Source organism: Streptomyces sp. NBC_00433 (assembly GCA_036015235.1).
Classification (GTDB): domain Bacteria; phylum Actinomycetota; class Actinomycetes; order Streptomycetales; family Streptomycetaceae; genus Actinacidiphila.
On the sequence record CP107926.1, the window covers coordinates 6,539,267 to 6,596,937 of the forward strand.

50 protein-coding genes and 2 tRNA genes (1 of these 52 cut by a window edge) are annotated in these 57,671 nt (G+C 73.1%); 35 read left to right on the top strand and 17 right to left on the bottom strand.

Going from position 1 to position 57,671, the window contains the following annotated elements; genetic code table 11:
- The 5 genes from OG900_27840 to OG900_27860 form a co-directional block, all read left to right on the top strand.
- Positions 1–813: the 3' portion of an LCP family protein gene (locus OG900_27840; GenBank protein ID WUH93545.1), read on the top strand. The gene continues 1,047 nt to the left of window position 1, outside the view; the window shows 813 of its 1,860 coding nt (coding positions 1,048–1,860); the start codon falls outside the window, past its left edge; the stop codon is at positions 811–813.
- Between the two features lie 91 nt (positions 814–904).
- Positions 905–1,342, top strand: coding sequence for a ribosome silencing factor (gene rsfS, locus OG900_27845; protein ID WUH93546.1), 438 nt, complete (start codon positions 905–907; stop codon positions 1,340–1,342).
- Entirely contained in the window at positions 1,339–2,004 is a 666-nt protein-coding gene (locus OG900_27850) for a histidine phosphatase family protein (protein WUH95956.1), read from the top strand. The genes rsfS and OG900_27850 overlap by 4 nt, the downstream gene beginning before the upstream one ends.
- A 93-nt stretch (positions 2,005–2,097) precedes the next feature.
- Positions 2,098–2,170: transfer RNA gene (locus tag OG900_27855), tRNA-Ala, on the top strand.
- Between the two features lie 252 nt (positions 2,171–2,422).
- Positions 2,423–2,809, top strand: coding sequence for a hypothetical protein (locus OG900_27860; GenBank protein WUH93547.1), 387 nt, complete (start codon positions 2,423–2,425; stop codon positions 2,807–2,809).
- A gap of 49 nt (positions 2,810–2,858) precedes the next feature.
- Here the strand turns inward: OG900_27860 and OG900_27865 are convergent, their stop codons facing one another.
- The gene (locus tag OG900_27865; GenBank protein ID WUH93548.1) at positions 2,859–3,929 is read right to left on the bottom strand and encodes an alkene reductase; all 1,071 of its coding nucleotides are present in this window, start codon (positions 3,927–3,929) and stop codon (positions 2,859–2,861) included.
- Between the two features lie 144 nt (positions 3,930–4,073).
- A complete protein-coding gene (locus OG900_27870) occupies positions 4,074–4,610 on the bottom strand; it encodes a hypothetical protein (GenBank protein WUH93549.1) in 537 nt (178 codons plus the stop codon).
- A 107-nt stretch (positions 4,611–4,717) separates the two neighbouring features.
- Between OG900_27870 and OG900_27875 the strand changes: the two genes are divergently transcribed.
- Positions 4,718–4,790: transfer RNA gene (locus tag OG900_27875), tRNA-Ala, on the top strand.
- Between the two features lie 124 nt (positions 4,791–4,914).
- On the opposite strand, the gene OG900_27880 is transcribed toward OG900_27875, so the two are convergent.
- A complete protein-coding gene (locus tag OG900_27880; GenBank protein ID WUH93550.1) occupies positions 4,915–6,144 on the bottom strand; it encodes an MFS transporter in 1,230 nt (409 codons plus the stop codon).
- 154 nt (positions 6,145–6,298) lie between these two features.
- Between OG900_27880 and OG900_27885 the strand changes: the two genes are divergently transcribed.
- Positions 6,299–6,646 carry a VOC family protein gene (locus tag OG900_27885; protein WUH93551.1) on the top strand — a complete coding sequence of 116 codons (348 nt, stop codon included), beginning with the start codon at positions 6,299–6,301 and terminating at the stop codon, positions 6,644–6,646.
- Between the two features lie 7 nt (positions 6,647–6,653).
- On the opposite strand, the gene OG900_27890 is transcribed toward OG900_27885, so the two are convergent.
- The 3 genes from OG900_27890 to OG900_27900 form a co-directional block, all read right to left on the bottom strand.
- A complete protein-coding gene (locus OG900_27890) occupies positions 6,654–7,448 on the bottom strand; it encodes an isocitrate lyase/phosphoenolpyruvate mutase family protein (protein WUH93552.1) in 795 nt (264 codons plus the stop codon).
- Between the two features lie 25 nt (positions 7,449–7,473).
- A complete protein-coding gene (locus OG900_27895) occupies positions 7,474–7,911 on the bottom strand; it encodes an SRPBCC family protein (GenBank protein WUH93553.1) in 438 nt (145 codons plus the stop codon).
- Between the two features lie 97 nt (positions 7,912–8,008).
- Positions 8,009–8,488, bottom strand: a complete 480-nt coding sequence (locus OG900_27900) for a MarR family transcriptional regulator (protein ID WUH93554.1) — start codon at positions 8,486–8,488, stop codon at positions 8,009–8,011.
- Between the two features lie 368 nt (positions 8,489–8,856).
- Between OG900_27900 and OG900_27905 the strand changes: the two genes are divergently transcribed.
- The 8 genes from OG900_27905 (at position 8,857) to OG900_27940 (ending at position 21,700) form a co-directional block, all read left to right on the top strand.
- The gene (locus OG900_27905) at positions 8,857–10,818 is read left to right on the top strand and encodes a S53 family peptidase (protein ID WUH93555.1); all 1,962 of its coding nucleotides are present in this window, start codon (positions 8,857–8,859) and stop codon (positions 10,816–10,818) included.
- 314 nt (positions 10,819–11,132) lie between these two features.
- Positions 11,133–14,018 (top strand): leucine--tRNA ligase, encoded by a 2,886-nt coding sequence (gene leuS, locus OG900_27910; protein ID WUH93556.1) that lies wholly within the window; start codon positions 11,133–11,135, stop codon positions 14,016–14,018.
- Between the two features lie 131 nt (positions 14,019–14,149).
- Positions 14,150–14,725, top strand: a complete 576-nt coding sequence (locus OG900_27915) for a hypothetical protein (protein ID WUH93557.1) — start codon at positions 14,150–14,152, stop codon at positions 14,723–14,725.
- A 177-nt stretch (positions 14,726–14,902) separates the two neighbouring features.
- Positions 14,903–15,748, top strand: a complete 846-nt coding sequence (locus OG900_27920) for a DegV family protein (GenBank protein ID WUH93558.1) — start codon at positions 14,903–14,905, stop codon at positions 15,746–15,748.
- Between the two features lie 86 nt (positions 15,749–15,834).
- Positions 15,835–16,632, top strand: coding sequence for a ComEA family DNA-binding protein (locus OG900_27925; GenBank protein ID WUH93559.1), 798 nt, complete (start codon positions 15,835–15,837; stop codon positions 16,630–16,632).
- Positions 16,633–17,051: 419 nt separating this feature from the next.
- Positions 17,052–19,697 (top strand): ComEC/Rec2 family competence protein, encoded by a 2,646-nt coding sequence (locus tag OG900_27930; GenBank protein ID WUH93560.1) that lies wholly within the window; start codon positions 17,052–17,054, stop codon positions 19,695–19,697.
- A gap of 126 nt (positions 19,698–19,823) precedes the next feature.
- The gene (locus OG900_27935; GenBank protein ID WUH93561.1) at positions 19,824–20,441 is read left to right on the top strand and encodes a helix-turn-helix domain-containing protein; all 618 of its coding nucleotides are present in this window, start codon (positions 19,824–19,826) and stop codon (positions 20,439–20,441) included.
- Positions 20,438–21,700 (top strand): MFS transporter, encoded by a 1,263-nt coding sequence (locus OG900_27940; GenBank protein WUH93562.1) that lies wholly within the window; start codon positions 20,438–20,440, stop codon positions 21,698–21,700. Before OG900_27935 ends, OG900_27940 begins: the two co-directional genes overlap by 4 nt.
- A gap of 518 nt (positions 21,701–22,218) precedes the next feature.
- Here OG900_27940 and OG900_27945 read toward each other — a convergent pair.
- Positions 22,219–22,458 carry a hypothetical protein gene (locus OG900_27945; protein ID WUH93563.1) on the bottom strand — a complete coding sequence of 80 codons (240 nt, stop codon included), beginning with the start codon at positions 22,456–22,458 and terminating at the stop codon, positions 22,219–22,221.
- A gap of 102 nt (positions 22,459–22,560) precedes the next feature.
- Between OG900_27945 and holA the strand changes: the two genes are divergently transcribed.
- The gene (gene holA, locus OG900_27950) at positions 22,561–23,547 is read left to right on the top strand and encodes a DNA polymerase III subunit delta (protein WUH93564.1); all 987 of its coding nucleotides are present in this window, start codon (positions 22,561–22,563) and stop codon (positions 23,545–23,547) included.
- A 42-nt stretch (positions 23,548–23,589) separates the two neighbouring features.
- On the opposite strand, the gene OG900_27955 is transcribed toward holA, so the two are convergent.
- Both OG900_27955 and rpsT read right to left on the bottom strand, forming a co-directional pair.
- Positions 23,590–24,363, bottom strand: coding sequence for a hypothetical protein (locus OG900_27955; protein ID WUH93565.1), 774 nt, complete (start codon positions 24,361–24,363; stop codon positions 23,590–23,592).
- Positions 24,364–24,704: 341 nt separating this feature from the next.
- Entirely contained in the window at positions 24,705–24,971 is a 267-nt protein-coding gene (gene rpsT / locus OG900_27960; GenBank protein WUH93566.1) for a 30S ribosomal protein S20, read from the bottom strand.
- Between the two features lie 246 nt (positions 24,972–25,217).
- Between rpsT and lepA the strand changes: the two genes are divergently transcribed.
- The 3 genes from lepA (at position 25,218) to hemW (ending at position 30,668) form a co-directional block, all read left to right on the top strand.
- The gene (gene lepA / locus OG900_27965) at positions 25,218–27,095 is read left to right on the top strand and encodes a translation elongation factor 4 (GenBank protein ID WUH93567.1); all 1,878 of its coding nucleotides are present in this window, start codon (positions 25,218–25,220) and stop codon (positions 27,093–27,095) included.
- Between the two features lie 151 nt (positions 27,096–27,246).
- Positions 27,247–29,130 (top strand): AMP-dependent synthetase/ligase, encoded by a 1,884-nt coding sequence (locus OG900_27970; GenBank protein WUH93568.1) that lies wholly within the window; start codon positions 27,247–27,249, stop codon positions 29,128–29,130.
- Positions 29,131–29,435: 305 nt separating this feature from the next.
- Complete coding sequence (gene hemW, locus OG900_27975) at positions 29,436–30,668, top strand: radical SAM family heme chaperone HemW (GenBank protein ID WUH93569.1); 1,233 nt, start codon at positions 29,436–29,438, stop codon at positions 30,666–30,668.
- Positions 30,669–30,681: 13 nt separating this feature from the next.
- Here hemW and OG900_27980 read toward each other — a convergent pair whose 3' ends face one another.
- Together OG900_27980 and OG900_27985 are read right to left on the bottom strand one after the other, a co-directional pair.
- Positions 30,682–31,506 carry a DUF3097 domain-containing protein gene (locus OG900_27980; protein ID WUH93570.1) on the bottom strand — a complete coding sequence of 275 codons (825 nt, stop codon included), beginning with the start codon at positions 31,504–31,506 and terminating at the stop codon, positions 30,682–30,684.
- A 70-nt stretch (positions 31,507–31,576) separates the two neighbouring features.
- Positions 31,577–32,248 (bottom strand): MBL fold metallo-hydrolase, encoded by a 672-nt coding sequence (locus tag OG900_27985; protein WUH95957.1) that lies wholly within the window; start codon positions 32,246–32,248, stop codon positions 31,577–31,579.
- Between the two features lie 252 nt (positions 32,249–32,500).
- Between OG900_27985 and hrcA the strand changes: the two genes are divergently transcribed.
- From hrcA to OG900_28005, 4 genes are all read left to right on the top strand, one after another.
- Positions 32,501–33,517 (top strand): heat-inducible transcriptional repressor HrcA, encoded by a 1,017-nt coding sequence (gene hrcA, locus OG900_27990; GenBank protein ID WUH93571.1) that lies wholly within the window; start codon positions 32,501–32,503, stop codon positions 33,515–33,517.
- Positions 33,518–34,651 (top strand): molecular chaperone DnaJ, encoded by a 1,134-nt coding sequence (dnaJ, locus tag OG900_27995; GenBank protein ID WUH93572.1) that lies wholly within the window; start codon positions 33,518–33,520, stop codon positions 34,649–34,651.
- A gap of 624 nt (positions 34,652–35,275) precedes the next feature.
- Complete coding sequence (locus OG900_28000) at positions 35,276–36,337, top strand: nitronate monooxygenase (protein ID WUH93573.1); 1,062 nt, start codon at positions 35,276–35,278, stop codon at positions 36,335–36,337.
- On the top strand, positions 36,334–37,077 hold the full coding sequence (locus tag OG900_28005) for a 16S rRNA (uracil(1498)-N(3))-methyltransferase (GenBank protein WUH93574.1): 744 nt from the start codon (positions 36,334–36,336) through the stop codon (positions 37,075–37,077). Before OG900_28000 ends, OG900_28005 begins: the two co-directional genes overlap by 4 nt.
- A gap of 200 nt (positions 37,078–37,277) precedes the next feature.
- Here the strand turns inward: OG900_28005 and OG900_28010 are convergent, their stop codons facing one another.
- Positions 37,278–38,111 carry an alpha/beta hydrolase gene (locus OG900_28010; protein ID WUH93575.1) on the bottom strand — a complete coding sequence of 278 codons (834 nt, stop codon included), beginning with the start codon at positions 38,109–38,111 and terminating at the stop codon, positions 37,278–37,280.
- Positions 38,112–38,356: 245 nt separating this feature from the next.
- Here OG900_28010 and OG900_28015 point away from each other — a divergent pair, with 245 nt between their 5' ends.
- The 4 genes from OG900_28015 (at position 38,357) to OG900_28030 (ending at position 43,481) form a co-directional block, all read left to right on the top strand.
- Positions 38,357–38,740: a hypothetical protein gene (locus tag OG900_28015; protein ID WUH93576.1), complete on the top strand. Its 384-nt coding sequence runs from the start codon at positions 38,357–38,359 to the stop codon at positions 38,738–38,740.
- Positions 38,741–38,759: 19 nt separating this feature from the next.
- Complete coding sequence (locus OG900_28020) at positions 38,760–42,077, top strand: PDZ domain-containing protein (GenBank protein ID WUH93577.1); 3,318 nt, start codon at positions 38,760–38,762, stop codon at positions 42,075–42,077.
- A gap of 118 nt (positions 42,078–42,195) precedes the next feature.
- Complete coding sequence (locus OG900_28025; GenBank protein ID WUH93578.1) at positions 42,196–42,552, top strand: histidine triad nucleotide-binding protein; 357 nt, start codon at positions 42,196–42,198, stop codon at positions 42,550–42,552.
- A 23-nt stretch (positions 42,553–42,575) separates the two neighbouring features.
- Positions 42,576–43,481: a ribonuclease Z gene (locus OG900_28030; protein WUH93579.1), complete on the top strand. Its 906-nt coding sequence runs from the start codon at positions 42,576–42,578 to the stop codon at positions 43,479–43,481.
- A gap of 21 nt (positions 43,482–43,502) precedes the next feature.
- Here OG900_28030 and OG900_28035 read toward each other — a convergent pair whose 3' ends face one another.
- Both OG900_28035 and OG900_28040 read right to left on the bottom strand, forming a co-directional pair.
- Positions 43,503–44,297, bottom strand: coding sequence for an acid phosphatase (locus OG900_28035; GenBank protein WUH93580.1), 795 nt, complete (start codon positions 44,295–44,297; stop codon positions 43,503–43,505).
- Between the two features lie 141 nt (positions 44,298–44,438).
- Positions 44,439–45,743 carry a 6-phospho-beta-glucosidase gene (locus tag OG900_28040; protein WUH93581.1) on the bottom strand — a complete coding sequence of 435 codons (1,305 nt, stop codon included), beginning with the start codon at positions 45,741–45,743 and terminating at the stop codon, positions 44,439–44,441.
- 108 nt (positions 45,744–45,851) lie between these two features.
- Between OG900_28040 and OG900_28045 the strand changes: the two genes are divergently transcribed.
- The 5 genes from OG900_28045 to OG900_28065 all read left to right on the top strand — a co-directional run bounded on the left by OG900_28045 (position 45,852) and on the right by OG900_28065 (position 51,558).
- Positions 45,852–46,970: a PfkB family carbohydrate kinase gene (locus OG900_28045; GenBank protein ID WUH93582.1), complete on the top strand. Its 1,119-nt coding sequence runs from the start codon at positions 45,852–45,854 to the stop codon at positions 46,968–46,970.
- A 153-nt stretch (positions 46,971–47,123) separates the two neighbouring features.
- Positions 47,124–49,268 (top strand): PhoH family protein, encoded by a 2,145-nt coding sequence (locus OG900_28050; protein WUH93583.1) that lies wholly within the window; start codon positions 47,124–47,126, stop codon positions 49,266–49,268.
- A 14-nt stretch (positions 49,269–49,282) separates the two neighbouring features.
- Positions 49,283–49,777: an rRNA maturation RNase YbeY gene (ybeY, locus tag OG900_28055; protein WUH93584.1), complete on the top strand. Its 495-nt coding sequence runs from the start codon at positions 49,283–49,285 to the stop codon at positions 49,775–49,777.
- Between the two features lie 16 nt (positions 49,778–49,793).
- Positions 49,794–51,122, top strand: coding sequence for a hemolysin family protein (locus OG900_28060; protein WUH93585.1), 1,329 nt, complete (start codon positions 49,794–49,796; stop codon positions 51,120–51,122).
- A 58-nt stretch (positions 51,123–51,180) separates the two neighbouring features.
- Positions 51,181–51,558 carry a cytidine deaminase gene (locus tag OG900_28065; protein WUH93586.1) on the top strand — a complete coding sequence of 126 codons (378 nt, stop codon included), beginning with the start codon at positions 51,181–51,183 and terminating at the stop codon, positions 51,556–51,558.
- Positions 51,559–51,574: 16 nt separating this feature from the next.
- Here OG900_28065 and OG900_28070 read toward each other — a convergent pair whose 3' ends face one another.
- Positions 51,575–51,913 carry a P-II family nitrogen regulator gene (locus tag OG900_28070; GenBank protein WUH93587.1) on the bottom strand — a complete coding sequence of 113 codons (339 nt, stop codon included), beginning with the start codon at positions 51,911–51,913 and terminating at the stop codon, positions 51,575–51,577.
- The gene (locus tag OG900_28075) at positions 51,910–53,211 is read right to left on the bottom strand and encodes an ammonium transporter (protein ID WUH95958.1); all 1,302 of its coding nucleotides are present in this window, start codon (positions 53,209–53,211) and stop codon (positions 51,910–51,912) included. The genes OG900_28070 and OG900_28075 overlap by 4 nt, the downstream gene beginning before the upstream one ends.
- Positions 53,212–53,427: 216 nt before the next feature.
- Between OG900_28075 and era the strand changes: the two genes are divergently transcribed.
- On the top strand, positions 53,428–54,372 hold the full coding sequence (gene era, locus OG900_28080) for a GTPase Era (GenBank protein ID WUH93588.1): 945 nt from the start codon (positions 53,428–53,430) through the stop codon (positions 54,370–54,372).
- A gap of 18 nt (positions 54,373–54,390) precedes the next feature.
- On the opposite strand, the gene OG900_28085 is transcribed toward era, so the two are convergent.
- Complete coding sequence (locus OG900_28085) at positions 54,391–55,419, bottom strand: AsnC family transcriptional regulator (GenBank protein WUH93589.1); 1,029 nt, start codon at positions 55,417–55,419, stop codon at positions 54,391–54,393.
- Positions 55,420–55,550: 131 nt separating this feature from the next.
- Here OG900_28085 and OG900_28090 point away from each other — a divergent pair, with 131 nt between their 5' ends.
- Together OG900_28090 and OG900_28095 are read left to right on the top strand one after the other, a co-directional pair.
- Positions 55,551–56,978, top strand: coding sequence for an MFS transporter (locus OG900_28090; protein ID WUH93590.1), 1,428 nt, complete (start codon positions 55,551–55,553; stop codon positions 56,976–56,978).
- An 83-nt stretch (positions 56,979–57,061) separates the two neighbouring features.
- Complete coding sequence (locus OG900_28095; GenBank protein ID WUH93591.1) at positions 57,062–57,613, top strand: hypothetical protein; 552 nt, start codon at positions 57,062–57,064, stop codon at positions 57,611–57,613.
- The last annotated feature ends 58 nt before the right edge of the window (positions 57,614–57,671 follow it).

The following is a 57,671-nucleotide window of genomic DNA, read 5'->3' on the forward strand; positions in this document are numbered from 1 at the left end:
GACTCGCTGAACACCCTGCTCGGCGCCGACATCAAGGGCAGCTGGCGGCTGGACAGCCCGTATCTGGAGCTGCTGGTCGACGCCCTCGGCGACGTCTACGTCGACACGGACACCGCAGTGAAGGGCACCGGCAAGGACAGCGGCAGGACGCTGGTCCAGGCGGGCAAGCAGCAGGAGCTGACCGGCCAGGCGGCCGTCGCGTACGCCACCTACCGGGCCGCGGGCGAACCGCAGACCAAGCAGCTCAGCCGCTTCGGCCAGGTCATGCAGGCGGTGCTCAAGAAGATGCCGAGCGACGCCGCGGGCGCGACAAGGACCGTGCAGTCGCTCAGCCAGATCCTCGACCCGTCGCTCACCGACAAGCAGCTCGGCGCGTCGCTCGCGCAGCTCGCCGACCTGGCGAAGACCGGGGCGTACAGCACCACGCTGCTGCCGGTGCAGAAGGACGGCACGCTCAGCCAGGACACCGACTCGGTGGTCAAGGACGTGCTCGGCGGCACCGTCAAGCAGTCCGCGGGCACCACCCAGGCGCGGGTCCTGATCAACGACGCGACGGGCAACGCGAAGGCCGCACCGATAGCGCAGGCCGCGATCGTCAACGGCGGCACGTACACCTACGTCGCCGGCGGCAAGGCCGGCTCGACCAGGACCACGTCCGAGGTGCTCTACGCCGATCCGGCACGGCTCGCCGCGGCCAAGGACGTGGCCGCCACGCTGGGGCTGCCCCCGACCGCGGTCAAGAAGGGCAAGGTGCCGGCAAACGCCGACATCACGGTGGCGCTCGGCAAGGACTACAAGCCGCCGGCGCAGTGACCGCGCGGCGGTGATCGAAAACCGGTCGGGGGCTGTCGGAGGGTCGTGAGACCCTTGAAGCAGTCCAGCCCCCGACCGGAAAGCCGTTTCTGTGACCGCCACTGACCGTTCCATCGAGCTGACCCGCGCCGCCGCCCAGGCCGCCGCCGACAAGCTCGCGCACGACATCATCGCCTACGACGTCAGCGACGTGCTGTCCATCACCGACGCCTTCCTGGTCGCGTCCGCGCCGAACGACCGGCAGGTCAAGGCTATTGTCGACGCCATCGAAGAGACGCTGCTCAAGGAGCTGGACGTCAAGCCGGTCCGCCGCGAGGGCGAGCGCGACGGCCGCTGGGTGCTGCTCGACTACATCGACATCGTCGTGCACGTCCAGCACTCCGAGGAGCGGGTCTTCTACGCTCTGGAGCGGCTGTGGAAGGACTGCCCGGAGATCGCGCTGCCCGACGACGCGGTCGCCACCCGGGGCAAGGGCAAGGAGCATGCCGCGGCCACCGCCGCCGCGGACGAGGACGGGAGCCTCAGCTGAACGGTCGCAAGGACGGGCAGACCAGCGGCAGGGGCCGCCGGATCGTGCTGTGGCGGCACGGCCAGACGGCGTGGAATCTGGAGCAGCGCTTCCAGGGCAACACCGACATCGAGCTGACCGGGACCGGTGTCGCCCAGGCCCGCCGCGCCGCCCGGCTGCTCGCCGCCCTCTCGCCCGACGCCATCGTCTCCTCCGACCTGAGTCGCGCGGCCGCGACCGCCGCCGAGCTGGCCGCGCTCACCGGCCTGCCCGTCACGTACGACAAGGGCCTGCAGGAGACGTATGCCGGGCGCTGGCAGGGCCTGACCCACGAGGAGATCCTCGCCTCGTACGGCGAGCAGTATGCCGCGTGGAAGCGCGGCGAGCCGGTCCGCAGGGGCGGCGGCGAGCTGGAGACCGAGGTCGCCGACCGCGCCGCGCCCGTGGTGCTGGCCGCGGCGGACGAGCTGGCCGACGGCGGAGTGCTGGTCGTGGTCAGCCACGGCGGCACGATCCGTACGACCATCGGCCGGCTGCTCGGCCTCGACCCGCTCACCTGGGAGTCGCTGGGCGGCCTGTCCAACTGCTGCTGGTCGGTTCTCGGCGAGGGCGCGCGCGGCTGGCGCCTGACCGAGCACAATGCCGGCACCCTGCCGGAGCCGGTCCTCGGGGACGACGCCTGAGGCCCGCCCGGACGCCGGGCAGAGCCGATTTCGTTTCCGGTCCACCCACCGGCTATGCTTCTTCACGTCGTCAGGGGAGACCCGGGCAGACGCGGGGCTGTAGCTCAGTTGGTAGAGCGCTTGCATGGCATGCAAGAGGTCCGGGGTTCAATTCCCCGTAGCTCCACACGAATGAATCCCGCTTCCGTAGCTCGTCGGAAGCGGGATTTTCGCTGTGTGCGGACCTGAGCGCCCCTAGGGGTGCGCGTCGCAGTCGGCGGCGGCCGCGGCGGCCGCGCGCTCGGCGGTCGCCCTGCACCTGCAGTCCGCGCTCGGCTTCAGCGCCCTGCGCACCGGTCTGACCTTCGCCTTCGCCGCGGTCAGCTTCGGCGGCGTCGGCCTGACCTGGCGCCGGCTGCCGGTGTCCTGGCGGTCCTGGATGCCGGCCGCGGGCCTGCTGATCGCCGCCGTCTCCTTCGCGGGCCTCGGCCTCGCGCTGCGCGGCGGCGGGGACGGCGGCGCGGGGCTCTACGTCTGCCTGCTGACCCTCGGCTTCGGGCTCGGCCTCGGCTTCAGCCCGACCTTCACACTGACGCTCTTCACGGTCGCCCCGCAGGACGCGGCCGACGCCAGCGGGCTGCTGGCCACGGTCACGCAGCTCGGCCAGCTGATCGGGGTGGCCGTGCTCGGCACGCTCTACCTCAACCGGCTCGACCTGCCGGGCCTCCACCCCTCGGCGCACGCGTTCGCGGTGACCTCGGTCGCCCTGACCGCGGTGTCGGCGGCGGGCGCGGCGGTGGCGCTGGGGCGGCGGCGGGGGGCCTGACACGCGGGCGGGGGCCGGGCGTTCCGCGGACGCCCGGCCCCCGTTCCTGCTACGTGTCCAGTGCCGGGTAGTCGGTGTAGCCGCGGTGGTCGCCGCCGTAGTACGTCGCCCGGTCCGGGGTGTTGAACGGGCCGCCCGCCCTGAGCCGGCGCGGCAGGTCGGGATTGGCGAGGAAGAGGGCGCCGTAGGAGACCATGTCGGCGGTGCCGTCCTCGACCAGCGCCAGCTCCTCCGGTCCCGAGGAGCGGTCCCGCGTCCTGGCGTTGAGGATCAGCACACCCGCGAAGCGCTTGCGCAGCTCCAGGGTCAGCGACCGCTCGCGGGTCTCCACGATGTGCAGATAGCCGGGGCCGACCGGCTCCAGGGCGCGCAGCAGCGTGGTGTACGTCGGCTCCGGGTCCGGTTCGTCGATGTCGCCCAGCGGGTTGCCCGGCGAGATCCGCAGCCCTGTGCGCTCCGCGCCGATCGCGTCCGCGACCGCCGTGACGACCTCCGCGGCGAAGCGCGCCCGGCGCTCGGGCGAGCCGCCCCACCCGTCGGTGCGCAGGTTGGAGTTCGGCGCCAGGAACTGGTGCGCCAGGTAGCCGTTGGCGGCATGCACCTCGACCCCGTCGAAGCCGGCCGCCACCGCGTTCCGCGCGGCCGCCGCGTGATCCTCGACGGTCCGCAGGATGTCCTCCTCGGTCAGCTCCCGAGGCTCCTCGAACTCCTGGGCCCCCTCGGCGGTGTAGACGCTGCCCTTGGGCCGTACCGCCGACGCGCCCACCGGCCGCTGCCCGTCGGGCAGCAGCGAGCGGTGCCCGATCCGCCCGGTGTGCATCAGCTGTACGAAGATCCGCCCGCCGCCCGCGTGCACGGCGTCGGTCACCCGCCGCCACCCGGCGATCTGCTCGGCGCTGTGCAGCCCCGGCGTGTCCGGATAGCCCTGCCCCATGGCCGACGGCTGCGTCCCCTCGGTGACGATCAGCCCCGCCGACGCCCGCTGCGCGTAATACTCCGCGGTGTGCGCGGTCGGGCTCAGACCCGGCCCGTACGCCCGGCTGCGCGTCATCGGCGCCATCACGATCCGGTTCGGCAACCGGTTCCCGCCCAGGTCAATCGGGTCGAACGCGGTGGTCACAGCGGTCTCCACCTCTCTCGTCCAGTCAGCCGCAGCCACCGTAACCCGCGAAGTCTCCTCCGATTGTTGACACTTCATGAATATCGGCGTCGCCCGCCGCCGGGCCCTTCACCCGCCGCCGGGCCTGCCGCCCGCGCTCCCGGTTCAGCGCCGGGCGGCCGCATTCCGCAGCCGGATCCCGCTGAATCCCAGCGAGCTGTCCACCACCGCGTCCCAGAAGTCCGGCAGCCGGTCGAGGACCCGCAGTTGGATGCCGGCGTCCCGGTGCAGCCGCGGCAGGTCGCCCACCGGCTCGGCGGGACCGAGCGGCTCGACGGCCTCGGTCGAGACGTACGCGTGCGGCGCGGGCCCGCCGAACGGTCGGAAGGCGGCGGCGTCGAAGCGGTAGGCGTACAGCTCGACGCTCAGGAACCTCGCCACCCAGGCGTGTTCGATCGCGTGCACGCGCTCCCCGCCCCCCGGCCCGAGAATCCGCTCCCTGTCGGCCGCGGAGGTGTCCGCCACCACCCACGCCATGGCCCGCGGGCACTGCCGCGGGAACCAGTAGTCGGGCGCCCGAGCGGCGTCCACGGCCCACACATAGGCCTCGGGCTGCCGGGCGGTCGCGGCGACATGCGGACGGAAGAGGGAGATGGCGGGGTCTTCCGAGAAGTGCAGCACTTCGCCAGGTCGTGGACGCATCCACCGTGTCTACCGTGGGCAGGCGGTGCCCCCGCAAACGATTTGCGGCCCATGCCCCTCCAGCGTGTAAAGTAACCCCAGGTCGCCGGGCATACCGGCACCGTTGCGGGGCTGTAGCTCAGTTGGTAGAGCGCTTGCATGGCATGCAAGAGGTCCGGGGTTCAATTCCCCGTAGCTCCACAGACGAAGAGGGCGGGACCCGTCCGCGGAAAGCGCGGACGGGTCCCGCTCTCTCTCTTTTTTGCGAGGCTTCGCCGGAGGGTGCTTCCCGGTCGCGGGAAGCACCCTCCTCTTCGCGTTGCCGTCAGAGCGGCGGGCCGCCGTCGGCGGGGGTGGCGCGTACGGCAGGCCGCCGGGTGCGGAGGAGGACCGCGAGCGCGGTCGAGGCGGCGAGCACGGCGGTCGCGGCCGGGAAGGCGGGGGCGGGGCCGTAGCGGGAGATCATGACGCCCGCGACGGCGGAGCCCATGGCGCTGCCCAGGTTGTAGGCGGTGTTGATCCAGGCGCTCGCCTCGGTGCGTGAACCGGCCGGGATCAGGGTGTCGACCTGGAGGTAGGCGGTGATCAGCAGGGTGTCGGAGCAGGCGCCCGCCAGCAGCAGGCCGACGGCGACGGCCGCCAGGACGGGCGCCGCGGACGGCAGCGCGTAGCAGGCGGCGGTCAGGGCGCCCAGGGCCGACAGGCGGCGGTGCGGTGCGGCCCGCCAGCGCACGCGGCCGTGGACGAGGCCGCCGACGGCGCCGCCGGTCGCGCACAGGGCCATCAGCGGGCCCGCGACGGCCGCGCCCCGGGCGGCGACGATGCCGACCTCGGCCAGGGCCAGCGCGGTGCCGCTGCCGAGGACCGTCAGCAGCAGCGCGCCGAAGCCGGGCGCGGGCGGCGGCCCGAGCCTGCGCGCGCCGGCCGCCCGTCCGTCCGCCCGCGCGGGCGCCTTCGCGGTCGGCCCGAGGACGGCCGCGAAGGCGGTGAAACCGGTGGCGGTGACGGCCGCGGTGGCTGCCAGGGACAGCGGCGCCGAGGTCGCGGCGGTCAGCAGGCCGCCGAGGACCGGGCCGACGGCGAAGACGGTGGACTCGGTGACGGCGTCTAGACTCAGCGCGGCCTGCCGCTGGGCGTCGCTGCCGGCCAGTTCGCCCCAGCGGGTCCGCATCAGCGGCCCCACGGGCGGCGGGAAGACGCCCGCGAGCACCGCGAGCCCCACCGCCGGCCCCGCGGTCATGCCGAGCGCGGACCCGGCGGCGAGGCAGCCGAGCAGGACGCCGTAGACGGCGGTCAGGACGGGCAGCGCGCCGCGGCGGCGCTCCACCAGGCGGGATCTGTACGGCCCGAGGACCGCGGAGGTCAGGCCGAAGAGTCCGGCGGCGGTGCCGGCGACGGCGTAGGAGCCGGTGCCGTCGCGCAGGGCGAGCAGCAGCGGCAGCGACAGCAGGCCGTAGGAGAGGCGGGCGAGGGTGGCGGTGGCGAAGAGCGCGCGGGCGCGCGGCAGCGCGAGGACAGCGCGATAGGACGCGCTGCCCCTGACGGGGCGTGGCATGGGGGACTCCGGAGTCGGCGGGACATGAGCGACCTGGTCCGCGGGCGGCGCGGACGGCGGGTCGGTCAGTGGGGTCCGGAGATCATGGGGGAAGTCTAGTCGTGGGACGCCCGGGAGGCCCGGGGGTTTTCGACGTTACGGATCGGGAGTGGTCGTGAGCGTTCGCCGTGTGGTGCCCAATGTGCGGTCGGAGGACGTGGCGGCGAGCCGCGGCTTCTACGGGCTGCTGGGCTTCGAGGAGGCCATGGACCTGGGGTGGATCGTGACGCTCGCGTCACCCGCGAACCCGGGGGCGCAGGTCAGCTTCATGGCCGCGGACCGGACCGCGCCGGTCGTCGCCGACATGAGCGTGGAGGTGGACGACGTCGACGCGGTGTACGAGGCGGTGCGGGGGAGCGGGGCGGAGATCGTGCACCCCTTGCAGGACGAGGAGTGGGGTGTGCGGCGCTTCTTCGCCAGGGACCCGCACGGGCGGGTCGTCAATGTGCTGTCCCACCTCTGACGGCAGGTCAGCGGGCCCGGCGGTGGGCCTCGCGGTGGGCCTCCTGGTGGCGGACCAGCCGCTGCTGCATCGTCGCGTACGGCGTCGCCTTCGGCGGTGTGCGGCCGGCCCGCGCGTCGGTGGCGACCGCCACGGCGGCGTCGACGGCGGCCCGGTAGGGCAGCGAGCCGGTGCTCACCCGGCGCACCCCGAGCGCGCCCAACTCGGCGAGGGTGCGGTCGGGGACGAGCAGGACGTTGACCGGGACCGGGGTGCGGGCGGTCAGGGCGCGCAGGTCGTCGGGGGCGGTCGCGCCCGGGAAGAAGACGCCGTCGGCGCCGGCTTCGACGTAGGCCAGCGCACGGGCGAGCGAGGCCTCCACACCGGCGTCCTGGCCGAGCCAGTAGGTGTCGACCCTGGCGTTGACGAAGAGGCCCGGCACCCGGCGCTTGACGGCGGCGACCTTCGCCGCGTGCAGCGCCGGGTCGACCAGCGCGCCGCCCGAGCTGTCCTCCAGGTTCACCCCGTCGACGCCGAGCGCGGCCGCGTAGTCGGCGACCTGCTCGGGGTCCTCGGCGTAGCCGTCCTCGATGTCGGCGCTGACGTGGACGGGCAGCCCGGCCAGTTGCCGGGCGAGCGCGAGGGTCGCCTCCTTGCCGGCCCGCCCGCCGTCCGGCTCGCCCGCCGCCGCCGCGACCCCGAAGCTGGTCGTGCCGACCGCGGGGAAGCCGGCGTCGGCGAAGGCGAGCGCGGAGGCGACGTCCCAGGCGTTGGGCAGCAGCAGCGGCAGTTCGCCCTCGTGGTGGAGGTCGCGGAATGTCATCGGCCCTGCCCTTCCGTCGGTTCCCTCATGCGGAGCCTATTGCGGTCGGTGCGGGGGAGGCCGAAGGGGCGGTCTCGGCGAGCCGGTCCAGCCGCAGGCCGGGGAGGTCGGCCAGCGCGTGGCGCAGGACCGCGGCGAAGGGGCCGGACCTGGTCACGGCGTGGTCCACCCGGGTGCCTGCGCCGCCCGCGTCGTGCAGGACCCACTCGCATTGCTCGCGCATGCCGGGGACGGTCCACTCCATCCGGATACGGTCCCGGGTGATCTCGGTGTAGCGGAGGGCGCCGTGCAGGTTGGGCAGCGTCCTGAGGTCGTAGTCCTGGCCGGCGGCGGCCGTCCGGGGGCCGGCGACGGACAGGAAGGCCGGGTTCCAGGCGGGCAGCTTCAGCGGGTCGAGCAGCAGGGCGCGGACCTGGTCGGGGGTGGCGGGGACGGTGCGGGTGCCGGTGGCGGTGCTGGTCATGGGAATGCCTTTCGCGGGGTCGGGTCGTGCCGGGTCGTGCCGGGGATCACGCGGTGTGTGGCGCCGACTGCCCGGCGCCGGGGACGGCGGCCGGTGTTCACGCGCCCTGCGCGTCGACGCGGTTCTGCAGCGCCCGAGCGGCGGGCGACCCGGCCGAGAGGCGCCGCAGCAGTGCGATCGCCGCGGCCATGTCGGCGCCGGAATCCTGGCCCGCCGCGTCGAGCGCGTCGTAGAAGTCGTCCTCGATGCGCCGCACCGCGTCGTTCGCGGTGCGGCCGGCGGCGGTGAGGGACAGGGTGATCCGGCGGCGGTCGTCGGGCGCGGGGCCGCGTACCACCAGGCCCGCCGTGACGAGGCGGTCGGCGAGCCGGCTGGGATTCGTACCGCTGTCGCAGACCAGCATGTCGCCGAGGCCGGTGAGCGCGAGCGGCCCGTGGTCGGCGAGGATCCGCAGCGCCTCGGACTGAGCGGGCGTCAGGCCGATGTCGGCGAGCCTCGCGGTGAGCTGCCTGTTGCCCTCGCGCTGCGCGGCGAGCACGAGGTAGCGCAGCAACTCCGCCTGCCTCATACCACCCATGGGGTGCCTCCTGGTCCGCGTATCGTGTGTCGCAACATGTATGTCGTGACACACGAATGCTCGTACGGATCCGATGCCCTGTCAAGTGACCCCGGACTTCCCCGCCGTGGCCGGTGGAATTGCCCCGCTGGGGTGGGATTTCGCCCCCTGTCGGCCCAATCGGCCCGCTGCTAACGTCGATCCGCCCGGAGGTCGGGGGAATATGAGGGCTGATCATTCCTTGACCTGCTCTTGGGTATTTCGTGCCCCTGGCATGAACCGATCAGCGAAAGAGTGTCGCTCTGCGGTACGACGTGTACGCATAGCGGCGACACCGCAGTGTGCGACCAACGCGACTAACGCGACAACTCGCTTCGCATGGGGGTTACATGAGATTTGAGCGCAAAAGGACGCGCGCAGGACTGGTGGCCGCCGCGGCGCTGCCACTGGTCGCCAGCGCGCTCGCGCTTGGCACCCAGTCCGCGTCGGCCGACCAGTCCGCCGCACGGCAGACCCTCTCCGGCACCAAGCCGCAGTGGGCAACCGCCCAGGCGGACAAGGGCGCCACGGCCGACTCCTCCAAGGTGACGGTCCGTGTCTACCTTGCCGGCAAGGACGCCAAGGGCCTCGCGGCCTACGCGAAGTCCGTGTCGGACCCGAAGTCGGCCGACTACGGCCACTATCTGACGGCCGCCCAGGCGCAGGCCGCCTACGGCGCGACCAAGGAGCAGGTCGCCGAGGTCACCGCCTGGCTGCACTCCGCGGGCCTGAAGGTGACCGGTGCCAACCAGCACTACCTCACCGTCACCGGCGACGTGGCCGCCGCCGAGAAGGCGTTCGGCACCCAGCTGCACAACTTCAGCAAGTCGGGGCACACCTACCGCGCCCCGACCGGCAATGCCACAGCCCCCGCCTCGCTGCGCGGCGCGGTGCTCACCGTCACCGGCCTGGACACGGCACCCAAGAAGTCCAGCCACGACGAGGAGCTGCCGCCTCCCGACGCGGTCTTCAAGAACGCCGGGCCCTTCTCCACGTATTACGGTTCCAAGACCGACAAGCAGTTCCCGAACGCCTACGGCAGCAAGGCGCCGTACGCGATCCAGGGCTACACCAGCGACCAGCTGCGTGCCGCGTACGGTGCGGGCAAGTACACCGGCAAGGGCGTGACGGTGGCCATCACCGACGCCTACGCCTCGCCCTACATCGCGCAGGACGCGGCACGCTACGCCAAGGACACCGGCGGCCAGAAGTACAAGGAGGGCCAGCTCTCCCAGGTCCTTCCGAGCGACTACAACAGCACGGTCGACTGCGACGCCGGCGGCTGGTACGGCGAGGAGACCCTCGACGTCGAGGCGGTGCACGCGGTCGCCCCCGACGCGGACATCGTCTACGTCGGCGGTGCCTCCTGCTTCGACGACGACCTGCTCGACGCGCTGAACAAGGTCGTCGACAACCACCTCGCCGACATCGTGTCCAACTCCTGGGGCGATGTCGAGGCCAACGAGACGCCGGACATCGCGGCGGCCTACGACCAGGTCTTCCAGCAGGGCGCTGTCGAGGGCATCGGCTTCTACTTCTCCTCCGGCGACGCGGGCGACAACGTCAAGTCCACCGGTGTGAAGCAGGCCGACACCCCCGGCAACTCCCCCTGGGCCACCTCCGTCGGCGGCACCTCGCTGGCGGTCGGCAAGAACGACAAGTACCAGTGGGAGACCGGCTGGGGCACCGAGCGCGCCCCGCTGTCCGCCGACGGAAAGTCCTGGACCGGTTTCCCCGGCCCGTACACCTCCGGCGCGGGCGGCGGCACCAGCAAGCTCTACGACCAGCCGTTCTACCAGCGCGGTGTGGTCCCCGACTCGCTGGCGCTCGCCAACGGCGGCACCGTCAAGCAGCGTGTCGAGCCTGACATCGCGGCGGTCGCCGACCCGAACACCGGCTTCCTGGTCGGCCAGACCCAGTCGTACCCCGACGGGTCGCTGCAGTACAGCACGTACCGCATCGGCGGCACGTCGCTGGCCGCACCGGTCATCGCCGGCGTCCAGGCCCTCGCACAGCAGGCCAGGCACGGCATCGCGATCGGCTTCGCGAACCCGCTGATCTACGACAAGTACGGGACGTCGGCCTACCACGACGTCACCGACCACCCGCTGGGCCAGGGCCAGGGCATCGCCGTGGTCCGGGTGGACTACGCGAACGCCTTCGACGCCTCGGAGGGCACCATCGTGTCCCTGCGTACGCTCGGCGCCGACGCCTCGCTGCACGCCACCCCCGGCTACGACGACGTCACCGGAGTGGGCACGCCCGCCAAGGACTACGTCACCTCCTCGCTGCCGCCCAAGCACTCACGCTGACGGCAGCTTCCGCGAGTCACGCGGCCCCCGCACCGGTGAAAGGTGCGGGGGCCGCGCTCGTGCGCGGACGCGGGCCCGCGCCGGTGTGCGGCGGCGGGGCCGGGCACGTTCGGCGGTGCGGGGCCCGTACCCGCTGCGGTAACCTGGCGGCATGCGAGCCATGAGCCTCCTGCTTAGCGAGCCGCGCTGACAACGAACCCCGTCGGTGCGGCACCCCTCCTGCGTGAGGGGCTTTTTTGTTTGTGCCGCAGGCAGGACCACAGGCAGAGACGGGCCGCAGCAGCCGTCATGACATCGATGGAGTACCGAGGACGATGAGCGACACCACCCCGGCCGCCGAGACGGCTGCGCCGCACCGCTACACCGCAGAGCTGGCCGCCGGCATCGAGCAGCGCTGGCAGGACCGCTGGGAGGCCGACGGCACCTTCGCCGCCGCCAATCCCAGCGGCGACCTGGACTCCGACCCCGAGCTGGCGGCACGGCCCAAGAAATTCATCATGGACATGTTCCCGTACCCCTCGGGTGCGGGACTGCACGTGGGCCACCCGCTGGGCTACATCGCCACCGACGTCTACGCCCGCTTCCAGCGCATGACCGGGCACAATGTGCTGCACACCCTGGGCTTCGACGCCTTCGGCCTGCCCGCGGAGCAGTACGCCGTGCAGACCGGCACCCACCCGCGGGTCTCCACCGAGGCCAACATGGTCACCATGCAGGCGCAGCTGCGCAGGCTGGGCCTGGGCCACGACCGCCGCCGCTCCTTCGCCACCATCGACCCCGACTACTACCGCTGGACGCAGTGGATCTTCCTGCAGATCTACAACTCCTGGTACGACGAGGCCGCCGACCGCGCCCGCCCCGTCGCCGACCTGGTCGCGCAGTACGCCGACGGCACCCGCGCCACCCCGTCGGGCCGCCCCTGGGCCGAGCTGACCGCCGCCGAGCAGTCCGAGGTGCTGGACGGCCACCGGCTGGCCTACGCGGCCCAGTCGCCGGTCAACTGGTGCCCCGGCCTGGGCACCGTGCTGGCCAACGAGGAGGTCACCGCGGACGGCCGCTCCGAGCGCGGCAACTTCCCGGTCTTCAAGGCCAACCTGCGGCAGTGGAAGATGCGCATCACCGCCTACGCCGACCGGCTGCTGAAGGACCTGGACGCGCTGGACTGGCCCGAGGCGATCAAGCTGCAGCAGCGCAACTGGATCGGCCGCAGCGAGGGCGCCCGGGTCGACTTCCCCGTGCACGGCTCCGACGCCTCCGCCGTCGGCGACGCCGCCATCACCGTCTTCACCACCCGCCAGGACACGCTGTTCGGGGCGACGTACATGGTGCTGGCGCCCGAGCACGAACTGGTCGAGGCCATCGTCCCCGCCGCCTGGCCCGAGGGCACCCACGAGGTGTGGACCGGCGGCCACGCCACGCCCGCCGACGCGGTCGCCGCCTACCGCAAGCAGGCCGCGTCGAAGTCCGACGTCGAGCGGCAGGCCGAGGCCAAGGACAAGACCGGCGTCTTCACCGGCGCCTTCGCCGTGAACCCGGTCAGCGGCGACCCCGTCCCGGTCTTCATCGCCGACTACGTCCTGATGGGCTACGGCACCGGCGCGATCATGGCCGTCCCCGCCCACGACACCCGCGACTTCGCCTTCGCCCGCGCCTTCGAACTGCCCATGCGCTGCGTGGTCGAGCCCACCGACGGCCGCGGCACCGACCCCGCCACCTGGGACGACGCCTTCGCCTCGTACGACGCGACGATCGTCAACTCCGCCGGGTCCGGCATCTCGCTGGACGGCCTGGGCGTGGTCGAGGCCAAGGCCGCGATCACCGCGTGGCTGGTCGAGCGCGGCATCGGCGAGGGCACCGTCAACTACCGGCTGCGCGACTGGCTGTTCAGCCGCCAGCGCTACTGGGGCGAGCCCTTCCCGATCGTCTACGACGAGGACGGCGTCCCGCACGCCCTGCCCGACTCGATGCTGCCCGTCGAGCTGCCCGAGGTCGACGACTACAGCCCGCGCACCTTCGACCCGGACGACGCCGACACCTCGCCCGAGACCCCGCTGTCCCGCAACGCCGACTGGGTCACCGTCGAGCTGGACCTGGGCGACGGCCCGCGCACGTACCGCCGCGAGACCAACACCATGCCCAACTGGGCGGGCTCGTGCTGGTACGAACTGCGCTACCTGGACCCGCACAACAGTGAGCGGCTGGTCGACCCGGCCATCGAGTCGTACTGGATGGGCCCGCGCGAGGGCCGGCCGGCCGGCGGCGTCGACCTGTACGTCGGCGGCGCCGAGCACGCCGTGCTGCACCTGCTGTACGCCCGCTTCTGGCACAAGGTGCTGTACGACCTGGGCCACATCTCGTCCTTCGAGCCGTTCCACAAGCTGTACAACCAGGGCATGATCCAGGCGTACGTCTACCGCGACCCGCGGCGTATCGCCGTCCCGGCCGTCGAGGTCGAGGAGCGCGACGGGGCGTACTACTACCAGGACGAGCAGGTCAGCCGGCTGCTGGGCAAGATGGGCAAGTCGCTGAAGAACGCGGTGACGCCCGACGAGATCTGCGCCGAATTCGGCGCAGACACCCTGCGGCTGTACGAGATGGCCATGGGCCCGCTGGACGTCTCCCGGCCCTGGGACCCGCGGGCCGTCGTCGGCCAGTACCGCCTGCTGCAGCGGCTGTGGCGCAATGTGGTGGACGAGGCGACCGGCGAGGTCACCGTCTCCGACGCCGAGCCCGACGAGGCGACGCTGCGCGCCCTGCACAAGGCCATCGACGGCGTCAGCGGCGACATGGCGGAGCTGCGCTTCAACACCGCCATCGCCAAGATCACCGAGCTGAACAACCACCTGACCAAGGCTGCCGGCCCCGTGCCGCGCACGGTGGCGGAACAGCTGGTGCTGCTGATCGCCCCGCTGGCCCCGCACATCGCCGAGGAACTGTGGTCCAAACTGGGCCACGGCAGCTCGCTGACCCACGCGGACTTCCCGGTCGCCGACCCCGCCCTGGCCCAGGACCCCGCCGTGACCTGCGTCATCCAGATCAGGGGCAAGGTCAAGGCCCGCCTGGAGGTCTCCCCGGCCATCCCCGAGGCCGAGCTGGAGGCCCTGGCACTGGCAGAGCCGACGATCGCCGCGGCACTGGCCGGCGAGACGGTGCGCAAGGTGATCGTGCGGGCGCCGAAGCTGGTCAACATCGTCATCTGAGCCGCGCCGCGGCAGGAGCCGCGCCCCCTAGGGGCAGGCCGGGGGATCCACCGGATTCCACCGGCCTGCCCCTTGCGGTTACCGTGGACGGAGCAGCCCGTCGCGCTGGGGACCCTCAGGAGGAGCCGCTCGTGGAAACCGTCGGCATCATCGTCCTCCTGCTCGTGCTGGTCTTCGCGGCGCTGGCCACGGTCGCCACAGTGCGGACCGTGCGGGCGCTCAGGCGCGGAGTGGCACGCGGCACCGCCCAGGCCCGCAGGGTCGTCGAGGACGCCCAGCTCAAGGCCCGCCGCTACACGACGCCGGGCATCGGCGGCGACGTCGCCCAACTCCGGATCGACCTGCGCACCGCCATCGACGCCACCTTCGCCGCGCTGGACGAGCGCCACCCCGACGACGCCGCCCTCGCCGAGGCCGCCGCCCTGATGGCCCGCCTCAACGACCACGCCCGCGCCCTCGACGGCGAGCTCAAACTCCTCGAACGCGAGCCCGACAAGTCCCGCATCGCGGCCCGCCTCCCCGACCTCGCCACCCGCGTCCACGACGTCACCCACTCCGCCGACACCCTCCGCTGGGCGGCCCAGGACCGCGTCCACCACGCGACGAGCGACGACCTGTCCTCCCTGACCTCCCAAATCGCCCTGGAATCCGCCGCCCTCCGCCACTGGACCCCGACGGACCCCTCCAAACTCACCCGGGGCGAATAGCCCCGGCGAGCCCGAGCCCCAGCCCGTCAGGCGTTCGAGGACGCGCCGGGAGGTGGACGCGGGCGTCCGGGAGAATCAAGCCGTCCGGCGATTGAGGACCAGCCCCGCCGGCAATGAGGCACCCCGCCCAAGGCCCAAGCTGTCGCCCCGACGTAGACCCCGGGTAATCTCCCGGACATGCCCCCGCACGTCGCCATCGTCACGGATTCCACGGCCTACCTAGGCCGAGACGCCCTGATCCGCCACCACATCACCATCGTGCCCCTCACCGTGGTGATCGGCGACGAGGCCCTGGAAGAGGGCACCGAAATCTCCGCCCCCGCCGTCGCCCGCGCACTCCAGCGCCGCCACCCGGTCACCACCTCCCGCCCCGCCCCCCTCGAATTCACCGCCGCCTACGAGGCCGCCGCCGCGTCCGGCGCGGCGGCGATCGTCTCGCTCCACCTGTCCGCCGACTTCTCCGGCACCTACGACGCCGCGCTGGTCGCGGCGAAGGACTCCCCGGTCCCGGTGCGGGTCGTGGACACCGGCATGGTCGCCATGGCCCTGGGCTTCACCGTCCTGGCGGCCGCGGAGACCGCCGAAGCGGGCGGCACCGCCGACGAGGTGGTCGCCGCCGCGGAGAAGCGCGCCGCGGACACCTCCGCGTACTTCTACGTCGACACGCTCGACTACCTCCGCAGGGGCGGGCGGATCGGCGCGGCCCAGGCACTGTTCGGTTCCGCCCTCGCGGTGAAACCGCTGCTGCGGCTCGCCGACGGGCGGATCGAACTGCTGGAGAAGGTCCGCACCGCGTCGCGGGCGATCACCCGGCTTGAGGAGATCGTGGTCGAGCGCGCGGGCACCCGCAGAGTGGCTCTCGCGGTCCACCACCTCGCCGCGGCGGACCGCGCCGCGACTCTCGCGGACCGGCTGCGCGAGCGCGTGCCCGGCCTCGACGACCTGGTGGTCAGCGAGGTGGGCGCGGTGATCGGCGCGCACGCCGGGCCGGGGCTGCTGGGAGTGGTGATCTCCCCGCACTGACCGCGGTTGTCCACAGGCCGTGAGTTGTCCACAGGTCGCGGACCAAGATCATCGCGGGTCGGGTGAGCCGGTCCACGATGATCGGTATGAACGCGACGAAGCCGCTGGGCCCGGCCGGCCCGATCACCGTCATCCGCCCGCGCCGCAAGGCCGCAGCCGAGCAGGCCAGGTCCGCCCTCACCCGCGAGCGCGCCTCCGCGATCTTCGGCGCACCCCTGCCCGAGCCCCTGCCCCCACCCCCGCCCGAGCCGCCCGGCGGGCGGCTCGACACCGTGCGCACCTGGTTCCTGCTGCGGTGCGGCCTGGAATTCCGCACGGTGCTGGCGCTCGCGGTCGTGCTGCTGGTCGGCCTGGGCCTCGCGGTGCAGCACTACGTGTCGGGCCGCCCACGCGCGGTCCGGGTCCCCCCTCCGGTGCCGGCGGCCGCGGCCACCCCGCCCGCGTCCACTTCCCCCCGCCCCGCCCTGACGATCGACATCGCGGGCAAGGTCCCGCACCCGGGCCTGCGCCGGCTCCCCGCCGGCTCCCGCGTCGCCGACGCCCTGACCGCGGCCGGCGGCCCCCTGCCGGGCACGGACACCACGTCCCTCAACCTCGCCCGCCCCCTGACCGACGGCGAACAGCTCCTGGTCGGCCTCTCCCCACCCCCGGACACCACCGCTTCCACGTCCACGGGCGCCCAGCCCCCGACCGCTCCCCTCAGCCTCAACTCGGCGACGGCCCCCCAGCTCGACGCCCTTCCGGGCGTGGGCCCCGTCCTGGCCCAGCACATCCTCGACTTCCGCACCCAGCACGGCGGCTTCACGACCCTCCAGCAACTCCGCCAAGTCCCCGGCATCGGCGACCACAAATTCACCACCCTCAAGCCCCTGGTCCACCCATGACCCCCCGCCCCCGCCGACCCGCCCCGAGCAGACCACCAGCGCCCCGCCGCTGGTCGGCGCCCCGCAGCGCGGGCGACCGAGACGTGCCGCAAGTGCCACCACGGGTCCCAGCCCCTGGTGGGGCCGCGGGGAGGGCCGCGCCCAGCGCGGATGGACGGCCAGTGTCCCGCCGCTGGTCGGCGCCCCACAGGGGCGCGGGGAACGGCGCGAGCGACCGAGGCGTGCCGCAAGTGTCTCCACGGGGCTCAGCCCCTGGAAGGGGCGCGGGGAACTGCCCGCCCAGCCCAGGCGCACCGCAAGTTTTCCGCCGGGGGGCAGCCCCCGGCGGGGGCGCGGGGAACTGCCCTCCCAACCCCAACGCACCGTCACCCGGGGACCGGGCAAAGGCACCGGACGCGGCCCGGGAAGGCCGCGCCCGAGTGCACGCAACAGCGGCGTCACCGCTGGGCGCGTCGGACCCCCACCAGGAAGGCCCGCCGGACCTCCGGCTCGTACCGCCCGCCCTGGCGGCCTGGGCAGCGGCGGCCCTGACGCCGACAGTCGGCGCGACGCCCATGCTCACGGCAGTGGCAGCGGCCGCCGCAATCCTGGCAGCCGCCACGATCGCAACGGCAGCGGCAGCCCGCAGGCCAAGCCTGGCCACCCCAGGCCACCCCCGCGCCCCGCGGGGCAAGCAGCCCAAGGGGGGCCAGGGGGTCCAGGGGGCCAGACGGCCCAAGGGAACGCAGGGGGCCGAGCCCCCTACTCCGCCCGCCCGGCGAGGGCATGGCACGCCCAAGCTCGCGACCACAGCAGTGGCGACCCTGCTGACCGTCGCGACGGCAACCGCCATCGCGACAATGGCGGACGCCGACCGCCACCGCGGCCCGATCCCGCGCCTGGCAGCCCGAAAAGCATCGGTGGCGGTCGAGCTACGGGTCACCGCCGACCCGTTCCTGGCCCGCCCCCCGACTCCGGGCCTGCCCGGCACCGCCGTGGTGGCCGCGGAGGTCGTCCGGGTCGGCGGGACACGGGTCGGCGGGACACGCGGCGCGAAAACACGGGCGGCCGGGCCAAAGGCAGCCGGCACCACGGTGGGCGGGACAAGAACCCGCACCCCCGTCATCGTGATGGCGACCCGCAACCAGGCGCAGTGGCTCCGGCTGCTGCCGTCGACCGAAGTGACGGTGCGGGCCCGTCTGGCCCCGCCGACCCGAGGCGCGGGCGACCCCACCGCGGCTGTGGTGAGGGTGACGGGGCCGCCCACGCTCACCAGCCCGCCCAGCAGACCGCAACGCGTCGCGGCCCGGCTCCGAGCGGGCCTGCGCACGGCGAGCGCGGGACTGCCGGCCGACGCCCGCGCGCTGCTGCCGGGACTGGTGATCGGCGACACCAGCGGCCTGCCGCCGGATCTGAAGGACGCCTTCCGGGCGACGGACCTGGCGCATCTGACCGCGGTGTCGGGGGCGAACCTGACGATCGTCCTGCTCCTGCTGGTCGGGCCGCCGGCCCGCGCGATCCGGGCGGAGCGCCGCGGCCTGGCGGCCGCGCTGGGCATCCCGTTGCGCCTGACGGCCGTGCTCGGCGTGGGCTTGACCGCCGCGTTCGTGCTGGTGAGCCGGCCGAGTCCGAGCGTGGTGCGGGCGGCGGCATGCGGGTTGATCACGTTGCTGGCGATCGGCACGGGCCGCCGCCGTTCGCTGCTGCCCGCCCTGTGCGGCGCGGTCCTGCTGCTGGTGCTGTACGACCCGACCGTGGCGCGGTCGTACGGTTTCGCGCTGTCCGTGCTGGCCACCGGCTCGCTGCTGACGCTGGCCCCGCGCTGGAGCGCGGCCCTGCGTCGCCGGGGCGTGCCGCCCAGACCGGCCGAGGCGCTGGCCGCGGCGGGCGCGGCGCAGGCGGCCTGCGGGCCGCTGATCGTGGTGCTGTCGGCGCGGCTCAGCCTGGTCGCGGTGCCGTGCAATCTGCTGGCGGAGCCCGTGGTGGCACCGGCGACGGTGCTGGGCTTCTGCGCGCTGGCGGCAGCGCCGTTCGCCCCGCCCGCCGCGGCGGCGCTGGCATGGCTCGCGGGGTGGCCGACCCGGTGGATCGTGACGGTCGCGCGGCATGGCGCGGCGCTGCCGGGGGCGGAGATCGGTTGGCCGGGCGGTTGGCCGGGTGCGGCGCTGCTGGCCGCCATGACAGCCGGGCTGGCGGTCGGTGGCAGGGCGCTGGTCGGCAGGCCGTGGCCCGCCGCCGCGGGAGCATTGCTGCTGCTCCTGGCGCTGGTCCGCCCGGCGCCGCTGCCGGGGCTGAGGACGGCGTGGCCGCCGGGCGACTGGCGGTTCGCGATGTGCGACGTGGGGCAGGGCGACGCGCTGGCCCTCGCGGCGGGGCCTGGCAGCGCCGTCGTGGTCGACACCGGGCCCGACCCGGCCCTGGCCGACCGCTGCCTGCGCGATCTGCGGGTCACCACGATTCCGCTGCTGATCCTGACGCATTTCCACGCCGACCACGCGGACGGCCTCCCGGGTGTGCTGCGCGGCCGCAGCGTGGGCGCGATCGAGACGACGGTGCTGGACGAGCCGGCGGGGGAGGCGGCCAGGGTGCGCCGGCAGGCGGCGGCCGCGAAGGTGCCGATGGTGCGGGCGGCGGCGGGGGAGCGGCGCGCTGTCGGAGCGCTGAGCTGGCGCGTCCTGTGGCCGCCGCCGACCGCGGACGCGCTCCCGGACGACGACCCGAACGACGCGAGCGTGGCGCTGCTGGTCCGGACCGGCGGTCTGACGTTGCTGCTCGCGGGGGATCTGGGTCCGGTGGCGCAGCAGGAAGTGCTGGACGCGGTGCCGGACCTGCCGCGGGTCGACGTCCTCAAGGTCGCCCACCACGGCAGCGGATACCAGGACCCGGCGCTGCTCGCCCGTACGAGACCGCGCCTGGCGCTGATCTCGGTGGGCGCGCACAACCGCTACGGCCATCCGGCCGCCCGGACGGTCGCCATGCTGCGAGCGCTGGGCGCGACGGTGCTGCGGACCGACACGGACGGGCCGATCGCGGTGGCCGGCGACGGGCCGGCGGGCCTGCGGACGGTGCTGGCGGGATCGCCGTGAAGCAGGCGCGCGCTGACGTAGGCGATGCCCTGACGCGGGCGCGCCCCTGACACGGGCCCTCACTCTAAAGGTCTGCTTATAAAGAGACCATTGTAAAGAATCCTTTAGAAAGCTAGCTTTAGGAACATGACGGAGAAGCCATGGGAACAGCAGGTAAGCCTCACCGACCCGCGCGCCCTGCGCGCCTACGCCCATCCCACCCGGATGACCCTGGTCGGCCTGCTCCGCATGGAAGGGCCCTTCACCGCGACCCGGGCCGCGGAACTGACTGGCGAGTCCGTCGCGAGCTGCTCGTACCACCTGCGGATACTGGCCAAGTACGGCCTGGTCGAGGAGGCGGACCCGGGCGGTCCGGGCCGGGAGAAGCCGTGGCGGGCCACCGCCGCGTACACGGACTGGCCGAACTACTCGCCGGACCCCGCCGTCGCCTCCGCGGCCGAGGCGCTGAACGCGGCGGTCGCCGAGAACCATTTCCACCGCATGATGCGGGCCCTGGAGACCCGGCACAGCCTGCCCGAGAAGTGGCAGCGCGCCGAGCGCCACACCGACGTGATGCTCTACCTCACGCCGGAGGAACTGACCGCGCTGGGCGAGCGGTTCGACGCGATGGTCGAGGAGTACGCAGACCGGGCCTACGACCCGGAGCTGCGGCCGGAGGGCGCCCGCCGGGTCTCCTATCTCCAGGTGGCCTATGTCGCCCCGGACCGGGCCGCGGACACGGACCGCCCGGGGGAGGAGCCGTGAGCACGGCCACCGCGGTGCGCGGGCTCGCCGCCCACACCCCCGAGCTGCTGCGCGAACGGCAGTTCCGCCGCTACTGGACCGGGCAGACGGTCTCGCTCTTCGGCGACGAGGTCAGCTACCTCGCGGTCCCGCTGGCAGCCGTCTTCGTGCTGCACGTCGGCCCCACGGGGATGGGCTGGCTGCGCTTCGCCGGGCTGCTGCCCGCGCTCCTGTTCTCGCTTCCCGCCGGGGCGTGGGCGGACCGGCGCGGGCGCCGCAGGCAGACGATGATCGCCGCGGACCTGGCCCGCGCCGCGCTGACGGCCTCGCTGCCGCTCGGCTACGCCTTCGGGGTGCTCACCTTCGCCCAGCTCTGCGTCGTCGTCTTCGCGGTCGGCACCCTCGCGGTCGTCTTCGACGTGTGCAATGCCACGCTGTTCGTGTCGCTGGTCCCCCCTGAGCAGTACGTGGCGGGCAATTCGCTGACCAGCGGCAGCCGCGCCTTCTCCTTCGTGGCCGGGCCCAGCGCCGGCGGCCTGCTCGTCCAGGTGCTCGCCGCGCCCCTCGCGCTGCTCGCCGACGCCGGGTCCTACCTGGCCTCGGCCTGGCAGCTGGCCCGGATAGCCCCGGTCGAACCACCCGCCGCCGAGCGCGGCAAGGGGCAGCTGACGGCGGGTCTGCGCTTCCTGCTGCACGCCCCGTTGCTGCGGCCGATGCTCGCCTGCGTCGCGACCATCAACTTCTTCACCTTCGCCTTCAACACCCTGCTGGTCCTCTACTCGGTCGACGGACTCGGCCTCAGCGCGGGGACGCTGGGCGTGGTCATCGGCGCGGGCGCCTTCGGCAGCCTGCTGGGCGCCGTGGTCAGCGGCCGGATAGTCCGCGCGATGGGCGTCGGCCCCGCGATCACGCTCGGCGCCTTCGCCTTCCCGGCCCCCCTCGTCCTCGTCCCGCTGGCCGGCGGCCCGACCCCGCTGGTCCTGACCGCCTTCTTCTGCGCGGAATTCGCCTCAGGCCTGGGCGTGATGCTGCTCGACATAGCCGCCGGCTCCCTCCAGGCAGCCGTCATCCCCAACGCCCTGCGCGCCCGTGTCTCCGGCGCCTTCCGCACCGTCAACTACGGCGTCCGCCCTCTCGGCGCCCTCGCGGGCGGCTTCCTCGGCTCCACGATCGGCCTCCGCCCGGCCCTGTGGACGGTCACCCTCGCCGCCACCCTCGGCGTCCTGTGGCTCCTGCCTTCCCCCATCCCGCACACCCGCGACCTCCCCACACCGCCGTAGCGGCACCCGCCCGGCGCAGACGCGGCACAACGGCCAGGCCCAGGGAGGAAGATCGGTGTGAGCAGCAGCCGGCGCGCCCCCGCGCGCGGCCGGGAGCGGCTCGGCCGGGCCAGGGCCGCCGGGGGCACGCGGCGGTCACCGTCTCCTCCCTCGGCGACGGCACCCGCTTCGTCGCCCCCCGCTGCTGGCGACGCGCCTGACCGGCGACGCGCGGCAGGTCGCAGCGGTGTCGCCGGCCGGGCAACTGCCGTGGCTGCTGCTCGGGCTGACGGCAGGTGCGCTGGCCGACCGGCTGGACCGGCGCCGGATGCTGTGGGTCGTGGACGCGGTGCGCGCGGGCGTCGGCGGGGCGCTGGCCGTGGCGGTGGGCACGGGAGCCGCCACGGTGCCGCTGTGCGCGGGCCGCGTCCTGGGCTCGGCGCGCTCGGCTTCGCCCTGCTGGTGGCGTCGTACGCGGTCGGCGGTGTGCTCGGCGCCGCCGCCGTCCCGGCCGGCGCCCGGTAGGCCCCGGGGAGGGGCTATTCCAGCCAGCCGTCATGCGCCGCCGCGAGCGCGTCGAGCCCCGCCGTGTCGAGCCGGGCCCCGGGGTCCTCGACGACGACCAGCCACTGCGCGTCCTCCGCGTCGTCCTCGCCGGCGAGCGCGTCACGTACCAGCCGGGGCTCCTCCGGGAGGGAGAAGCGCTCGGCGAGGTCGGCGGCGACCTCCTCGGCGGCATCGCGGTCGGGGAGCACCAGGACATGGCGTACATCGGTCACCGGGACATTGTGCCGTGGGGGAGCGGGACCCGCGGGTCCGGGCGTCACGCGGCCGGGCATCGGGGGCCGGGATGTCACAGGGGCGTGGGATGCTGGGGCGCGATGGCAAGGAAGACCGCTCAAGACGACCCGCTCGCTGCGCTCACGCTGGCCGTGGGGCAGGAGGACCTGCTGCTCGACCGCGCCGTGCGGGAGGTGGTGGTGGCCGCGCGGGCGGTGGACGCGGACACCGATGTGCGGGACCTGGCGCCGGAGGCGCTGCAGCCGGGGACGCTGGCCGAGCTGACCAGCCCGTCGCTCTTCGCCGAGCGCAAGGTCGTCGTCGTGCGCAATGCGCAGGACCTGTCGGCCGAGACGGTCAAGGACGTCAAGGCGTATCTGGCCGCGCCGGCGGAGGAGATCACCTTGGTCCTGCTGCATGCCGGCGGCGCCAAGGGCAAGGCGCTGCTGGACGCGGCACGCAAGGCGGGGGCGCGCGAGGTGGCGTGCCCGAAGATGACCAAGCCCGCCGACCGGCTGGCCTTCGTGCGGAGCGAGTTCCGTACGCTCGGCAGGTCCGTGACACCCGAGGCGGCGCAGGCGCTGGTCGACGCGATCGGCAGCGACCTGAGGGAGCTGGCCAGCGCGTGCGCGCAGCTGGTCGCGGACACCGAGGGCACGGTCGACGTGGCGGTGGTCGCGCTCTACTACACGGGACGTGCCGAGGCGACGGGCTTCGAGGTGGCCGACCTCGCGGTGACCGGGCGGACGGCCGAGGCGCTGGAGCGGCTGCGCTGGGCGCTGTCGGTCGGGCAGCCGCTGCCCGGCATCACCTTCGCGCTGGCCTCGGGCGTCCGCGCGATCGGCAAGCTCGCGTCGGCCCCGCGCGGAGCCAACCCGGGCCAGCTGGCCCGGGATCTCGGCATGCCGCCGTGGAAGATCGACCGGGTGCGGCAGCAGATCCGCGGCTGGAGCGCGGAGGGCGTCTCGGTCGCGCTGCGCGCGGTCGCGGAGGCCGACGCGGCCGTCAAGGGCGGCGCCGCGGACCCGGCCTACGCCCTGGAGAAGGCCGTGGTCACCATCTCCCGCGCGTCCCGCACCCGCGGCTGACCGCGCGCCGCCCACGAGGGGCGGCGCTCCGGGCCCGCAGGGCTACTTGAGCTTGGCCATGGTCGCCTTGGTGGCCGTCTTGACCCACTCGGTCGCCTGGTCGAGCGTGGCGACCTTGTCGCTGCCCTTGTCGAGCGTCGAGGCGTAGCCGTTCCAGGACAGGGTGAAGGTCATCCACCCGTCGCGTACGGCGAGCACCGACTCGCGGCTGCCGCTCTCGTCACCGTCGGAGCCGGTGGTGACGGTGTCCTGCGTGACCAGGTAGGCCTCGTCCCCGAAGCCGTCCACCGCCGTGACCTTGTATTTGTCGGTCGGGTCTGAGCCGTGGTCCTCGAAGCTCTTCCAGTAGTCGGCGAACTCCCGGCTCGGGTCGGTCTTGCGGTGCAGGTCGGCCTCGATCGACACATAGGCGTAGTCGTACGAGTCCGTGGCCGAGGCCTCCTTGTCGAGGCTCTCGCTGCAGGACATCTGCGTCAGGGCGGGCCGGTCGCTGGTGTACGCGGTCGGGTCCGAGTCCGGCTTCGGGTACTCGGTTCTGAAGGCGCTCAGGTCCGCGGTGTCGCACAGGTTCTTCTTGGACGAGTAGCCGCGCAGGTCGGCCTTGCCGGAGTCCTTGCCGAGCAGCAGCACCCCGCCGCCCCAGGCCGCGGACGCCACGACGGCTCCGACCACCGCCCACAGCACCGCCTTGCCCGCCCCGCCGCGGGAGCCGCCCGGGGGAAGGGCGCCCGGCTGCTGCGGGGGACCGTAGTAGGCCGGCTGGGGGGAGCCGTAGGCGCCCGGGGCCTGCGCGTACGGGTTGTGCTGCGGGGGCACCGGCGCACCGAAGCCGCCGGCCGGCGGCTGGCCGGGTATCTGGCCGGGCGGAGGTCCGGGCGGTCCGGGAGGCCCGGACGGCTGGGGGTTCAGGTACGGATTTGAGCCCGGCTGGTCAGGCGGCGGCATCGACATAAAGTGAGGATATCGACGCCGTCCGTCAAAAGTACCGGCAAAAGCACTGCCCGCCCGGGAATCCCCGGGCGGGCAGTGAGGCGTATCGATGCGCCGCAGGCACGTGGCGAACGTCCGCGTGCGGCGCGGGTCTTGGGCGGTGCGGGTCCGGGCGGTAGAGGGGCCGCTGAGTCCGGTTGCCCGCCTTGCCGGCGGACCCTGGGTGATCAGCCCTGGAGCGTGGCGACCGACTGCGCGATGGCCGACTTCTTGTTGGCGGCCTGGTTCTTGTGGATGACGCCCTTGCTCACGGCCTTGTCGAGCTTCTTGGACGCGGCACGCGCGGCGGCCTCGGCCTTGGCGGCGTCGCCGGCCACGACGGCCTCACGGGTGCGGCGGACCGCGGTCTTGAGCTCGGACTTGACCGCCTTGTTGCGCAGCCGCGCCTTCTCGTTGGTCTTGTTGCGCTTGATCTGGGACTTGATGTTCGCCACGAAAGAGCCTTCTCAGGTTCGTTTACCGAAAGGATCAGCGCCCCGGATCCGTGGTCCAGCGGCTTGCGGCCGATGGGGGTCACGAGGCACAGCGCCCCAGGTTACCAGCAGCGCCGGGACGCTCCCAAACCGCACGGCGGCCGCCGGCCGTGGGACGATGGAGGCTACGTATCGATCCGCCCAGCCAGCAGAGACCGAGTCCCGCGCCGAGCGCGGTGGTGAGCGTCTCGAGAAAATGGACCCTGCGTGCCCGCGACCCCTTCTTCCGTGCCGGCCCATGTGCCGGAGCCGAGCCGTACCGACCCGGCGCTGATCCGCAACTTCTGCATCATCGCGCACATCGACCACGGCAAGTCGACGCTCGCCGACCGGATGCTCCAGCTCACCGGGGTCGTCGACGCGCGGCAGATGCGCGCTCAGTACCTCGACCGGATGGACATCGAGCGTGAGCGCGGCATCACCATCAAGTCGCAGGCCGTGCGGCTGCCCTGGCAGCCCACCGACAGCGCCGGCGGCACGCACATCCTGAACATGATCGACACCCCCGGTCACGTCGACTTCACCTACGAGGTGTCCCGCTCGCTCGCCGCCTGCGAGGGCACCGTCCTCCTGGTGGACGCGGCGCAGGGCATCGAGGCGCAGACGCTGGCGAACCTCTACCTGGCGATGGAGAACGACCTCACCATCATCCCGGTGCTGAACAAGATCGACCTGCCGGCCGCCCAGCCGGAGAAGTTCTCCGAGGAGCTGGCCAACCTCATCGGCTGCGACCCCGCCGACGTGCTGCGGGTCTCGGCGAAGACCGGTGTCGGCGTGGACGCGCTGCTGAACAGGGTGGTCAGGGACGTCCCCGCCCCTGTCGGCGTCGCGGACGCGCCCGCCCGCGCGATGATCTTCGACTCGGTCTACGACTCCTACCGCGGTGTGGTCACCTACGTCAGGGTCATCGACGGGCAGCTCACCAAGCGCGAGCGGATCCGGATGATGTCCACCGGCGCCACGCACGAGCTGCTGGAGATCGGCACCAACTCGCCGGAGATGCTGCCCGCGGACGGGCTCGGCGTCGGCGAGGTCGGCTATCTGATCACCGGTGTGAAGGACGTGCGGCAGTCCAAGGTCGGTGACACCATCACCACCCAGAGCGCCGGTGCCACCGTGGCGCTGGGCGGCTACAAGGACCCCAAGCCGATGGTCTTCTCCGGCCTCTACCCGCTGGACGGCTCCGACTACCCGGAGCTGCGTGAGGCCCTCGACAAGCTGCAGCTCAACGACGCGGCGCTGGTCTACGAGCCGGAGACGTCCGCGGCGCTCGGATTCGGTTTCCGCGTCGGCTTCCTCGGCCTGCTGCACCTGGACGTGGTCCGCGAGCGCCTGGAGCGCGAGTTCGGCCTCGACCTGATCGCGACGGCGCCCAACGTCGTCTACCGGGTGCTCATGGAGGACGGCGCCGAGCACGTCGTCACCAATCCGAGTGAATTCCCCGAGGGCAAGATCTCCGAGGTCTACGAGCCGGTGGTAAGGGCCACGGTGCTGGCCCCGACCGAGTTCATCGGCGCGATCATGGAGCTGTGCCAGAACCGGCGCGGCTCGCTGCTCGGCATGGACTACCTGTCCGAGGACCGGGTCGAGATCCGCTACACGCTGCCGCTGGCCGAGATCGTCTTCGACTTCTTCGACAACCTCAAGTCCAAGACCCGCGGCTACGCGTCGCTGGACTACGAGCCCACCGGCGAGCAGAGCGCCGACCTGGTCAAGGTCGACATCCTGCTGCACGGCGACAAGGTGGACGCCTTCTCGGCGATCACCCACAAGGAGAAGGCGTACGCGTACGGCGTCCGGCTGGTCGCCAAGCTGCGCGAGCTGATCCCGCGGCAGAATTTCGAGGTGCCGATCCAGGCCGCCATCGGCGCCCGGGTGATCGCCCGCGAGACGGTGCGCGCCATCCGCAAGGACGTGCTCGCCAAGTGCTACGGCGGTGACATCTCGCGGAAGCGCAAGCTGCTGGAGAAGCAGAAGGAGGGCAAGAAGCGGATGAAGATGGTCGGCAGCGTGGAGGTCCCGCAGGAGGCCTTCATCGCGGTGCTGTCCACCGACTCCGACGGCGAGTCCAAGGCGAAGAAGTAGGGCGGCGGGCGCGAACCCCCAGGCGACGGCCCGGGGGAGCGCGCGACGCGCTGGCCTCACCCTCTTACGCGTCGCCCGTCGGCCCTCTACTCTGATCCGACGGATAGGTTACTGGTGAGTTAAGAACGCCCGCGCGTGCCCGGAGGTTGCGGTGACCGACACACAGACGTTGCTAGAGAATCGGCCGCCCTCCGTGGCGACGCTCTTCCTGGACCGGGTGGCGGCCACGCCGGACGCGGAGGCCTACCGCTACCCGGTGCCGCCGGAGAGCGGCGAGGGCCCCGACGAGTGGAGGTCGCTCACCTGGGGCGAGTCCTCCCGCCGGGTCTACGCGATCGCCGCCGGCCTGATGGAGCTGGGCGTACGCCCCGAGGAGCGCGTCGCCATCGCCTCCAACACCCGGGTCGAGTGGATCCTCGCCGACCTCGGCATCCTGTGCGCCGGCGCGGCCACCACCACGGTCTACCCGAGCACCAATGCCGAGGAGACCGCGTTCATCCTCGCCGACTCCGGCAGCCGCGTGCTGATCGCCGAGGACGCCGCCCAGCTCGACAAGGCCAGGCAGCGCAGGGCCGAGCTGCCCGAGCTCGAGCACGTGGTCGTCATCGACCCCGAGGGCGCCCTCGACGAGGCGGGCGACGGCTGGGTGCTGTCACTCGCCGAACTGGAGAAGCGCGGCGAGGCCTATCTGGCCCAGCACCCCGCCGCCGTCACCAACGCGGTCGCGGCGATCACCAAGGACCAGCTCGCCACGCTGATCTACACCTCGGGCACCACGGGACGCCCCAAGGGCGTCCGCCTGCCGCACGACTGCTGGTCGTACATGGCGCGGGCCATCCAGGCGATCGACCTGCTGGAGCCCGAGGACGTGCAGTACCTGTGGCTGCCGCTGGCGCACGTCTTCGGCAAGGTGCTGACCGCCGGGCAGATCTCCGTCGGGCACATCACCGCCGTCGACGGCCGCGTCGACAAGATCATCGAGAACCTGCCGGTCGTCCAGCCGACATACATGGCGGCGGTCCCGCGCATCTTCGAGAAGGTCTACAACGGTGTCGCGGGCCGCGCCCGCGCGGGCGGCGCCGCCAAATACCGGATCTTCCAGTGGGCCGCGGGCGTCGCCCGCGACTATGCGAAGACCACGCAGAACAGCATGCGCCTCACCGGGACGCCCTCGGCGCCGATGGGGCTGCGCACCAAGCACGCGCTGGCCGACAAGCTCGTCTACTCCAAGCTGCGGGAGGCCTTCGGCGGCCGGCTGCGGGCCTGCGTGTCCGGGTCCGCCGCGCTCGCCCCGGACATCGGCTACTTCTTCGCCGGCGCCGGCATCCACATCCTGGAGGGCTACGGCCTCACCGAGTCCAGCGCCGCCAGCTTCGTCAACCCCGGCGAGAACTACCGCACCGGCACCGTCGGCAAGGCCCTGCCGGGCCTGGAGGTCCGCATCGCCGAGGACGGCGAGATCCTGCTGCGCGGCCCCGGCATCATGCAGGGTTACCACGGCCTGCCCGAGAAGACCGCGGAAGTCCTCGAATCGGACGGATGGTTCCACACCGGGGACATCGGGGAACTGTCCCCCGACGGATTCCTGAAGATCACCGACCGCAAGAAGGACCTCATCAAGACCTCGGGCGGCAAATACATCGCCCCCGCCGAGGTCGAGGGGCAGTTCAAGGCGGTGTGCCCCTTCGTCAGCAACGTCCTGGTCGTCGGCGGCGGACGCAACTTCTGCACGGCGCTGCTCGCCCTCGACGAGCCCACCATCATCGGCTGGGCGGCCGAGCACGGCCTCGAAGGCCGGCCGTACGCCGAGGTCGTCGCCACGGACGAGGTCCGCGAGCTCATCGACGGATACGTCCAGCGCGTCAACGAGGGCCTTCAGCGCTGGCAGCAGATCCGCCAGTTCCGCATCCTGCCCCGCGACCTCGACATCGAACACGGCGACCTCACGCCGAGCCTGAAGCTGAAGCGGCCCGTTGTGGAGCGGGAATTCGCGGGGTTGATCGAGGAGATGTACGTCGGCTCCCGGGAGGCCTGACGCCTTCCCCACCCCTACGGGGTGCCGCACCCCCTGCGGTGGCGTTGCTGCCTGCGGCCCAGTGGGGGCTGGTCGCGCAGTTCCCCGCCCCCCTGGGGGGGCGGCCTCTTGCGGTGCGTTGCTCGGCTGCGGCCGCCGTCGTGGCTGGTCGCGCAGTTCCCCGCGCCCCTTTCGGCCTGCGTCTTCCTGCGCCCGGCGTTCGCGCCTGGTTTTCAGGGGCGCGGGGAACGGCGAGGCAAGCCCCCACGCGGCGGCACCGTGGAGTCCGTAACAGCACCCCGCGGGGAGTGGCGGATACTGGGGGCATGCCATCCGTACTGCCCGAGGGCGAAGCCGTGCCGCAAGACGGCGCCCTGCCGCCGCAGGCGCTGGGCGGCGCCGCGGGGCGGCCGCTCGGCTTCTACCTGCACGTGCCCTACTGCGCCACCCGCTGCGGCTACTGCGACTTCAACACCTACACCGCGAGCGAGCTGCGCGGCTCCGGTGGCGCGCTCGCGTCCCGCGACAACTACGCCGACGTCCTGATCGACGAGATCCGGCTGGCCAGGAAGGTGCTCGGGGACGACCCGCGGCAGGCCGCGACGGTCTTCGTCGGCGGCGGCACACCGACCCTGCTGCCCGCCGCCGACCTGGTGCGGATGCTCGGTGCGATCCGGGACGAGTTCGGGCTCGCGGCGGACGCCGAGATCACCACGGAGGCCAATCCGGAGTCCGTCGACCCGGCGTATCTCGCCGAGCTGCGGGACGGCGGCTTCACCCGGATGTCCTTCGGCATGCAGAGCGCCCGGCAGCATGTGCTGCGGATCCTGGACCGCACCCATACCCCGGGGCGCCCCGAGGCATGCGTCGCGGAAGCGCGTGCCGCGGGCTTCGAGCACGTCAACCTCGACCTGATCTACGGCACCCCGGGCGAGTCCGACGACGACTGGCGCGCGTCGCTCGACGCGGCGATAGGCGCGGGGCCCGACCATGTGTCGGCCTACGCGCTGATCGTGGAGGAGGGCACGCAGCTGGCGCGGCGCATCCGCCGCGGCGAGGTGCCGATGACCGACGACGACGAGCACGCCGACCGCTACCTCATCGCCGACGAGCGGCTCGCCGCGGCCGGATTCGGCTGGTACGAGGTCTCCAACTGGGCCACCACAGAGGCGGCCAGGTGTCGCCACAACGAGCTGTATTGGACCGGCGCCGACTGGTGGGGCGCAGGACCCGGCGCGCACAGCCACGTCGGCGGGGTGCGCTGGTGGAACGTGAAGCACCCCGGCGCCTATGCGCAGGCCCTCGCGGAGTCCCGCAGCCCCGGTGCGGGGCGGGAGGTGCTCGGCGCGGAGGACCGCAGGGTCGAGCGGATCCTGCTGGAGCTGCGGCTGTCGGCGGGCTGCCCGCTGGACCTGCTGACCGAGGCGGGTGCGAAGGCCGCGGCCCGCGCGGTCGGCGACGGCCTGCTGGAGCCGGACGCCCATGCGGCCGGGCGTGCCGTGCTGACCCGGCGAGGGCGGCTGCTGGCCGACGCCGTGGTGCGCGACCTCACCGACTGACGGCCGCGTCCGCTCAGGGCGCCGTCACGAAGTCGATCAGGTGCTCCACCGAGCCCAGCAGCTCGGGCTGCAGGTCCTTGTACGTCCGCACCGACGCCAGGATGCGCTGCCAGGCCTCGCCCGTGGACATGTCCCAGCCCAGCGCCCGGCACACCCCCGTCTTCCAGTCCTCGCCGCGCGGCACCCGCGGCCAGGCGGCGATGCCCACGGAGGCGGGCTTCACCGCCTCCCACACGTCGATGTACGGGTGCCCGACGACCAGCACGTCCGAGCCGCCCACCGACGCGGCGATACGCGACTCCTTCGAGCCGGGCACCAGGTGGTCGACCAGCACGCCGAGCCGGGCGTCGGGGGCCGGGCCGAAGTCCGCCACGATCCCCGGCAGGTCGTCGACGCCCTCCAGGTACTCCACGACCACGCCCTCGACCCGCAGGTCGTGGCCCCACACCCGCTCGACCAGCTCGGCGTCGTGCCGCCCCTCGACGTAGATCCGCCCGGCCCGCGCCACCCGCGCCTTCACGCCGGGCACCGCGACCGACCCCGACGCGGACAGCAGCGGCCCCCGCGGCGCGGGCGCGCCCTGCGGGCGTACCAGCGTGACCGTACGGCCGTCGATCAGGAAGCCGCGGGGCGCCATCGGGAAGACCCGGTGCTTGCCGAACCGGTCCTCCAGGGTGACCGTGAGCCCCTCCGCGGTCTTCTCGCAGCGCACCACCGCCCCGCAGAAGCCCGTCGCGGCCTCCTCGACCACCAGGTCGGCCTCGGCCGCCACCTCGGGCGCCGGGCCGCTCTTCTTCCACGGCGGGGTCAGGTCCGGGTCGTAACTCCTGCTGCGCATGAGGGCGATCGTAGCCAGCCGCCCCTTGCCGGGCCCAGGACGCGCGGCGGGAAGCAGCCGCCCGCGGGGCTCAGGACGCGGTCCCGAAGCGCTCCGCCAGCGCGTCCCGCTGCGCGCGCAGGAAACGCGCGTCGACCACGGCGCCGTGTCCGGGCACGTAGCGGCCCGTCTCGCCGCCGAGGGCGAGCAGCGCGTCCACGGTGCCCGGCCAGTGCGCCGGGTCCGCGTCGTCGCCCGCCTGCGGCTCGCCGGACTCCTCGACCAGGTCGCCGCAGAAGACCACCGTCGGGTCGCTCGCGGTGGCGCCCGGCACGACCACCACGAGGTCGTGGTCGGTGTGCCCGGTGCCGGGGTGCACCAGCCGCACCCGCCGCTCGCCCAGGTCGACGTCCGCCTCACCGGCCACCTGCCGGGTCGGCAGCACCAGCTCCCGCGCCGCCCGCTCGGCCTCGGCGGAGTCCGTGCCGTACCTGACGGCGGCCTCCCGCAGCGCGTCCCGCTCCCGGCGCAGATAGCCGTCGAGCGCGCGCTCCCCGTACACCTCGGCGCCGGGAAAGGCAGCGGTGCCGAAGACATGGTCGAAGTGGCCGTGGGTGAGCACGACGTGCGTGACCGCGCGCCCGGTCAGCGCCTCGACCTGGCCGCGCAGCTCCTCGCCCTCCCGCACCGTCGAGGCCGTGTCCACCAGCAGGACGCCTTCGGAGCCGACCACGAGGCCGATCGTCACGTCGAGATGGGGCATCCTGCGCCGGGCGACGCCGGGAGCCAGCTGCTCCCAGACAGAACCGCCCGTATCCGGATTCTCCGTGCTCTCCACAGATTCCACGGGGGTGACGCTATCGCCGCCGCCGCGCCACCCGTCGCCGCCTCCCCGTACCCGGTGTGCCGCACCCTTGCCGAGCCCTTGCTGCCTCGCCGTACACTTGCTGCGGGAAAGCTGGCACTCGAAACGGCGGAGTGCCAGGCCAGGAACATCACGGCTGGAGGTGCGCGAATGCTGAGCGAACGCAGACTCGAAGTCCTGCGTGCCATCGTTCAGGACTACGTCGGCACCGAGGAGCCGGTCGGTTCCAAGGCGCTCACCGAACGTCACTCCCTCGGCGTGTCCCCGGCCACCGTGCGCAACGACATGGCCGTGCTCGAGGACGAGGGCTACATCGCGCAGCCGCACACCAGCGCGGGCCGTATCCCCACCGACAAGGGCTACCGGCTCTTCGTGGACAAGATGGCCGGCGTCAAGCCGCTGTCGTCCGCCGAGCGCCGGGCCATCCAGAACTTCCTGGACGGCGCGGTCGACCTCGACGACGTCGTCACCAGGACCGTACGGCTGCTCGCGCAGCTCACCCGGCAGGTCGCCGTCGTGCAGTATCCGTCGCTGACCCGGTCCTCGGTGCGCCACGTGGAGCTGCTGGCGCTCGCGCCCGCCCGCATCATGCTGGTGCTCATCACCGACACCGGACGGGTCGAGCAGCGGCTCATCGACTGCCAGGCCCCCGTCGGCGAGACAGTGCTCGCGGACCTGCGCGCCCGGCTCAACAGCCGGGTCGTCGGCCGCCGCTTCGCCGACGTGCCGCCGCTGGTCCAGGACCTGCCGGAAAGCTTCGACCCCGACGACCGCCCCGCGGTCGCCGGGGTGCTCGCCACCCTGCTGGAGACGCTGGTGGAGCAGACAGAAGAGCGCATCATGCTGGGCGGCGCGGCGAACCTCACCAGGTTCAACCACGACTTCCCCCTCACGATCAGACCCGTCCTGGAAGCACTGGAGGAGCAGATGGTCCTCCTCAAACTGCTCGGCGAGGCCACGGACTCCACCATGACCGTGCGGATCGGGCATGAGAATTTTCACGAGGGCCTCAACTCCACCTCGGTGGTGGCCGTCGGCTACGGTTCGGGCGACGAGGCAGTCGCCAAACTCGGCGTGGTCGGACCGACCCGCATGGACTACCCCGGAACGATGGGAGCGGTACGCGCAGTGGCACGTTACGTCGGACAGATCCTGGCGGAGTCGTAAGTGGCCACGGACTACTACGCCGTCTTGGGCGTACGCCGCGACGCAGGTCCGGACGAGATCAAGAAGGCATTCCGCCGTCTCGCCCGGGAACTGCACCCTGACGTCAACCCCGACCCGAAGACGCAGGAGCGGTTCAAGGAGATCAACGCCGCCTACGAGGTGCTCTCCGACCCGCAGAAGAAGCAGGTCTACGACCTCGGCGGCGACCCGCTGTCCGCCGCGGGCGGCGGCGCGGGCGCCGGCTTCGGCCAGGGCTTCGGGAATTTCAGCGACATCATGGACGCCTTCTTCGGGCAGTCGCAGCAGCGCGGACCGCGCTCGCGCACCCGGCGCGGGCAGGACGCGATGATCCGGCTGGAGATCGACCTCGAAGAGGCCGCCTTCGGCACCACCAAGGACATCCAGGTCGACACCGCGGTCACCTGCGGAACCTGCAACGGCGAAGGGGCCGCGCCCGGCACCGCCGCCCAGACCTGCGACATGTGCCGCGGCCGCGGCGAGGTGTCCCAGGTCACCAGGTCCTTCCTCGGCCAGGTCATGACCTCCAGGCCCTGCCCCCAGTGCCAGGGCTTCGGCACCGTCGTGCCCACGCCCTGCCCGGAGTGCGCCGGCGACGGACGCGTGCGGTCCCGCCGCACGCTGACCGTCAAGATCCCCGCGGGCGTCGACAACGGCACCCGCATCCAGCTCGCCGGCGAGGGCGAGGTCGGCCCCGGCGGCGGCCCCGCGGGCGACCTCTACGTCGAGATCCGCGAAGTCCCGCACCAGGTCTTCCAGCGCCGCGGCGACGACCTGCACTGCACCGTCACCATCCCGATGACGGCCGCCGCGCTCGGCACGAAGTGCCCGCTGGAGACGCTCGACGGGCTGGAGGAGATCGACATCCGTCCGGGCACGCAGTCCGGCCAGTCGATCCCGCTCCACCAGCGGGGCATCACCCACCTGCGCGGCGGCGGCCGCGGCGACCTCGTCGTCCACGTCGAGGTCGTGACCCCGCACAAGCTCGACGCGGACCAGGAGGAGCTCATGCGCCGCCTGGCGAAGCTCCGCGGCGAAGAACGCCCCACGGGGCAGTTCGCTCCGGGCCAGCAGGGGCTCTTCTCCCGCCTGAAGGACGCCTTCAACGGCCGCTGACCCGCGGCCGCGCTAACCCTTCGCCCAGGGGCGCCCTTCCGCGCGCTGCGGCGCCCATGCGGTTCCCCTTGTGCAGGGGGCGCCCTTCCGCCAGCGCGGGGCTTTCGGGTGCCTCTGCGCAAGGCGGCGCCCCTCCGCGGGCTGCGGTGGCTGTGCGGTGCCCCTTCGACAGAGGGCGCCCTTCCGCGCGCCGCGGTTGGGGGTCCCTTGCGCAGGGGGGCGCCTCTCCGCCGGGCGCGGTGGGGGTGCGGCTCCCTTTCGGCAAGGGGGTGCCACACAGGGGCGCGGGGAACTGCGCGCTCAGCTGACCACCGGCCGGTGGTCCGTCTTCGACAGCAACAGCCCCTTCGGGCCGGTGACGACCCGCGCGCCCGGTGGGGGCTGGTCGCGCAGTTCTCCCCCAGAGCTTCGCCTGGGGGTACCCCCACGCGCCCCTGGGGTGGTGGCGGTCCGTCGCCACACGACGGCGAGTGGTGGGTTGCGCGCGCAGTACCCCGCGCCCCTGAGGGGCACCCCCCGACGCAGGAGTGACGCGGCCCCGCGCAAGGGGAGGGGTGGCTGCCGACACGGGGGGACCCGGGGGCGGGATGAGGGCGCGCGGTGAGCGCATGGCAGGCTAGACGCATGTCCGCGCCTAGTCTGACGTCGTTCTCGGCGTACCCGATCGTGCAGGCCCCGATGGCCGGCGGCGCATCCAACCCGCGGCTGGCGACGGCGGTCGCGGCGGCCGGCGGGCTGGGCTTCCTGGCCGCCGGGTACAAGACGCCGGAGGCGATGTACGAGGAGATCCGGCAGCTCCGCGACCAGAGCACGCACCCCTTCGGGGTGAATCTGTTCATGCCGCAGCCCCGCGCCACCGACCCGTCCGCCGTGGCGGTCTACGCCGAGCAGCTGGCGGGCGAGGAGGCCTGGTACGGGACGCCGCTCGGCGACCCGGACGCCGGCTCGGACGACGCGTACGAAGCCAAGGTCGCGATCCTGCTGGAAGACCCCGTGCCGATGGTGAGCTTCACCTTCGGCTGCCCGTCGCAGAAGGTGCTCGAAGCCTTCCGCAAGGCGGGTACGTACACGGTGGTCACCGCGACCTCGGTACCGGAGGCGCTGGCCGCGCAATGGGCCGGCGCCGACGCGGTGTGCGTGCAGGGCGTGGAGGCCGGCGGCCACCAGGGCACCCATCGGGACGACCCGCAGCTCGACAACGCGGGCAGCGGCCTGCTCGCGCTGCTGCCGCAGGTGCGCGAGCAGGTGCAGTTGCCGCTGGTCGCGGCGGGCGGGCTCATGCGCGGCGGGCAGATCGCCGCGGTGCTCGCGGCGGGCGCGGACGCGGCGCAGCTCGGTACGGCCTTCGTGGTCTGTCCCGAGTCCGGCGCGGACCCGCTGCACAAGCGGGCGCTCACCGACCCGGTCTTCACCCGTACCGAGCTGACCCGGGCCTTCTCCGGGCGCCCGGCCCGCACGCTGGTCAACCGCTTCGTGCGCGAGCACGGCCCGTACGCGCCGCCCGGCTACCCGCAGATCCACCACCTGACGGCGCCGCTGCGCAAGGCCGCCGCCGCCGGGGGCGACCCGCAGGGCATGGCGCTGTGGGCCGGACAGGGCCACCGGCTGGCCCGTGAGGTCTCCGCGGGGCACCTGATGGAGCTGCTCATCGAGGAACTGCACGCTGCCCGGGAGGTCGGCGGATGACGGCACCGGTCTTCCTGGTCGAGCCCGCCGCGCTGGACGGCTCGCCCTCCATGATCACTCTGAGCGGCCCCGAGGGGCGCCACGCGGTGTCCGTACGGCGGCTGCAGCCCGGCGAGGAGGTCGTCCTGACGGACGGGGCCGGGCGGGGCGCCCACGGCGTCGTGGCGGCCGCCCGTGGCAAGGACGAGCTCGACGTGGACGTCCACGGCATCCGGGAGGAGGGCGAGCCCTCCCCCCGCATCACCGTCGTCCAGGCCCTCCCCAAGGGCGACCGCGGCGAACTCGCCGTCGAGACGATGACGGAGGCCGGGGTCGACGCGATCGTGCCGTGGGCGGCGGGGCGGTGCGTCACGCAGTGGCGGGGGGAGCGGGGTGCCAAGTCCTTGGCGAAGTGGCGTGCCACCGCGCGTGAGGCGGCCAAGCAGGCGCGGCGCCTGCGGTTCCCCTCCGTCGGGGAGCTGATGACGACCCGCCAGGTCGCGCTCCTGCTCGGCGCCGCGGATTTCGCCGGCGTCCTGCACGAAGAGGGCGCCGCGGCCCTGGCTGCGGCCCCGCTGCCTTCCTCCGGATCCCTGGTCCTCGTCGTCGGGCCTGAGGGCGGGGTGGCCCCCGAGGAGCTTGCCGCTTTCGCGGAGGCGGGCGCCGGAGCCTATCGTCTCGGACCGACGGTCTTGCGGACCTCCACTGCTGGCGTGGCCGCCACCGCCCTCCTCCTCACCCGCACGAATCGCTGGTCCTGACCTCCCCCCGCCCTCCCGGCCGCGCCCGCCCCGGGACCTTCCCCCGGTGGGGGCTTGTCGCGCAGTTCCCCGCGCCCCTTTTGGGCTCGCGTCCTCCTGCGCCCAGGCGCTTGCCCCTGGAGGGCACGCGTTTTTCAGGGGCGCGGGGAACTGCGAGACAAGCCACGACGGCGCCGCGGATAAGGGCGCACCCCCAGAGGCTATTCCGCCAGGAATTGGGTGAAGGCCGAGTTCAGCTCGTCCGGGTGCGTCCAGCCGATATTGTGCGGGCCCGCTTCGATTTCCACGAAGCGGCAGTCCCTGAGCAGCGCCGGCAGCCGCCGCCCGGTGGCGGCGATGGGGAGGATGCGGTCCTCCGTCCCCTGCACCACGAGCGTGGGCACATCATTGCGCGACACATCGCGGCGGAAATCGGTGAGCCACGCGGTCACACAGGTGAGCGTGGCGATGGGCGACGCCCCGGCCGCGACATTCCACTGCGCCTGCCAGGCCTGTTCGCTGATGCGCGCGCCGCCCAGCTTGTCGACGTTGTTGAAGTCGTCGAGGAAGGCCTTCAGGAAGGCGGGGCGGTCGGTGACGATCGCCTCCTTGATGCCGTCGAAGACGGACTGCTCGACGCCGTCGGGATTGTCGTCGGTGCGGAGCAGGAAGGGCGGGACGGGGCCGAAGAGCGCGGCCTTGGCGACCCGCTCGGAGCCGTAGCTGCCGAGGTAGCGGGTGACCTCGCCGGTGCCCATGGAGAAGCCGGCCAGGACCGTGTCGCGCAGGTCGAGCGTGTCCATGAGGACCTTCAGGTCGGCGGCGAAGGTGTCGTAGTCGTAGCCGGCGGAGGGCCGGCTGGACTTGCCGAAGCCGCGGCGGTCGTAGGTGATCACGCGGTGGCCGGCCTTGAGCAGGACGGGGATCTGGCGTTCCCAGGAGGCCCCGTCGAGGGGGAAGCCGTGGATCAGGACGATGGGCTGCCCTTCGCCGTGGTCCTCGTAGTACAGCTCGACGGTGGTCGAGTTCTCGCTGCCGACGGTGATGCGGCCCATGGGTGCCTCCGTACGAAAACGCGGGCAAGGTCCCTTCCACCGGAACCCGCGGCAGCGGTGATCGCATCTCGCGCGGACCACTGGGTGAGACGCCGCACCAGGCGGTGAGACGCGCCGCCCTGGCCGTCCGACGTGTCGGCCGGCGGAGTCGGACGGGCCCCAGCGGACGCGGGACCGTCCCGTAAGGGTGCGAATCGGCCGTGTGGGGGATAGACCGGCGGGCGGGTCCGCAGGACCGTAAGGGAATGGGAAAGTCCAGGAGGAATTGGGCGGTTGGTGCGCTGCTGGCGGCCGCGGCGGTGGCGGTGGCCGCGTGCGAGCCGGCGGACGGGCTGGGCAGCAGCGCGGTCTCGACGACGACGGACCGGTTGGCCACGCACGCGCTGAAGGCGGACGGCGTCAAGGTGCAGTGGCTGTCGTGCAGCGCCTCGACGGGCGAGAAGCAGGCGTCGGTGGACTGCTTGGGGCGTACGGAGGACCGGCAGAAGATCTCGGTGAAAGGCCGGGTGACCGAGCAGCTGGACGACACCTGTGTGCGCGGCCGTCTGACCGCGACGGTCGGCTCGCGCCAGGTCTTCGACGTCCAGGGGCTCGGGAACTGCGGAAAGCGGTCTCCGGCCTCGAGTTGATCGAAGTTAGGCTGGTCCGGTGACGCACCCGACACCGAAGCAGCCGAGCGCGAACCGCCAGGCGCCGCAGCCCTCGTATCTCAGGCACCCGCACCCGCACGGCGACGTGATCGCCTTCACCGCGGAGGACGACGTGTGGGTCGCGCCGCTGGACGGCGGCCGGGCCTGGCGGGTCAGCGCGGACAACATGCCCGTCGGGCGGCCGCGGGTGGCGCCGGGCGGCGACACGGTCGCGTGGACGTCGACCAGGGACGGTGCGCCCGAGGTGCATGTTGCGCCGCTGGACGGCGGCCCGTCGCGGCGGCTGACGTACTGGGGCGACGCGCGTACCGCGGTGCGCGCCTGGGCGCCGGACGGCGCGCTGGTGGCGACCACCGGGCACGGCGCGGTGTCCGCGCGCCGCCCCTGGGCGCGCACGGTCCCGCTGGACGGCGGGCAGGGCGCCAGGCTGCCGTACGGCCCGGTGGGCGACCTGGCGTACGGACCCGGCGGCGCGGTGCTGCTGGTGTCGGTGCCGATGGGGCGCGAGGCGGCGTATTGGAAGCGCTACCGCGGCGGCACCGCGGGCAAGCTGTGGCTCGACGCGGACGGCAGCGGCGACTTCGGCCGGGTGCACACCGGCCTCGACGGCAATATCGAGTGCCCGATGTGGGTCGGCGACCGGATCGCCTTCCTCTCCGACCACGAGGGCGTCGGCGCGCTCTACTCCAGCCTCCCCGACGGTACGGACCTGCGCAGGCACAGCGGTCTGGACGGTTTCTACGCCCGGCAGGCGGGTACGGACGGCGTCCGGGTGGCCTGGACCTCGGGCGGGCGGCTGTTCCTGCTCGACGACCTGGCGGACGCCGAGCCGCGCCCGCTGGAGATCGCCCTGGGCGGCCAGCGCGCCGACCTCCAGCCGCACCCCGTGCGCGCCGCCCACCACCTCGGGGACGCCCGCCCCGACCACACCGGGCGGGGCAGCGCGGTGGAGGTCCGCGGCACCACCCACTGGGTCACCCACCGCGGCGGCCCGGCCCGTGCGCTGGCCGCGCAGCCCGGGGTGCGCACCCGGCTCCCGCGGGTCTTCGCGCCCGGCGGCGCGGACGGCGAGCAGCACGTGGTGTGGGTGACCGACGCGGACGGCGGCGAGGACGCGCTGGAGCTGGCCCCCGCGGTCGGCGTGCCGGCCGGCACCGCGCCGCGGCGGCTGGCGGCCGGGCGGCTCGGCAGGGTGCTGGAGATGGAGGTGTCGCCGGACGGGCACCGTATCGCGGTCGCCTCCCACGACGGCCGGGTGCTGCTGGTGGAGACGCAGACCGGCGCGGTCCGCGAGGTCGCCGCGAGCGACGCGGGCGACGCCACCGGGCTGACCTTCTCGCCGGACTCCGCGTGGCTGGCCTGGTCGGCGCCGGGCCCCGGCAGCCTGCGGCAGCTGAAACTGGCCGCCACCGCCGACCTCGCGGTCACCGACGCGACCCCGCTGCGCTTCAACGACTACGCCCCGGCCTTCACCGCCGACGGCCGCCATCTGGCGTTCCTGTCCGAGCGGGCCTTCGACCCGGTCTACGACGCGCATGTCTTCGACCTGTCCTTCGCCAACGCGGGCCGCCCCTACCTGATCACGCTGGCCGCGACGACCCCGTCGCCCTTCGGGCCGCAGCGGCACGGCAGGCCGTACGAGCCGGACGAGGACGAGCAGGACGGCGGCGGGAAGGGCGAGGAGGACAAGAACCGCGACAAGGGCGACGGCGACGCGAAGAGCGAAGGGCCGCGCACCCCCGCCACCCGGGTCGACGCCGAGGGTCTTGCCGACCGGATCGTGCCCTTCCCGGTCGAGGCGGGCCGCTACTCGGGGCTGCGCGCGGCCAAGGGCGGTGTGCTGTGGCTGCGCCACCCGCTGGTCGGCACGCTCGGCTCGGCCCTTGCCACGCCGGAGGCGCAGCCGCCCGGCACCCTGCTCGAACGCTACGACCTGGTGCAGCTGCGCAAGGAGGAGCTGGCCGAGGACGCCGACGACTTCGCGGTCACCGGCGACGGCACGAAGGTGCTGCTGACCGACGGCAGCCGGCTGCGGGTGGTGCCCGCGGACAGCAAGGCCGACGCGGACGACGAGTCCGGCAGCTCGGTCACCGTGGACCTGTCGCGGATCCGGCTGACCGTGCAGCCGCAGGACGAGTGGCGGCAGATGTTCGCCGAGACCCACCGGCTGGCCAGGGACAACTTCTGGCGGGCCGACATGGGCGGCCTGGACTGGGACGGCGTCGCCGAGCGCTACCGCCCGCTGCTGGACCGGATCGCCACCCACGACGACCTGGTCGACCTGCTGTGGGAGCTGCACGGCGAGCTGGGCACCTCGCACGCCTACGTCGTGCCGCCCGGCGGCTACCGCGACCCGCTGCACCGGCAGGGGCTGCTCGGCGCGGACCTGTCGCGCACCGGCGACGGGCGCTGGCGGGTCGACCGGGTGCTGCCCGGCGAGTCCTCCGACCCGCAGGCCCGCTCGCCGCTGTCGGCTCCGGGTGTCGCGGTACGCGCCGGGGATGTGCTGCTGGCCGTCGACGGCCGCCCGGTGGACCCGGTGGCGGGTCCGGGGCCGCTGCTGGTCGGCACCGCGGGCAAGCCGGTGGAGCTGTCGGTGGCCGCCGAGTCGGGCGGGCCTGTCCGGCATGTGGTGGCGGTGCCGCTCGACGGCGAGGAGGCGCTGCGCTACCACGACTGGGTCGCGGGGCGGCGCGCCCATGTGCACGAGGTGTCCGGCGGGCGGCTGGGCTATCTGCACGTGCCCGACATGGTCGGCAGCGGCTGGGCGCAGCTGCACCGCGACCTGCGGGTCGAGGTGGCGCGCGAGGGCCTGGTGGTGGACCTGCGGGAGAACCGCGGCGGCCACACCTCGCAGCTGGTCGTGGAGAAGCTGGCCCGCCGGATCGTCGGCTGGGACCTGCCGCGCGGCGGCCACCCGATCAGCTACCCGCAGGACGCCCCGCGCGGGCCGGTCGTCGCCGTGGCCGACGAGCTCTCCGGCTCCGACGGCGACGTGGTGAATGCGGCGATCCGGGCGCTGGGCATCGGCCCGGTCGTCGGCACCCGCACCTGGGGCGGTGTGATCGGCATCGACAGCCGCTACCAGCTGGTCGACGGCACCGCGGTCACCCAGCCCAAGTTCGCCTTCTGGCTGGAGGGCTACGGCTGGGACGTGGAGAACCACGGCGTCGACCCGGACGTGGAGGTGGTCTGCGCCCCGCAGCAGTGGGCCGCGGGCGAGGACCCCCAGCTGGACAAGGCCGTCTCGCTGGCACTGGCCGCCCTGGAGACCTCCCCCGCCAAGACGCCGCCGTCCCTGCCGCCGCTCCGGTAGGACCGAGCCGCGCCCTGCCGCCGCTGCCCCGGAGCCGCGCCCGCGCCCTTGCGAGGGTGCGGGCGGGCGGCCGGTAGCATGCGAAGCCCCCGTACGCCCCCGAGAAGGGAGCCCCGCCATGGCGGGAGAGCCCCAGGCCGACTGCCTGTTCTGCAAGATCGTCGCGGGGGAGATCCCCGCGACGATCGTCCGCGAGACGCCGACCACGCTCGCCTTCCGCGACATCAACCCGCAGGCGCCCACGCATGTGCTGGTCATCCCGCGGGTGCACTATCCCGATGTCGCGACCCTGGCGGCGGGCGACCCCGGTGCGGTCGTGGACGTGGTGCGGGAGGCCGGCGAGGTGGCGGCGCAGGAGAAGGTCGAAGGGACCGGCTACCGGGTCGTCTTCAACACCGGCCCGGGAGCCGGCCAGACCGTCTTCCACGCCCACGCCCATGTGCTGGGCGGCCGCGACCTCCAGCGGCTGGTCTGAGGCGGCCACGCCGCCGTCCACCGGTGCCCGCACGCGAACTCGTCGTCCTCGGCACCGCCAGCCAGGTCCCGACCCGGCAGCGCAACCACAACGGCTATGTGCTGCGCTGGGACGGCGAGGGCATCCTCTTCGACCCCGGCGAGGGCAGCCAGCGCCAGATGCTGCACGCCGGGGTGTCCGCGCACAACCTGACGCGGATCTGCGTCACACATTTCCACGGCGACCACTCCCTCGGCCTTGCCGGGGTGATCCAGCGGATCAACCTCGACCGGGTGCCGCACCCGATCACCGCCCACTACCCGGCGAGCGGGCAGCGCTACTTCGACCGGCTGCGCCATGCCACCGCCTACCGGGAGACCGCCGACCTGCGCGAGGAGCCGGTCACCGGCGACGGAGTGCTGGCCGTGACCGCGGACTTCACCCTCGAAGCGCGCCTGCTCTCCCACCCGGTCGAGTCGTACGGCTACCGGCTGACCGAACCCGACGGCCGCCGGATGCTGCCCGCCCGGCTGGCCGAGCACGGCATCGCCGGACCCGACATCGGCCGCCTCCAGCGCGAGGGCGCACTGAACGGCGTCACCCTTGCCGAGGTCAGCGAGCCGCGCCGGGGGCAGCGCTTCGCCTTCGTCATGGACACCCGGCTCTGCGAGGCCGTGCCGCAACTGGCCGAGGGCTGCGACCTGCTGGTGATCGAGTCGACCTTCCAGGACCAGGACGCGGCAATTGCCGAGGAATACGGTCACCTGACCGCGGGCCAGGCCGCGGCGGTGGCCCGCGACGCGGGTGTGCGCCACCTGGTGCTGACGCACTTCTCGCAGCGCTACACCGAGCCCGGGGGCTTCGAGGCGCAGGCTAGGGCGGCGGGCTTCACCGGCGCCCTGACCATTGCCGAGGATCTGACCCGGGTCCCGGTGCCCGGCCGCCGCTGAGCCCGGGACCCGCCCGCGCGGCTACGGCAGGAAGTACATCGGGTTGGGCAGCTTGACGGACTTGTCCGCGTAACCGCCCGACAGGTCGCTGTACTGGTCGCCGAAGTTGCCGATGATGTCGTAGCCCAGCGACTCGATGTGCGCCCGGGTGCCGGACTTGTACTGGATGGTGGTGCAGGTCGAGCCGCAGCTCAGGTAGGCCGGCGGGTTCGCTTTGTTCTTCAGGTAGAGGTGCGCGGTGTCGGGCGCGGGCTTGTAGCCGACCGCGGTCAGGTTGCGTACGGTGTCCGCGCGCTGGGCCTCGGGGCGGCCGGTGATCCAGAAGACCGTGACGCCCTGGTCCGCCGCCCAGTTGGCGAGGGTGTCCATGCCGAAGACCGCCGGCATGTTCTTGTTGTCCAGGTAGGCCTGGTTGCTGGCCGGGGTGTAGTTGAAGCCCACTTCCAGCTCGTAGTTGTACGTGAGCACGCTGGTGTCGTCGACGTCCAGCACGATCGCGGGCTTGCTGTGGCTGCCGTGCTTGCCGTGGCCGCGCAGCTCGTGCGCCAGGTCGGACTTGGCCTTGGCCTCGATGCCGGCCAACTGGCGGGCGTAGCTGCTGTCCGCCGACGCGAAGTGCTCGCCCGAGGCGTCGACGGTGTCGCCGTAGTAGGCCTTGATCTCGTTCACCACGTCGGTGAGGTTGGGGATCTCCTTGTCGCTGCGCGGCACCGAGTTGTCCGCGGTGGCGGCGCCTACGCCGTAGAAGGTGGCTCCCAGGGTGGCCGCGGCAGCGGCCAGCGCCAGCGAACGGCGGGACAGACGGGCACGGGGCATGACGGTGCTCCTTCAACGCTGGTTGGTGCGGCGAAAGTTAGACCCCCTGATCCAGGCAGGTCAAGGAAGGTCTACGCGCGTATCGTCACATCGCAGGTCAGAAGCTGTTTCCTTGGTGTTTCACCGGAGTTCGCCCCGGCGTCACCAACCGGCCGCGTCGAGGATGCGCGAGGCGGCCGCCGGCGAGTCCACCAGCGGATGCAGCGCCAGCGCCCGCAGCGCGGAGCGCCGCGACCCCGTCGCCGCCGCCTCGATCGCCGCCCGCTCCACCGACTTGACCGCCAGCATCAGCCCCGCCTGGTGCTCGTCGGGCGCCGCCGCAGGCGCCACCGGCCGCGCCCCGAAGGCGCCCACCTCGCAGGGCACTTCCACCACCGCTTCGGCGTCCAGGAAGGGCAGCGCCCCGCCGGACGGCACGTTGAGGATCAGCACCGTCCGCTCGTCCCGCGCGATGGCCCGCATCAGCGCGAGCGCCACCCGGTCGTAGCCGCCGCCGTCCAGGTCGTGCGGGTCGCGCTGCCAACCGCCGCTCGCCGCGCGGCTGTCGGCCCCGTAGGTCTCCTCCCGCTCCCGCCTGGCGCCCTGCCACAGCTCGTACGCCCGGGAGGGCTCGCGGTCGGCCGCCGCGAAGAAGGCGCCCTGCTGGCGGTCGAGGTATTCGCCCCTGGTGGACTCGGCGGCCCGCACCGCGGCCAGCGTCTCGCGGCGGAAGTAGTAGTAGTGCAGGTACTCGTTCGGCAGCGAGCCGAGCGCCGCGAGCCATTCCGCGCCGAAGAGCCGGCCCTCCTCGAAGGTGCCCAGCGCCGCCGGGTCCGCCAGCAGCCCCGGCAGCAGGTCGCGCCCGGCCACCGTGAGGCGGCGCAGCCAGCCCAGGTGGTTCAGGCCCACGTAGTCGTAGCCGAAGTCCGGCGCGTCCGGGTCGGCGCCCGCCGCCCGCGCCGCCCGCCGCACCAGGCCCACCGGCGAGTCGCAGATGCCGATCACCCGCGGGCCGAGCACCCGGGACATCGCCTCGGTGACCATGCCCGCCGGATTGGTGAAGTTGATCACCCAGGCGTCCGGCGCCAGCGCCCGTACGCGCTCGGCGACACGCACCGCGACCGGCAGCGTCCGCAGCCCGTAGAGCACCCCGCCGGCGCCCACCGTCTCCTGCCCGAGCACCCCCTCGGCCAGCGGCAGCCGCTCGTCGCGCACCCGGCCCGCCGTACCGCCGACCCTGATCGCGGAGAAGACGAAGTCCGCGCCGCGCACCGCGTCGTCCAGGCCGTCCGCGAGCCTCACCGCGGGTCCGCCCGCGCCCGACCCCGCGAGCACCGCGGCCACCACCCGCAGCCGCAGCGGGTCCTCGTCGTAGAGGACCACCTCGGTGATCAGCGGGTCGCCGGCCAGCGCCCGGTGCACCAGCGGCACCCGGAAGCCGCCACCGCCGAGAATCGTGAGCTTCACCCGCACTCCGTCCTCCGGGCCCACCCGCCTTGCGGGCGTGCGACGCCATTTGTCAGACCGGACCCGGCGTCCTCGTCACTGTCAGTGCTGTCGTGCACAGTGTGTCCCATGGACGACCAGCCCGTTCTCGACCCGCTCCGCGCGGTGCGCACCCCGGGGGACCCGGCGACCGACGTGTATCTCACCGGCACCGTCTTCCTCGACATCATCTTCACCGGCCTCGACAGCGCGCCCGTGCGGGGCACCGAGTCCTGGGCGCGCGGCATGGGGTCGAGCCCCGGCGGGGTGGCCAACATGGCGACCGCCCTCGCCCGCCTCGGCCTGCACACCACCCTGGCCGCGGCCTTCGGCGACGACATGTACGGCGACTACTGCTGGGACAGCCTCTCCGCGGGCGAGGGCATCGACCTGGGGCCCTCCCGCCGCATCCCCGGCTGGCACTCCCCGGTGACCGTCTCGATGGCCTACGAGGGCGAGCGGACCATGGTCAGCCACGGCCACCGGGCGCCGCCGGCCGAGGAGGCCCTGCCAGCCTGCCCGCCGCCCGCAAGGGCCGCCGTCGCCTCGCTCGGCCAGCGCGAGCGGGCCTCCGACGAGGCGCCGGCGCCCGACCCCGACCGGGAGTGGATCGCGAAGGCCGCCGCGAACGGCACCAAGGTCTTCGCCGACGTCGGCTGGGACGACACCGGCCGCTGGGACCCGGGCGACCTCGACGGCCTCGCCCATTGCGCGGCCTTCCTGCCCAATGCGGCGGAGGCCATGCGCTACACCCGCACCGCCACCCCGGCGGCAGCCGCCCGCAAGCTCGCCGAGCTGGTCCCGCTGGCCGTGGTCACCCTCGGCGCCGAGGGCGCCGTCGCGGTGGACTCGGGCAGCGGCGAGACCGCCGAGGTGCCCGCGCTGATCGTGGACGCCCTGGACCCCACCGGCGCCGGGGACGTCTTCGTCGCCGGCTTCGTCACCGGCACCCTGGCAGGCTGGCCGCTCCCCGACCGGCTCGCCTTCGGCTCGCTGTGCGCGGCGCTTTCCGTGCAGGAATTCGGCGGCTCGCTGTCCGCGCCCGGCTGGATCGAGGTCGCCGCCTGGTGGACGCGGGCCAAGGCGGCGGCAGGCACCCCGCCCGAGGCCCTGCGCAGATACGCCTTCCTCGACGCCCTGATCCCGCCGGCCCCGCGCCGCTGGCCGCTGCCGCGCGCGGTGCCCACCATCGGCTTCCGCCGCCCGTGAGGCGCCCGTGGGTCGGGGCGCAGGGCAGGGCCCCGGCCACAACGGCAAATCCCCTCGGCCGCCGACGTCCCACGTCGTAGGCTTGGTAATCCAAGGCCCGATCGGGCTCCTCGATCAGCAGAAAGCGGGATGAGCAGGCCTTAGCGCCGGCCCATGACTCAGACACCGGCAAAGCAGCAGCCGCAGCCGCCGCAGGCGCGCGCCCACTTCGTCGTACCGGCCAAGCACCCCATGGTGACCGTCCTGGGGTCTGGCGACGCTCTCCTCCGCGTGATCGAGCAGGCCTTCCCGGCTGTCGACATCCACGTGCGGGGCAACGAGGTCAGTGCGGTCGGCGAGGCAGACGAGGTGGCACTCGTCCAGCGGCTGTTCGACGAGATGATGCTGGTGCTCCGCACCGGCCAGCCCATGTCGGAGGACGCCGTCGAGCGCTCCATCGCCATGCTCAGGGCCAACGGAAGCGCCGCGGACGAGGACGCCGAGACACCCGCCCAGGTGCTCACGCAGAACATCCTGTCAAGCCGCGGCCGCACCATCCGCCCCAAGACGCTCAACCAGAAGCGGTACGTCGACGCGATCGACCGCCACACCATCGTCTTCGGCATCGGCCCCGCCGGTACGGGCAAGACGTATCTGGCGATGGCCAAGGCGGTCCAGGCCCTGCAGTCCAAGCAGGTCAACCGGATCATCCTGACCCGCCCCGCGGTCGAGGCCGGCGAGCGCCTGGGCTTCCTGCCCGGCACCCTCTACGAGAAGATCGACCCGTATCTGCGCCCGCTCTACGACGCGCTGCACGACATGCTCGACCCGGACTCGATCCCCCGCCTGATGGCGGCCGGCACCATCGAGGTCGCCCCGCTGGCGTACATGCGCGGCAGGGCGCAGCCGGTCTTCACCAAGGTGCTGACGCCCTCCGGTTTCCGACCGATCGGCGAGCTTCAGGTCGGTGACCTGGCCATCGGGTCGAACGGCGAACCGACCCCGGTGCTTGGTGTGTACCCACAGGGCGAGAAGGACATCTACCGGGTCACAGCGCAGGACGGGTCGTCGACGCTGTGCTGCGGTGAGCACCTGTGGACGGTGAGGACCGCCGCTGACCGGCGCCGCGACAAGCCGTGGCGCGTTCTTGAGACCAAGGAGATGATCGGCAACCTCCGGGCCGCCCACGCACGGCGGTACGAGCTGCCTCTGCTCACAGCCCCGGTGTGCCTTCCCGCGCAGGAGGTCCCGATGGACCCCTATGCGCTCGGTCTGCTGCTCGGCGACGGCTGTCTCACCGGATCGACCACGCCGTCGTTCTCCCCTGGGGACCTTGAGTTGATCCCGGCACTGGAAGCGGCGCTTCCCGGCGTCAAGGCGACCTCAAGAGGCCGGGTCGACCACACCCTGAACCGGGTACGCGCGGTCGGCGACGTCGTCACGCTGGAGAATCCGGTCACGGCCGCTCTGCGGACACTGGACCTGCTCGGCAACAGGTCGCACGCGAAGTTCGTCCCCGACGTCTACCTGCAGAATTCCGCCGAGGTCAGGCTGGCCGTGCTCCAGGGCCTGCTGGATGCCGACGGTGGCCCGGCCGTCCAGGACGGCCGTACGTGCCGCGTGCAGTACACGACCACATCGGTCCTGCTTCGGGACGACGTGGTGGCGCTCGTCCAGTCCCTCGGCGGCGTTGCTTACACCGGGCGCCGGGCCGCGGAGGGTCGCACCCCGGGCCGGGTGAACGGACGCGACGTGCACCACCGTTACGACGCCCATGTCCTCGACATCCGGTTGCCCGAGGGTGTCGAGCCCTTCCGTCTGGCCCGCAAGCGCGCCTCGTACCACGCGGCCGGCGGCGGCGGCCACCCGATGCGGTTTATCGACAGCATCGAGCCGGCCGGGCGCGAGGAAGCGGTGTGCATCCAGGTCGCGGCAGCCGACTCGCTCTATGTCACCGAGGACTATCTGCTGACGCACAACACGCTCAACGACGCCTTCATCATCCTGGACGAGGCGCAGAACACCAGCGCCGAGCAGATGAAGATGTTCCTGACCAGGCTCGGCTTCGACTCGAAGATCGTCATCACCGGTGACGTGACGCAGGTCGACCTGCCGAACGGCACCAAGAGCGGGCTGCGGCAGGTGCAGGACATCCTCGACGGCGTCGAGGACGTGCACTTCTCCCGGCTCACCAGCACCGACGTGGTGCGCCATAAGCTGGTCGGACGCATCGTGGACGCCTACGAGCGGTATGACAGCGCGGTCGCCGAGGAAGAAAGCGGCAACAGCCGCGGCGGCGCACGGCCCAAGAGAAAGTAACCGACCACATCATCATGGCGATCGACGTCAACAACGAGTCCGGCTGGGAGATCGACGAGCAGGCGGTCCTCGACGCCGCCCGCTACGCGCTCCGGCACATGCGCATCCATCCGCTGTCCGAACTGTCGGTGATCGCCGTGGACGCCGACGCGATGGAGCAGCTGCACGTGCAGTGGATGGATCTGCCGGGCCCCACCGATGTCATGTCCTTCCCGATGGACGAGCTGCGGCCCGGCAAGGAGGACGAGGAGCCCGCGCAGGGGCTGCTCGGTGACATCGTGCTGTGCCCCGAGGTCGCCAAACAGCAGGGGGAGGAGGCGCCGACCGGCCACTCCATGGACGAGGAGCTGCAGCTGCTCACCGTGCACGGCGTCCTCCACCTGCTCGGCTACGACCACGAGGAGCCGGACGACAAGGCCGAGATGTTCGGCCTGCAGAAGGCCATCCTGGACGGGTGGCGGGCCGAGCGCGGCATCGAGGGGCCCTCGCCCGCGCCCACCACCCACTGACGGCGGCGCGCACCGCATGATCGTCTCCGCAGTTCTGCTGGTCATCGTCGCCTGGCTGGCCGCGTGCGCCGAGGCCGCCATCGCCAGGATCTCCCGCTTCCGGGCCGAGGACGCCCTGCGCTCGGGCCGCAAGGGCGCCGCGAACCTGCTGGCCGTGGCCTCCGACCCGACCCGCTATCTCAATGTCGCGCTGCTGGTCAGGGTCGGCTGCGAGACAGCGGCCGCGGTGCTGATCACCGTGGTCTGCGACCGGGGTTTCGACCGTACGTGGCAGGTGCTCGCCGTCGCGATCGGCGTGATGGTGCTGGTGTCCTACGTGGCCGTGGGCGTCTCGCCGCGCACCATCGGCCGCCAGCACCCGATGAACACCGCGACGGCGGCCTCGTACGTCCTGCTGCCGCTGGCCAGGGTGATGGGCCCGGTGCCCGGCCTGCTGATCCTGCTCGGCAATGCGCTGACGCCGGGGAAGGGCTTCAAGCGCGGCCCGTTCGCGAGCGAGGCGGAGCTGCGGGCGATGGTCGACCTCGCCGAGTCCGAGTCGCTGATCGAGGACGACGAGCGCCGTATGGTGCACTCGGTCTTCGAGCTGGGCGACACCATCGTGCGCGAGGTGATGGTGCCGCGGCCGGAACTGGTGATGATCGAGCGCTTCAAGACGATCCGCCAGGCCACCACGCTGGCGCTGCGCAGCGGCTTCTCGCGCATCCCGGTCACCGGTGAGAGCGAGGACGACGTCGTCGGCTTCGTCTACCTCAAGGACCTGGCCCGGCGCACCCACATCAACCGGGAGGCGGAGAGCGACCTGGTCTCCACGCTGATCCGGCCGGCCGCCTTCGTGCCCGACACCAAGAACGCCGGGGACCTGCTGCGGGAGATGCAGCGCGACCGCAACCACGTCGCGGTCGTGGTCGACGAATACGGCGGCACCGCGGGCATCGTCACGATCGAGGACATCCTGGAGGAGATCGTCGGCGAGATCACCGACGAGTACGACCGGGAGACCCCGCCGGTGGAGGAGCTGGGCGGCGGCCGCCACCGGGTCACCGCCCGGCTCGACATCGGCGACCTCGGCGAGCTCTACGGGGTGCTGCTGGACGACGACGACGTCGAGACGGTCGGCGGGCTGCTCGCCAAGTCGCTGGGCCGGGTGCCGATCCCGGGCGCGACGGTGGTGGTGCCGCTGCCCGAGGACGGCTCGGGCGAGCGTGCCACGGTGGCGCTGCGGCTGACCGCGGAGACGCAGGCCGGCCGCCGCAACCGGATCGGCACGGTGCTGGTCGAGCCGCTGGACGCGGCGCAGGCGGCGTCCGAAGGCCGGCTGCCGTCGGACGACGACGAGCTGTAGCGCCGGTTGCCGGACGCGTATTTCCGGACACGGAGAGCTACGCCCGGCGGTACGCCCTATGATCGCGCGTATGAGCGATCAGCAGCCGGCCACCGACCTGCCGGACCCGGAAGACCGCAAGCTCGTCACCCTCGCCCGCTCCGCTCGGGCCCGCAACGGGGTGCCCGAGGGCGCCGCCGTGCGCGACGAGACCGGCAGGACGTATGTGGCCGGCACGGTCGCGCTGGAGTCGCTGCGGCTCAGCGCGCTGCAGACCGCGGTGGCGATGGCGGTGGCCAGCGGCGCGAAGTCGCTGGAGGCGGCCGTGGTGGTCACGGCCGCCGAGGCCGCCGCCGACGCCGACCGGGCCGCGGTGCGCGACCTGGGCGGCGCCGGTGTGCCGGTGGTGGTGGCGGGCCCCGACGGGTCCGTGCGCGGCGTCGTCACCGCGGGCTGAGACCCGCCCGCCTGTCTCACAGCGCGTCGGGGCCGCGCTCGCCGGTCCTGACGCGTACCGCCGTCTCGACCGGCACCGCCCACACCTTGCCGTCGCCGATCTTGCCGGTGCGCGCGGCCTCGACCAGGGCGTCGAGCACCGCGTCGGCCTCCGCGTCCTCGACCAGCACCTCGATGCGGGCCTTGGGGACGAGGTCCACCCGGTATTCGGCGCCGCGGTAGACCTCGGTGTGGCCGCGCTGCCTGCCGAAGCCGCTGGCCTCGGTGACCGTCATGCCCTGCACCCCCATCTCCTGCAGGGCCGTCTTCACGTCGTCCAGCTTGTGCGGCTTGATGACGGCGGTGACCAGCTTCATCCCAGTGGGCTCCTGTCATGGGCGGCATGCGCTGTGGCGTGTACGGCGGCGCCGTGGGACATGCCGTGCGTGAGTACGCCGTGATCGTAGGCGGTCTCCGCGTGCACGGTGAGGTCCAGGCCGGTCCTTTCGTGCTCCTCGCTCGCCCGGAAGCCCATCAGCCTGTCGATGGCCCTGCCGATCCCGTACGTCGTCGCGAAGGCGTACGCCCCCACCGCCGCGACGGCGACGGCCTGCCGGCCCAGTTGCGCGAGGCCGCCGCCGTAGAGCAGGCCCTCGGGTCCGCCGGTCATCGATTCGGTGGCGAGCAGCCCGATCAGCAGGGTGCCGACGACGCCGCCGGCCAGGTGCACACCGACGACGTCCAGCGAGTCGTCCACGCCCCAGCGGAATTTCCAGCTCACCGCGTATGAGCAGAGCACGCCCGCCGCGAGCCCCACGACGGCCGCGCCCGGCACGTCGACACTGCCGCACGACGGGGTGATCGCGACCAGCCCGGCGATCGACCCGGAAGCGGCGCCCAGCGTCGTGGCGTGCCCGTCCCTGCGCTTCTCCACCAGCAGCCAGCCCAGCAGGCCCGCGCAGCCCGCGGTCTGGGTGTTGAGGAAGGCCGCGCCCGCCATGCCGTCGGCGCCGAGCGCGGAACCCGCGTTGAAGCCGAACCAGCCGAACCACAGCAGCCCGGCGCCCAGCAGCACCAGCGGCAGGTTGTGCGGGCGCATCGAGTCCTTGCGGAAGCCCAGCCGCGGCCCGAGCACGATCGCCAGCGCGAGCCCCGAGGCGCCCGAGCACACCTCGACCACCGTGCCGCCCGCGTAGTCCAGCGCGTGCAGTTTCGCGGTGATCCAGCCGCCGTCGGCGAAGACCCAGTGCGCGACGGGGACGTATACGGCCAGCGTCCACACCACCACGAAGACCACCCACGCCCCGAACCGCGCCCGGTCCGCCACCGCGCCGCTGATCAGGGCCGCGGTGATCACCGCGAAGGTCAGCTGGAAGGTCGCGAAGAGCAGCGTGGGGACATGCCCGTGCGTCGAGTCGGGGCCTATGCCGTGCATGCCGAGGTGCTTCAGGTCGCCGATGAGGCCGAGGCCGCCGGCGTCGTGGCCGAAGGCGAGGGTGTAGCCGGCGATCAGCCAGACCATCGTGACCAGCGCGATCGACACGAAGCTCATCATGAGCATGTTGAGCACGCTCTTGCTGCGGACCATGCCGCCGTAGAAGAGCGCGAGGCCCGGTGTCATCAGCAGCACCAGCGCGGTGGCGGCGAGCAGCCAGGCGGTGTCGGCCGCGTTCACGGCCGTCTGGTCGGCGGACAGCAGCAGCACGAGGGGGGTCCCCTTCCACGGGCGGGTAGGGGAAGCGTCACGGGCTCGCGTTACCGTATGTGGGCAGGCGTGTTTCCGCAGTGTTTCGTGTTGCGCGGGCGTTTCGGCACCCTCACCGGGGTGCGTCCTCGGCGCCGGGGCGCCCGACGTCCTCGTACACCCCCGGCATCGGGGAGAATGAGGCGCATGAGCGCTCGTACCCCCTCCGCCGCCGGCCCCGCACACCGGTCCGGCTTCGCCTGCTTCGTCGGCCGCCCCAACGCCGGCAAGTCCACCCTCACGAACGCTCTGGTCGGCCAGAAGGTGGCGATCACCTCCAACCGGCCGCAGACGACCAGGCACACCGTACGGGGCATCGTGCACCGCCCGGAAGCCCAGCTCGTGCTGGTCGACACCCCCGGGCTGCACAAGCCCCGCACGCTGCTCGGCGAGCGGCTCAACGACGTGGTGCGCAGCACCTGGGCCGAGGTCGACGTGATCGGCTTCTGCCTGCCCGCCGACCAGAAGCTCGGCCCCGGCGACACCTTCATCGCGCGCGAGCTGGCCGGGATCCGCAGGACACCGAAGGTCGCGGTCGTCACCAAGACCGACCTGGTCGACTCCAAGGCCCTCGCCCAGCAGCTGCTCGCGGTCGACAAGCTCAGCCGCGACCTGGACTTCGAGTGGGCCGAGATCGTGCCGGTCTCCGCGGTCGCCGGCGAACAGGTCGGCCTGCTCGCCGACCTCCTCGTCCCGCTGCTCCCCGAGGGCCCCCTGCTCTACCCCGAGGGCGACCTCACCGACGAGCCCGAGCAGATCATGGTCGCCGAGCTGATCCGCGAGGCGGCGCTGGAAGGCGTACGCGACGAGCTGCCGCACTCGATCGCCGTCGTCGTCGAGGAGATGCTCCCCCGCGAGGGCCGCCCCGCCGACCGCCCGCTGCTCGACATCCACGCCAACCTCTACATCGAGCGCCCCTCCCAGAAGGGCATCGTCATCGGCCCCAAGGGCGCCCGCCTCAAGGAGGTCGGCGTCAAGTCCCGCCAGCAGATCGAGGCCCTCCTCGGCACACCGGTCTTCCTCGACCTCCATGTGAAGGTCGCCAAGGACTGGCAGCGCGACCCGAAGCAGCTCAGGAAGCTCGGCTTCTAGTCCGCTGGCCTCCGGACCTCAGCCGCGCCCGGCGGTGCGGGCGGTCCGGGAGGGCGCGAGGTAGGGGCTCGGGCCCTTCAAGGTGCGGTGGATCGGGGCCGTCTCCGTCCGGCGGACGCCGGGGATGGCCGCCACCGGCCCGGTGAGGTAGCGGTAGAGCGCCCGCGCGTCGCGGCACAGCAGCGACGCGTAGACGTTCGCCGTCCCCGTCGTGGCCGCGGCGAAGGCCACCTCCTCGTGCGCGGCCAGCGCCTGCCCCGCCGCCGCCAGGCTGGCCGGCTCGACCTCGAGCAGCATCGCCGTGCGCATCTCGGGCGCCAGGACCCCCTGCCCGAAGTCGAGGTCGTAGTAGAGCGCCCCGCTCGCCCGCAGCTCCGCCATCCGGCGCCGTATCGTCGTCTGGGACCACCCGGTGAGCGCGGCCAGCTCCGCCGCGGGGGTGCGCCCGTCGCGGGCGAGCGCGGCGAAGAGCCGCCTGTCCTCCTCCCCGAGCACGACCGGCTCGCCGTCCTGGGTGGCGGGCGGCGGGCGCAGCGCCCGCACCTGCTCGGGCGTCAGCGGCCCGGTCCTGCTCACCGGGCTTCGCTCGTGGCCGAAGAAGACGTGCAGCATCGCGTGCGCGGTGACCTGCACCACCCGCGGCGTCTGCGGCAGCTTCTGCAGCAGCAGCGCGTCGGAGTCCGTGTCGGGTCCCGAGGCGTAGGTGAAGCAGCAGATCTCGGTGCCGCCGGACAGCAGGCTCACCCACCGGGTGTCGGTGCGCCGGGCCAGCGCCTCGCCGATCGACGCGGCGGCGTCCGGGGTGCACCGCACCCGTACGAACCACGGCGTCAGCCCGATCCGCAGCGGGTCGCTGAGCCCGAGCACCCGCAGGCCCGAGGTCTCGCGCAGCCGGGCGTAGCGGCGGGCGACGGTCTGGTCGGAGACGCCGAGCACCTCGCCGATCCGCCGGAAGGACGCCCGGCCGTCGAGCTGCAGCGCCTGCGCCACCTGCTGGTCGAGCAGGTCGAGAAGGGCCAGCGGCATCATCGACGTGTCGGATTGCATCCCCACAGCCTAGGACGTGTCGGATTCCGCCGTGAAAGCCCCATCGGCTGTGGGGTGGCGGAGCCGTGCCCCAGCCTGGGACAGTCATCGCCGCACCACCGCACCGCACCGCATGAAACGGAGTCCACCCGATGCGCAAATGGCTGCCCCTGGTGACGATCTGCCTGGGGGCCTTCATCCTCCTGGTCGACGTCACGATCGTGAACGTCGCTCTGCCGAGCATGGCGTCGGACCTCGACGCACCCTTCTCCGCCCTGCAATGGGTCATCGACGGCTACGCCCTCGCGCTCGCCGCGCTGCTGCTGGTCGCGGGCTCGCTCGGCGACCTGTTCGGCCACCGGCGGCTGTACGTGGCCGGCCTCGCCGTCTTCGCCCTGGCCTCGCTGGGCGCGGCGCTGTCACCGAACGCCGCCGTGCTGATCACCGCGCGTGCGGTGCAGGGGGTCGGCGGGGCGGCGATGTTCGCCACCTCGGCCGCGCTGGTCGCGGCGACCTATCGGGGCCGCGACCGCGGGGTCGCCTTCGGCGTGTGGGGCGCGGTCAACGGCGCCGCGGCGGCGGCCGGGCCGATCGTGGGCGGCCTGCTCACCCAGGGCTTCGGCTGGCAGGCCATCTTCCTGGTCAACCTGCCGATCGCCGCGGTCGCGATAGCGATCGCCATGCGCTCCCTGCCCGCCGCGGGCGAGCGCGGCACGGGCCGGCTCGACCTGCCGGGCGCCGCCGCCTTCACGCTGGCCGCCGGCGCGCTGACGTACGCCCTGATCCGCGGCGGCGACGACGGCTGGACGGACACGCTGGCGCTGACCGCCTTCGCGGTGGCCGCGGTCGCGGCGGTCGCCTTCGTCCTCATCGAGGCCCGCTCCGACCATCCGATGATCGAGCTGGCGCTGCTGCGCCGCCCGGTCTTCAGCGGCCTGCTCGGGGGCGCCCTGATCTACCAGGCGGCGGCCTTCAGCGGCCTGGTCTACTTCTCCCTCTGGCTGCAGGACGTCCTCCACCTCAGCCCGATCCGCGGCGGCCTGGCCCTGATGCCGATGGCGGGCACCGCCTTCATCGTCGCCGCGGCGGCCGGGCGGCACATGCACCGCTTCCCCGCGCGCGTGCCGATCGGCGGCGGCCTGTTCATCATCGGCCTGGGCTGCGGCCTGCTGGCGCTGACCGTGCACACCTCCTCGGGGCAGGCCTCGATCTTCGCGGGCCTCGCGGTGATCGGCGTCGGCGTCGGCTTCACCACGCCCGTCCTCGTCTCGGCCGCCGTCGACGCGGTCCCGCCGGACCGCGCGGGCATGGCGGGCGGCGCGGTCAACACGGCACGCCAGCTCGGCATGACGCTCGGTATCGCGCTCTTCGGCGCGGTCTTCACCGCCCGGCTGCGCAGCGTCACCGCCCACGGCGGCAGCCCGCACGCGGCATACGCGTCCGGCCTCGACCGCATCTCCCTCTACGCGGCCGCCGCGGGCCTGGCGGGCGCGATCGCCGTCTTCACCCTGGTCCGCCCGCCCCGCAAGGCGGACCAGGCCCCGTCCGACGCCCCCGCCCCGGCGGCGGCGACCCGCTGACCGGTAGGCACGGCTGACCCCTCCGACGCCGGGCCGGTATGCCGGCGACCGCCCATATGCTGAGCCCGGCGAAGGGGTGGGACATGGCAAGGCGCAGGGGGAGCGGCCCGGTTTCCGGGCCGCTGGAGATACGGGCCGCCGGTATCGGGTGGCAGCTGTTCAGCCTGGCGTGCAGCTCGCTGGGCGTGCTCAGGCTGGCCTTCGACCACAACCACTACTTCGCGGTCACGGGATGGGTGCTGCTGGCCCTCCCCGTGGCGAGCGCGGCGCTGCTTGTCGGGCGCCAGGTGCGGCTGCGCGGCCAGGAGCCGCTGCTGCGGATCGACGACGGCGGGATCGCCCTCTTCGACGGCCACACGGTCGGCTGGGGCGAGATCAGCGAGGTCCGCGAGGTCACCAGCGGCACGGGCCTGGCCTTCCTCCCCAAGGGCTCGGCCGAGCTGCCGGCCTTCGCCCCGGTGCTCCTGCCCGCCGGCGCGAAGGGCCTGGCCCGCCGCAGGACCGAGCGCTTCGGCACCCCGCTGGTCATCTATCCGCGGGCGCTGGACACCTCCAAGGAGGCGATCGTCGCCGCGGTCGGCCGCTACGGGATCCCCTATGCGGGCGCCGAGTCCGCCGAGGCCGCCATCACGTAGCGGGCCCTGGGGCATTCGGGCGATCTTCTGGCGATCTGTCCCGATTCTGACCCCCGAT

Coding starts and splice junctions, on each gene's coding strand:
- OG900_27860 (WUH93547.1), top strand. CDS start 2,423: ATGCCGGCCGCGGGCCTGCTGATCGCCGCCGTCTCCTTCGCGGGCCTC.
- OG900_27870 (WUH93549.1), bottom strand. CDS start 4,610: ATGCGTCCACGACCTGGCGAAGTGCTGCACTTCTCGGAAGACCCCGCC.
- OG900_27880 (WUH93550.1), bottom strand. CDS start 6,144: ATGCCACGCCCCGTCAGGGGCAGCGCGTCCTATCGCGCTGTCCTCGCG.
- OG900_27890 (WUH93552.1), bottom strand. CDS start 7,448: ATGACATTCCGCGACCTCCACCACGAGGGCGAACTGCCGCTGCTGCTG.
- OG900_27895 (WUH93553.1), bottom strand. CDS start 7,911: ATGACCAGCACCGCCACCGGCACCCGCACCGTCCCCGCCACCCCCGAC.
- OG900_27900 (WUH93554.1), bottom strand. CDS start 8,488: ATGGGTGGTATGAGGCAGGCGGAGTTGCTGCGCTACCTCGTGCTCGCC.
- OG900_27905 (WUH93555.1), top strand. CDS start 8,857: ATGAGATTTGAGCGCAAAAGGACGCGCGCAGGACTGGTGGCCGCCGCG.
- leuS (WUH93556.1), top strand. CDS start 11,133: ATGAGCGACACCACCCCGGCCGCCGAGACGGCTGCGCCGCACCGCTAC.
- OG900_27920 (WUH93558.1), top strand. CDS start 14,903: ATGCCCCCGCACGTCGCCATCGTCACGGATTCCACGGCCTACCTAGGC.
- OG900_27925 (WUH93559.1), top strand. CDS start 15,835: ATGAACGCGACGAAGCCGCTGGGCCCGGCCGGCCCGATCACCGTCATC.
- OG900_27935 (WUH93561.1), top strand. CDS start 19,824: ATGACGGAGAAGCCATGGGAACAGCAGGTAAGCCTCACCGACCCGCGC.
- holA (WUH93564.1), top strand. CDS start 22,561: ATGGCAAGGAAGACCGCTCAAGACGACCCGCTCGCTGCGCTCACGCTG.
- hemW (WUH93569.1), top strand. CDS start 29,436: ATGCCATCCGTACTGCCCGAGGGCGAAGCCGTGCCGCAAGACGGCGCC.
- OG900_27980 (WUH93570.1), bottom strand. CDS start 31,506: ATGCGCAGCAGGAGTTACGACCCGGACCTGACCCCGCCGTGGAAGAAG.
- OG900_27985 (WUH95957.1), bottom strand. CDS start 32,248: ATGCCCCATCTCGACGTGACGATCGGCCTCGTGGTCGGCTCCGAAGGC.
- hrcA (WUH93571.1), top strand. CDS start 32,501: ATGCTGAGCGAACGCAGACTCGAAGTCCTGCGTGCCATCGTTCAGGAC.
- OG900_28000 (WUH93573.1), top strand. CDS start 35,276: ATGTCCGCGCCTAGTCTGACGTCGTTCTCGGCGTACCCGATCGTGCAG.
- OG900_28005 (WUH93574.1), top strand. CDS start 36,334: ATGACGGCACCGGTCTTCCTGGTCGAGCCCGCCGCGCTGGACGGCTCG.
- OG900_28010 (WUH93575.1), bottom strand. CDS start 38,111: ATGGGCCGCATCACCGTCGGCAGCGAGAACTCGACCACCGTCGAGCTG.
- OG900_28015 (WUH93576.1), top strand. CDS start 38,357: ATGGGAAAGTCCAGGAGGAATTGGGCGGTTGGTGCGCTGCTGGCGGCC.
- OG900_28025 (WUH93578.1), top strand. CDS start 42,196: ATGGCGGGAGAGCCCCAGGCCGACTGCCTGTTCTGCAAGATCGTCGCG.
- OG900_28035 (WUH93580.1), bottom strand. CDS start 44,297: ATGCCCCGTGCCCGTCTGTCCCGCCGTTCGCTGGCGCTGGCCGCTGCC.
- OG900_28045 (WUH93582.1), top strand. CDS start 45,852: ATGGACGACCAGCCCGTTCTCGACCCGCTCCGCGCGGTGCGCACCCCG.
- OG900_28050 (WUH93583.1), top strand. CDS start 47,124: ATGACTCAGACACCGGCAAAGCAGCAGCCGCAGCCGCCGCAGGCGCGC.
- ybeY (WUH93584.1), top strand. CDS start 49,283: ATGGCGATCGACGTCAACAACGAGTCCGGCTGGGAGATCGACGAGCAG.
- OG900_28060 (WUH93585.1), top strand. CDS start 49,794: ATGATCGTCTCCGCAGTTCTGCTGGTCATCGTCGCCTGGCTGGCCGCG.
- OG900_28065 (WUH93586.1), top strand. CDS start 51,181: ATGATCGCGCGTATGAGCGATCAGCAGCCGGCCACCGACCTGCCGGAC.
- OG900_28070 (WUH93587.1), bottom strand. CDS start 51,913: ATGAAGCTGGTCACCGCCGTCATCAAGCCGCACAAGCTGGACGACGTG.
- era (WUH93588.1), top strand. CDS start 53,428: ATGAGCGCTCGTACCCCCTCCGCCGCCGGCCCCGCACACCGGTCCGGC.
- OG900_28085 (WUH93589.1), bottom strand. CDS start 55,419: ATGCAATCCGACACGTCGATGATGCCGCTGGCCCTTCTCGACCTGCTC.
- OG900_28090 (WUH93590.1), top strand. CDS start 55,551: ATGCGCAAATGGCTGCCCCTGGTGACGATCTGCCTGGGGGCCTTCATC.
- OG900_28095 (WUH93591.1), top strand. CDS start 57,062: ATGGCAAGGCGCAGGGGGAGCGGCCCGGTTTCCGGGCCGCTGGAGATA.